Origin of the sequence: Mycetocola sp. 2940 (genome assembly GCF_040548835.1) — a bacterium.
In the GTDB taxonomy this organism is placed as follows: Bacteria; Actinomycetota; Actinomycetes; order Actinomycetales; family Microbacteriaceae; genus Mycetocola_A.
This window is the reverse complement of sequence record NZ_JBEPSK010000004.1, coordinates 1-57,671: the sequence shown is the minus strand read 5'-3', so window position 1 is coordinate 57,671 and position 57,671 is coordinate 1. Positions and strand designations below refer to the sequence as shown.

Below are 57,671 nucleotides of genomic sequence, written 5' to 3'. Positions count from 1 at the left end.
CGAGGAGCAGGGCGATGTCGTTCGACCAGATCGTCGGCAGCGACGGGTCCGCCGTGCGGACCGCGTCGGCCGCCGCGGCCACCGGCGCTCGTCGGGCGCCGAGCGGGTCCAGCGGCCAGGAGACGTCGTTCTGCGTGCCGGCGAGCGGGTTCTCCTCGAACTGCGACTGGTCGGGGAGAGCGTCGGCTGACCCGACGGCGTCAGCGATCTCGCGGAGGAACTGTCCGGGGGCCCGGGGTTTCACCTGGGTCGCCCAGAACGACCCACTGGCCAGAAGCGCGTCCTTCGCCCGAGTGACGGCGACGTACCCCAGCCGGCGCTGTTCCGCCGCGTTGCGCTCCTCAAGCCCTTCGCCGAACGCCGTGTAGGCGAGGTCGAACTCGGCCTGGGTCGTCGCACCGCGCCAGGCCAGGGTCGGCAGTTCGTCGCGGTCACCGCGGAACTCGAACGGAAGTTCGCCGAATGCCGTCCAGCCGCGCTTGCTTCGCAGCGTGCCGGGGAGTTCGTCAGCGACCATCCGGGGCACGGCGACGCTGTCCCATTCCAGCCCCTTGGACCCGTGGATGGTGAGGATCTGCACCGTCCCCGGTTCCGGGTCGTCGCCGCGCGGGCTGAGGTTCTCGCGCCGCTCCGCTTCGGCCAGCCAGGACAGAAACGGCCCCAGGCCGCCACCGTCGTCGACGGCGAGGTACGACGCGATCTGCTCGGAGAACGCGTCGAGGCTGGGCTGCCCGAGCGGGTTCTGATCGTTCGCCGCCACTTCGATGTCGAGCTGGAGTTCCTGCACGACCAGGTTGACGAGGTCGTACAGGTCGAGCCCCGACCGGCGGCGCAGCGCCGCCAGTTGGCGCGCGACGAGTCGCATCCGGCGGATGCCTTCGGCACTGAATTCACGGAGGGCCGAGTGATTGGCCGGCGCGGTCTGCAGAAAGTCGAGGGCGTCGACGAGGGATTTGCCGTCGTCGTGCGCGGCGGAGGCCGCGATTCGGTCGCGCACCTCTTCGGCGATCAGCCGCTGCGACAGGTCACGGTCGGCGAGCCACCGGGCAAGGCCGCTCAGCGCCTTGATGTCGCGCGGCCCGATCCGCCACCGCGCCCCGGTGAGCAGCCGGACAAGCTCCGAACCGGCCGTCGGGTCGTGCAGGACCCGCAGGGCGGCGACCAGGTCGACGACGACCGGCTGTTCGAGCAGCCCGGCGACACCGAGGATGTGGAACGGAACGTTATTGCGGCGGAGGGCCTCGGTGAAGACGTCGACCTTCTTCAGCGACCGGCAGAGCATCGCCGCGGTGCGCTGCTCACCCTTCGCCGACTCTCGCGCGAGCTCCGCCGCCAGCCAGCGGGCGACGGCATCCGCTTCATCGACGACCGTCTCGGCGAACACGACGGAGATCTCGCCCGGGCCCGCGAACGGCGAACTGCTCAGCCGACGCACCGGGACGTGCGGCGTCGGCGGGAGGGGTCCGACGATGGCGTTGGCCGCGTCCAGCACCCGTCCGGAGTTGCGCCAGCTCGTCGACAGGGCGTACGCGTCGGCGCCGGGCGACGAACCGGCGGAGAAGTCGGCGGAGAACCGGGCGAGGTTCGCGGCGCTCGCCCCGCGCCAGCCGTAGATCGACTGGTTGGGGTCACCGACCGCCATCACCGGGTGTCCGGCGAAAAGCCGGGCGAGCAGATCGGTCTGCACCACGGAGGTGTCCTGGTATTCGTCGAGGATGACGACCTTGAACCGCGACCGGTACTCGTCGACCACACGCGGAACCCGGCGGCAGATCTCGAGGGCAAGCGCGACCTGGTCGCTGAATTCGACGAAGCCGAGCCGCTGCTTTTCGGCGGCGAACCGTTCGGCGAGGTCGACAAGAAGCCCGAGCGAGCCGATGTCAGTAAGGGCGGCGGTGACCGACGCAAACGGGATCCTCTTGCGTGACGACCCGTCATGAACGGGCAGCTCGCCGAGCGACAGGAACGTCGACGCAAACGAGCGGATGTCGTCGGTACGGCCGGCTGCGTCGTTGTCGCTGATCGCATGGCTGAGCGAGAGCACCGCCGCCGTGACCTGGTCGACGCTCTTGTCGATGCCCACCAGCCGGTCGTCGGCGCTGTCGACGACGATCCGCCGGGCCAGGCGCCACGCCGACGCCTCGGTGAGCACGGTGGCGTCCGGTTCGCGCCCGATCAGCCGCGCATACTCGCGGAACAGTCCGCTGGCGAACGAGTTGTAGGTGGCGATGGTCGGGGCTTCGAGCACATCGATCACGGCCTGGCCGTCCTCGGCCAGCTGGGAGTCCTGCAACTGCCCGATGCGCACACGCACGCGTTCGGCGAGTTCGCCTGCTGCCTTGCGGGTGAAGGTGAGCCCGAGGATCTCCGGAACCCTCACCTTGCCGTTCGCCAGCAGCCAGACGATCCGGTTGGCCATCGTCTCGGTCTTCCCGCTGCCGGCACCGGCGACGACGAGGGCCGGGGCGAGATCGGCCTGGATCACTGCGACCTGCTCGTCGGTCGGGTTCGGCTGGGACAGCCTCGCGGCGATCGCCCGCGCCGCCATCTCTGTTCGGGGGGTCATGCGCTCACGGCAGCGACGAGGTGGATGCGGTACATGGGGTCTGCCTTCGGGTCGCGTTCGTCGAGGTTCGGGTTGCCGGAGAACTCCGCGGCCGCCATGCCGTGTCCTGCCGTCACGACGCGGTGGGTGAACGCGTCGCGTTCGTCCTCCGACATCGGCTGTTGGGTCAGCACCTTGTAACCTTTGCCGCGCGTTCCACCCGAGACGTAGAGCAGGGTCGCCCCACCCGAGGCGTCGACCGGCGTGGTCCCCTCGATCGCCCCGGCGGCAAGCGCGAGCTGGTATCCCCCGAGTTGCGGATTCTCATCGACCTGCGCTTTGGGAGGAGCGTTCTTGCCGGTCTTCAGGTCGACGATGACCACCTCGCCGCCCGGTAGTCGCTCGACCCGGTCGATCGTGCCCGAAAGCTTCACCTGGCCGAGCGTCACCGAGAACTTCCCTTCGGCGCTGATCGTCTCACTTCCTGCCCGGCGAAAGTCGGTGAGGTACTCGGACAGGCCCTCAACGAGCCGGGAGGTCAGCCGGCGCTGGCGTTCGGCCAGCCACGGCGCCTCGAAGTACAGCTCGGACCAGTGTTCGTCGATGTGCTTCCACAGTTGTGCGACGCTCACGTCGTCGTCGGTCTGCTCCGACGCCGGGATCCGCCCTGCGTGCTCCATCGCGGCGTGAACGACGGTGCCGATTCCTGCGGCGAGGCCGGACGGGGCCGCCGCCATGGTGTCGATGAACCAGGCGAGACCTGATTTCTCGAAGGTCTCGAGCTTGGACGGCGACACCGGCACGCTTGTCTCCGGGTCGGTGAGGTCGACGAGCGGCGCCGTCGTCGACGGTTCGAGCAGGCCGTACCAGTCCTCCGGGTCGGCCCCGGGCACGGCCTCGGCCGCCAGCCGCGCCAGCGCCGACGCCGCATGGGGATCGCCGGTGGTGACGAGACGACGCCGCAACACTCCGACCATCCCCCGGAGCGACAGCGGATGCTGTGCGTCGGCCCCGCGGAGCGGCTCGACAGCGCGAATGGCCGGGAAACGGAGGAACGCGGAGGGTTGTTCGTCGTCGTTCACCGTTGCCGTGAGGACGACCTGCCTGCGGGCGCGCGACACCGCGAGGGCGAACATCCGCAGCTCATCGGAGAGGACTTCGGCGCGGGCATCGAGGTCGGCGACGGGGAGACCGGCGGACAGCTGGCTGAGGTGGTGCGGATACAGCAACGACCCACGCAGCTGCGGGTTCGGCCAGGCACCGTCCTGCAGGCCGGCCACGATCACAACCTCGAATTCGCTGCCGACGACCGAACTGGGCGTACCGATGAACACCGCATCGGCGGCGGACTGCGGGGTAAGGGAGTCTTCGGGGATTTCGGATGCGAGGATTTCGTCGACGAAACGCCCGGCCGGTTCGGCCGGGTGGCGTTCGACGAATCGCTTCGCCGCGGTGAACAGGGCCATCACGCTGTCGAGATTGCGGTTGGCTTCGTCGGCGGCGAGGCCCGAGCCGAGCGCCTGCGCCGACCAGGAAGCGGCGAGGCCGCTGCGTTCCCAGAACAGCCAGAGCAGCTCTTCGATGCTGGCGCCGGCCAGCGCGGCCGCCCGAGCCTCGGACAGGGTCGTGGCGAACCTCCCTGCCGCCCGGGCCGCGGCGGAGTCGATGGTGGCGAACCGACTGGGCTGCTCGAGCGCTTCGAGCAGCAGCTCGTCGCCGGAACGGGCGCCCTCCCCGGCCAGCTCCTCGTGCCGCAACGCCCGCCGCACCCGGCGCAGCGAGATCCCGTCGAGGCCGCAGAGCGGACCGGTCAGCAGGGAGGTGACGAGTTCCGGCGTCGCGTCGGTTCGGCCGAGCACGAACGCGACAGCTGACAGGAACTGGGCCGACGCGAACTCCGCCCGGATGGTGCGGCCTCCGGCCGGCGTCGTTGTCGGGACTTCGGCGAGGGCGAGCGCCCTGGCCAGGACCGGGATGGTCGCGCCTGACCTCACGAGAACGGCCAGCCGTGACCACGGGATGCCGCCGAACAGGTGATGCTCGCGAAGCACGCGGGCGATCTGCTGGTGTTCGGCGGCGTTCGACGAGGCTTCGATCCGCAGAATCGGCGGGGTGTCGTCAGGCGGGAAGTCGTCGCGTTCCGCCGCAACCGCCGAACGGTGAGCGATCGCCCCGGCGGTTCCGACCCGCTCGGTCACCTGGCGGACGAGCGAACGGATGCCGTCGCTGTGGCGGTAGGACGTCGACAGGCTGAACCGCTGCACCGGCACCCCGAGCGCGGTGCCGAGCCCGGCCAGTGCCGCCGGATCTGAGCCCCGGAAGGTGCTGGACGCGACATCGGGATCGCCGAACGCGAGCACCGCGACACCCCGGCGGGCGAGCGCCCGGAGGAGGGCGATCGCTGACGGCCCCTGCTCCTGGAAATCGTCGACGACGACGAGCCGGAGCTGTTCGAGCCCGAACCCGCGGCTGAGCTCTGTCGTCGCCTGCGCGACGATCTCGGCGGAGTCGAGGTAATCGGCACCGAAGCTGTCGACGACGTGCTCGTATTCGGCGAGAAACCGACCGGCGGCCGCCCACTCGGGCCTGCCCTGCTCACGACCGAGCCGGGCGAGGGATTCGGGGCGGAGCCCCGCCTCGACCGTTCGCATCATCAGTTCCCGCAGTTCAGTGCGGAAACCCTTGAGCCCCCGCACCTCGGCGACGAGCGGTTCGGGCCAGTCCGGGCCGGCGCCGTCGGCTTCATGCCACGCCAGCAATTCAGCGATCACGGTGTCTTGTTCAGCTCCGGTGAGCAGCCGCGGCTGTTCACGGCCCTCGAGCGACGCCCGAGCCCCGACGATCGAGAATGCGACCGAACTCAGGGTCCGCGCCAGCGGGCCGGTCGTCGGCACGCCGACGCGCAGGGCCAGGCGGTCCCGCAGGCCGGCGGCGGCCCGCCGGTTCGGGGCGAGCACGAGCACCTCGGCGGGGTCGTAACCGCGCGCACCGATGCGGTCGGCGACGAGCTCGAGGATCGTCGACGTCTTGCCTGTGCCCGGCGCCCCGGCGACCGCCGCACTGGCGCCGTCGGCGAGGTCCACAACCGCCTGCTGCGACGCATCCGGAACGATCGGTACGGATGCGGCCGCCCTGCGCGTCGAATTGTTGAAACCCCGGATTACCACGACTGCAAAGTTACCGGGCACCACCGACACCCCGGCGCACGCCGGGTGCGTGTTCGCTCGTGGCGAGTCCGTGCGGTCGAGGTCTGCACGGCAACTGCCGTAATGTTTCAGGTAACGCAAGGGAAAGGTGCTTTACGTGGAGATCCGTATCGGTATTACCAACAGCGGGCGCGAGCTCAGCTTCGAGTCGGCACAGCCTGCCACCGAGATCGAGAAGACAATCGCAGACGCACTCGGTTCTGAGAAGAGCTACTTCACCCTCAGCGATGACAAGGGCCGGCTCTACATCGTCCCCACCGCGGGGCTCGCCTACGTCGAGGTCGGCAGCGAAGAGGCCCGCCGCATCGGTTTCGTCGGCTAAGGAATCCCTTCGTGGAACTCCTCTTCATCATCCTGTTCGGCGCCGCCGCCGGCCTCGCCGTCCACTACGCGCTGCCATGGCGCGGCACGCACGGGATCGCGCTGATCCCCGCCGTGGGCGGAATCGTCGCGGCGATCGTCTGGGTTCTTCTGACCTGGCTGGGCTGGGCGTGGGACGGCGGCTGGATCTGGGCCGTCACCCTCGTGGTCGCGACCGGCGTCGCCGCCGTCGTCGACCTGTACCTCGGGCGGCACCGCAAAGAGTCCGACCAGCGCCGCCTCATCGCCCTCGGCGGCTGACGGGCCTTCCGCTCGGCGGCCGCGCCGTGCGACAGTGGGTCGATCATGCCGAAGATCGTCGTCAGCAACATCGTCTCACTCGACGGATTTTACGCCGCACCAGACGGCAATCCGCTCCTGCTGAACATGGACGAAGCCTTCGACCTCTATAACAGGGAACGGATCGAGGACGCCGGGACCGTGCTTCTGGGGCGAGAGTCCTTCCTGGGGTTCAGCTCCTATTGGCCGGACATCGCCGACGCACCGGACGATCCAGACAATCGAGCGCTCGACGACGACAATCGCCGCATCAGCCGCGCGTACAACCGTGTCGCCAAAGTCGTCGTCTCGGACACTCTCGTCGTACCGGAGGACAACGCGTGGCATTCGACCACCACCGTGATCCCCCGGTCCGGACTTTCGGCCTGGGTCGCCGAACACCGCACGAATGGCAGCGCCGACGCCGTGGTTTTCGGGAGCAGGGTGATGTGGAACGCGCTCCTCGTCGAAGGACTCCTCGACGAGATTCACCTCATGGTGAGCCCGACGGCGCTGGGCGCGGGCATCCCGCTCTTTGCCGGAGCGACCGATCTCACGCTTCTCGGCACGCGGCAGTTCGACGGCTCCGACAACGTGCTGCTCCGGTACGCGCCACGCGCGCCCCGGTGACCGGCGTCGTCAGGCCGTGAGGCCGAGCGCGTCCATCCGGCGGGTGTGGGTGGCGATGAGTTCGGTGAACACCGGCTCGATCCGCTCTTCGTCGCTCTTGCTATGACCTTCGAGGTTGAGCGCCGAATGGGCGAGCAGGAGCGTGTCGCCGACGAGCCGCCTGCCGCACATCGCGAAGAAGTGGGCGCGTTTCGGGTCGACCGCGATGGCATCCGTCAGAAGGCCGACGATCCCCGCAGACCCGGAATCGGCCCCGAGCAGGCTGGCGTAACGCGCGCCGATCTCGGACGGCAACCCGTCGGAGAGGCGGATGAAGAAGTCGTCGAGAAAGCCCTGCGTGATGTAGAGACTCAGCAGGCTCTCGTTGACGGATGCCCCGCGCGTGAGGTCGAGGAATCGATCGATCCCGGGCACGAACGGCGCCATGACCTCGGTCGGGTTCTCGCCGCGCCTGCGGATCTCGGCGACGAGACCCTGGTGCTTGGCGAGGGCGAAGCCGGCGGCAGCCGAGAGGGTCTGCGTCGCTTCCAGGTCTTTCGACGAGGCGCTGATGTTCGAGATCGACTGGAAGAAACACAACTGCAGGTACGCGACCTGGCCGAGGTAACTCGACGTGTCGGGAGCGAGCTCAGCGAAGTCGACTTTGGTGGCCTGGATTGCACTCGCTCGGGGGCGGAGGCGCGGCAAGGGCGCTCGGGACCGGGACGCACTAAACCATGAAACCACGGCTCCAGTGTAGATGTTCGGTAGGCTGGGCTTTGTTCCCGGCATCGGATCGGGATACTACGCCTCAAAAATATGCAGGGCGTAGACCGCTTATATGCATTGACAGGCAACCAACACGTGAATTTTACGGATCTCGGCGTCGACCAGGACATGGCAGACGCCCTCGCAGCAAAGGGTATCCTCGAGCCCTTCCCCATCCAGGAACAGACCATCCCCCTCGCCCTTGACGGCCAGGACATCATCGGCCAGGCGAAGACGGGTACCGGCAAGACCTTCGGTTTCGGCCTCCCCCTCCTCCAGCGCATCGGAAGCGACCCGGCGCCGGGTGTCGTCGCCCTCATCGTCGTCCCGACCCGTGAACTCTGCGTCCAGGTGACCGAGGACATCGAGATCGCGGCCGGCAACCGCCCCACGAAGATCGTCTCGATCTACGGCGGCAAGGCATACGAAGGCCAGATCGAGCAGCTGAAGGCCGGTGCGCAGGTCGTCGTCGGAACCCCCGGCCGCCTCATCGACCTCAACAACCAGCGCCTGCTCGACCTGTCGAACGTGCGCGAAATGGTGCTCGACGAGGCCGACAAGATGCTCGACCTCGGCTTCCTCGCCGACATCGAGAAGCTCTTCTCGAAGACCCCGCAGGATCGCCACACCATGCTGTTCTCGGCCACCATGCCCGGCCCGATCGTCGCCCTCGCGCGTCGTTTCATGTCGAAGCCCATCCACATCCGTGCCTCAGACCCCGATGAGGGCCTCACCCAGGCCAACATCAAGCACCTTGTCTACCGTGCGCACAACATGGACAAGGACGAGGTCATCGCCCGCATCCTGCAGGCTGAGGGCCGCGGCAAAACCGTGATCTTCACCCGCACCAAGCGGTCGGCCGCGAAGCTCGTCGAGGAACTCACCGACCGCGGCTTCAACGCCGCCGCCGTCCACGGCGACCTCGGCCAGGAGCAGCGTGAGCGGGCCATGGCCGCGTTCAAGGCGGGCAAGAAGGACGTTCTCATCGCCACGGATGTCGCGGCTCGCGGTATCGACGTCAACGACGTCACCCACGTGATCAACCACACCATCCCCGAAGACGAGAAGACCTACCTGCACCGCGTCGGCCGCACCGGCCGCGCAGGCAAGACCGGCATCGCCGTGACCTTCGTCGACTGGGACGACCTGCACAAGTGGGCCCTGATCAACAAGGCGCTCGACTTCGGACAGCCGGAACCGACGGAGACGTACTCGTCGAGCCCGCACCTGTTCAGCGACCTCGATATCCCCGAGGGCACCAAGGGCCGCCTGAAGCCGTCCGTCGCATCCGGAGCACCGACCGAGAAGCGCACCGGTCCGCCTCGTGACAGCTCGCGCCCGCCGCGCGACGGCGCCCGTGACTCCGGTCGGGGTCGGAGCCGCACCCGCACCGCCGCCTCGACGGATGCTCCGCAGGACGACACGGCGGTCGTCGCCGCGGGTACGCATGACGGCCAGGGTCCCGAGCACCACGACGGCAACAGTGCGCCGCGTCGCCGCAGCCGCACGCGTCGCCGCACGAACCGCCCGGAATAGCACGTCACACGCCAAGCCCCGCCTGGACCTCGGTTCATGCGGGGCTTTTGCGCGGGTGGATCGCCCGTCGAGTTCCCACAAAATGCAGCCCCCAGCATCGAATCACCACAACAAGCTGTTCATTCTCGGGCTGGACAACGTTTCGTGGCACTTCGAGCCTCGCACCACCAGCCGGATGCCCTCGATCGGGCCCAAAGGGCGATCCCCGCAATCGATCGGGCCGAAAGGGTCACTCCCTCGCCCACGAACGACCCTCTCGGACCAGTCATCGAGCGTCGGTCGCCCACGCGCGCCGAGTCACCACAAAGCGCTGCCCGCAGCATCGACTCACCACAAAACGCTCTTCACCAGCCACATGAACGACATCCCGTGGCGAATCGAGCCCAGGCGACCGAACGGACGCCAATCGATCGGGCCGAAAGGGTCACTCCTCCGCCCACGAACAACCCTCTCGGACCGATCGCCTCTGCTAGAGCCCGACCGGGTACACCGGCTGCGACCCCGTCGCGGCATCGATGATCGCCTGCACGACGGCATCCGGGGTCGTGTTCTCGCCCAACTGGTTGGGCTTTCCCGCGCCGTGGTAGTCGCTCGACCCGGTCAGGACCAGCCCGAACTTGTCGGCCAGTTCGCGCAGCCGCACCTTGCCGGCTTCGCTGTTCTCGCGGTGATCGATCTCGAGTCCGAACAGGCCAGCATCGACCAGCTCACGGAGGTGCTTCTCGTCGATCATGGCGTCGAGGCCGCGGGTGGCGGGATGCGCGATCACCGGCACTCCCCCGGCCGCACGCACGAGGCGCACGGCCTTGAGCGGATCGGGCGCGTAGTGCGGCAGGTAATACCCGGTGCGCGGGTGCAGGATGCCGGCGAACGCCTCGCTGCGGGTGGGCACGTGCCCACGGGCGACGAGGGCGTCGGCGATGTGGGGGCGGCCGACGGTCGCTCCCGGTGTGGTCTGGGCGACGACGTCATCCCAGCTGAGGCTGTAGTCGGCGGCGATCCGCTGAACGATCGACTCGGCCCGGCGCAACCGTGCCTCCCGGATCCGGGCCGTCTCCGTGTTCAGGTCTCCGTTGTCCGGGTCGAAGAGGTACGCCAGCAGATGCACGCTCTGGAAGCCCTGCCTCGCACTGAATTCCATTCCGGGAATCAATGTGATGCCGACCTCGGCGCTGGTGACGGATGCCTCGTGCCAGCCGGCTGTCGAATCGTGATCGGTGAGGGCGACGACCCCGAGCCCCGCCGCGGCCGCCTGGCGCACCACCCTCGACGGCGATTCGGTGCCATCGGAGACACGGGAGTGCGTGTGGAGGTCCGCGGGCCCGGCGAACAAGGGACTGGCTGGCATCCTCACAGTGTATGGCTCGCGCCGCGCCTGCCGCCTTCCGGGCGACTCCCAGCGCTCTGTCGATAGTGTTGCTGCACCATGCTCAAAGTCCTCGGCGCACTCGTCACCCTCGGAATCGCCGTCGTTCTCCTCGTCGTCTCCGTTCCCCAGCTGTTCGGCCTGCAGACCGCATGGATCATCGCGCAGGTCACCTCGATGCGGTCACTGGCGATCGTCGCCGCGATCTTCGCGGCCATCGCCTTCGCGCTGCTGGCGGGTGTGCGCCCGCTGCGGGCGTTCGCCGGCACCGTTGTGGTGCTGTTGCTGCTCTTCGTCGTCGGCAACACCGCCATCGTCGTTTCGCGGGGTCTGGGCGACACCTCCTTCGCCGCCGCGACGCCCGACACCATCACGGTTCTCAGCTGGAACACCTTGGGCGACGCTCCCGGCGCGGACGCCGTCGTGAAACTCGCCGTCGAGTCCGGCGCCGACGTGATCTCTCTGCCGGAGACCACGCAGGATACCGGCATCGACATCGCCGAGAGCATGCGCGCGGCGGGGCGCCCGATGTGGGTGCTCACCGAATGGTTCGACCAGATCTCCCCCGCCCGCTCGACGACCGTCCTCGTCAGCCCCGACCTCGGCGACTACGTGAAGGTCACCAGCAACGAGGAGCGCGACGACAACACGGCCGTTCTGCCCACGGTCATCGTGCAGCCGGTCGACGGTGACGGCCCCACGATCGTCGCGGCCCACGCCGTCGCGCCGATCGCCGGCCAGATGGAGAACTGGCGGAGCGACCTCGCCTGGCTCGCGGATCAGTGCCACACCGGCAACGTGATCATGGCCGGTGACTTCAACGCCACGCTCGACAACATGGCCGGGCTCGGCACCTCCGCCGGCGCGACACTGGGCGCCTGCGTCGACGCGGGAAAGGCCTCGGGCAACGGTGCGGTCGGAACCTGGCCCACGCGCATCCCTTCGTTGATCGGATCGCCGATCGACCACGTCATGGCAACCCCGGACTGGACGACCACCGGGATGCGTGTCGTCACCGAAGCGGACGGCACCGGGAGCGACCACCGCCCCATTCTCGTGCAGCTGACGCGGACGGCCCCGTAGAGCGGCCGCCCGCCACAAATCCCGATCAGTGGGACAATGGCTGTCATGCAGACTGCCAGGAACACCCCCACCACTACGATCACCGGCGTGGCGCCGGCGAGCGACGAGACCACCAGCGAAGAACCCCGCGGCACCTCGAATCGGTCGACCACCCCGGCCTCGACGCAGTTCCAGGACTTCATCGGCTCGAACTGGGCCGACCGGGTCGACGCACTCCCTGCTCCCCGCGAACAGGCCCGTTACGCGGCCGAGCGCCGCGCCCGCGTGTCCGCGGCATTCCCCGGCAAGCGCATCGTGATTCCGGCCGGCTCGCTCAAGCAGCGCTCCAACGACACCGACTACCCGTTCCGCGCACATTCAGCGTTCTCGCACCTCACCGGCTGGGGCTCGGACTCGGAACCGGACGCGGTGCTCGTGCTCGACCCCACCGACGACGGCCACGACGCGACGCTCCACTTCCGCGAGCGAGCGGACCGCACCTCGAACGAGTTCTACGCGAACCCGGCCATCGGCGAGTTCTGGATCGGCGCGCGCCCGTCACTGGCCCAGGTCGCTGCGGACCTCGCCCTGGCCACCGGCCACATCGACGCATTCGACCCGACGGATGCCGACCTCACCGTCGATCAGGACGACGACCTGACAACGTTCGTCTCCGAATTGCGACTGGTCAAGGACGACTTCGAGATCGCCCAGCTCCGTCTCGCCGTGGATGCCACGGCCCGCGGCTTCGATGACGTCATCGCCGACTTTCCCCGGATCACCGCGCACGAGCGCGGCGAGCGCGCCGTCGAGGGCGTGTTCTACACCCGGGCGAGGCTCGACGGCAACGCCGTCGGATACGACACCATCGCGGCGTCAGGCCCCCACGCCTGCATCCTGCACTGGACCCGCAACGACGGGCCGGTGAACCCCGGAGACCTCATGCTGCTCGACGCCGGCGTCGAGGTCGACAGCCTGTACACGGCAGACATCACGAGGACCCTGCCGGCGAACGGCCGCTTCACCGACGTGCAGCGTGCCGTCTACGAAGCCGTCCGCGAGGCGGCCGATGCTGCCTTCTCCATCGTGCGTCCCGGCATCGTCTTCCGTGACGTGCACGCCGAGGCGATGAAGGTCATCGCGAAGCACACGGCAGCCTGGGGACTTCTCCCGGTGGATGCCGAGGAGTCGCTCAAGCCGGACAACCAGTTCCACCGCCGGTACATGGTGCACGGCACGAGCCACCACCTCGGGCTCGACGTCCACGACTGCGCGGCAGCCCGGCGCGACCTGTATCACGACGGCGAGGTGAAGGTCGGGATGGTGTTCACCATCGAACCTGGACTCTACTTCCAGCCGGACGACCTGACCGTGCCCGAGGAATTCCGCGGGATCGGCGTGCGCATCGAGGACGACATCCTCGTCACCGAGACCGGTGCCGAGAACCTCTCAGCAGGCATCCCCCGCACGGCCGACGACGTCGAGGCGTGGATCGCCCGTCTGGCCGGCTGACCCTGGAGGTCAGCGGCGGCTTCGGCGGGTCAGAGCTGCTGCTCTGACCCGTTGAGCACATTCCGGGCCCGGTTCGCGAGTTCGGCGGAGACCGTCACGGCGTAACTCGTCGCGATCACCTGCATGACCGAGGTGAAGTCGCGCCGCCTGCGGTTCACGGCATACGAGACGATGGTGAACATCATGCCGAAAGCAGCGCCGATGAGCACGGCGGCGCCGACGAAGACGAGGTCGGATGCCGGGTTGACGATGACGAGGAGCAGCCCGAAGAACAGGCCGAGCCAGGCGCCGCTCAGGGCACCCGCGCCCGCCGCGCGGCCGTAGCTCAGCTTGCCGGTGACGCGTTCGACGCTCTTGAGCCCGTCGCCCACGATCGAGACCTGCTTGACCGGGAAATCCGCCTGGGCGAGCTTGTCGACGGCGCGCTGCGCTTCGCTGTAGGTCTCGAAGCTGGCGACGGTCTCGCCACGCGGGATGACGGTGTCGAGGGGCGTGCGGGACATGCCGCGCCGCGGCTGTTGGTTGCTCACCCCTTCATTCTCGCATCCGCCCCGCAGAATCGCCTGAGACACGGGGCCCCATCCCCGCCACCCACCCGGGCGCACTAAGTTAGAGGGGTGAGTGGCACGAGAGTTTTCGTCGCCCGGTTGGCCGGGTGCACCGTTTTCGACCCCGCGGGCGACCGTGTGGGCAAGGTGCGCGACGTCCTGGTGGTGTATCGCAAGAACGATCCCCCGCGCGTCGTCGGACTCATCGTCGAGATCCCCGGAAAACGGCGCGTCTTCGTGTCGATTGGGCGGGTGACCTCGATCGCATCCGGGCAGATCATCACCACCGGCCTGATCAACGTGCGCCGCTTCGAGCAGCGGGGTGGTGAGGTCCGTGTGATCGCCGAACTCCTCGGCCGCAAGGTGCTCTTCGTCGACGGCTCAGGTGAGGCCACCATCGAAGACGTCGCCATCGAAGAGGTCGGCCCGGGCGCGTGGGCCGTGAGCCAGTACTTCGTCCGCCGCCCGAAGGCGTCGTCGAGCCCGTTCGCGAAGGGCACCACGACCTTCGCCACCTGGCGCGAGATCCGCGAGAAGCAGACCGGCAGCGAAGCCCAGTCCGCCGAGCAGCTCATCGCGACCTACTCCGACCTCAAGCCCGCCGACCTCGCGAACACCCTGCTCGACCTTCCCGAGGACCGCATGATCGAGGTCGCGGAGGAACTCCCCGACGATCGCCTCGCCGACGCCCTCGAGGAGATGCCCGAGTCCGACCAGGTGCACATCCTCACCGAACTCGGTGACGAACGCGCCGCAGACGTCCTCGACCACATGCAGCCGGACGACGCCGCCGACCTCATCGCCCAGTTGCCGGCGGAGCGCGGTGAGCGGCTGCTCCAGCTGATGGAACCGGAAGAGGCGGACGATGTTCGGATGCTGCTCGCATTCGCCCCGGACACCGCCGGCGGCCTGATGACGACGGAGCCGGTGATCCTCTCCGCCGATTCCACGGTCGCGGAAGCACTCGCGCTGATCCGCCGCCCGGAGCTTCCGCCCGCACTCGGCGCCGCGGTCTGTATCACCCTGCCGCCGTATGAACCGCCGACCGGGCGCTACCTCGGCATCGTGCACTTCCAGCGGATGCTGCGCTACCCGCCCCACGAACGGCTCGGCACGATCATGGACCAGAGCCTCGACCCGGTCACCGCGAAGGCATCCGCCGCTGAAGTGTCCAGGATCCTCGCCAGCTACGACCTGGTCTCCGTGCCTGTCGTCGACGACAACCACCGGCTCGTCGGGGTGGTGACGATTGACGATGTCCTCGATTACCTGTTGCCCGAAGACTGGCGAAGTCAGAACGACGACGACGCCGTAGCACCACCGAGACCACAGGGAAGGAGGCCAGCCCGTGCCTAAGATTCGCAGGAACGAGGTTCGCCTCGACGCCCCGAAGGGCCTCCGCACGTCGATGCTTCCTGGTCGCAATCGTGAGTCCAGCGACCGCTTCGGCCGCTTCACCGAATGGGTCGCGCGCAAGATGGGAACCCCGACGTTCCTCGCCGGCCTCACCCTGTTCTGCCTCGCCTGGATCGCGTACAACACCTGGGGCCCCGAGGAGTTCCGCTTCGACTCGGCCGCGCTCGGCTTCACCGCGCTCACCCTCATCCTGTCGCTGCAGGCGTCGTACGCCGCCCCGCTCATCCTCCTCGCCCAGAACCGGCAGGACGACCGCGACCGCGTGCAGATCGAGCAGGACCGGCAGCGCTCCGAACGCAACCTCAATGACACCGAATACCTGGCCCGCGAGGTCGTCGCCCTGCGCCTGGCCATGAAGGATATGGCATCGAAGGATTTCATCCGCCAGGAACTCCGCGGGCTGCTGGAGGAGCTCGAGAAAGACAAGGACGATGTCCAGCGCTGATCTCGAAGCCCGCGTCACCGCGGCCCTCGGCCGGGTGATCGACCCGGAGATCCGCAAACCGATCACCGAACTGGGCATGGTCGCCGGGGTGTCCGTCGACGACGCCGGCGCGGCATCCGTCGCCATCTCCCTCACCATCGTCGGCTGCCCCGCGGCGACCGCGATCGAGCGTGACGTGACGGCGGCCGTCGCCGGGGTACCCGGGATCACCTCGACGAGCATCGCCGTCGGTGTGATGACCCCCGACGAACGCCGCGCGCTCACCGAGCGCCTCCGCGGCGCGAAGGCGGCCCGGGCGATGCCGTTCGGCCCGGACTCGCTCACCCGGGTGATCGCCGTCACCAGCGGCAAGGGCGGCGTCGGCAAATCGACGCTGACCGCCAACCTCGCCGTCGAACTCGCGTCGAGGGGCCTCGCCGTCGGAATCGTCGATGCTGACGTGCACGGCTTCTCGATCCCCGGGCTGCTCGGACTGACGGATGCCGCGGCTGCGGCAGGCGCGATCACTCGCCCCACGCAGGTGGGTGACCTCATCCTCCCGCCGATCGCCTATGGCGTGAAAGTGATCTCGATCGGCATGTTCGTCGAGCCGGGGGCCGGCTCGGCCGTGGCGTGGCGCGGGCCGATGCTGCACCGCACGATCACCCAGTTCCTCACCGACGTCTACTTCGGCGATCTCGATGTGCTTCTGCTCGACCTGCCGCCCGGCACCGGCGACGTCGCCATCTCGGTCGGCCAGACGCTCCCCCACGCCGACGTGATCGTCGTCACCACGCCGCAGCCCGCCGCGGCGGATGTCGCCGAACGCAGCGGCATCGTCGCCCGCCAGACCGGCCAGCGGGTGATCGGCGTGGTCGAGAACATGGCCGGGCTCGTGCAGCAGGACGGCACAGTCCTTGCGCTCTTCGGGGCAGGTGGCGGCGCTGAGGTCGCGAGACGGCTCAGCGCTGTGGACGAGGTGCCCCTGCTCGCATCGGTTCCGATCAGCGTGCCGCTGCGCGCGGGCGGCGACTCCGGGGTTCCTGCGGTGCTCAGCGACCCGCTCGACCCCGCGAGCGTCGCCATCCGGGGGGTCGCCGACCGGATCGTCGCCACCGGCCGCGGCCTCGCCGGCCGCAAACTGGGCCTCGCACCGGTGTAGTCATGCGCGGTCGGTCGGTCCTTCGTCTCGGTGCACTCCTCTGCTGCGCCGTGATGGGCTCCTCCGTCACCGGCTGTGCCGACGCCGCGCCTGCCGCACTGCCCGACGGTGTCGCGGTCGACGTTCTGCAGGGCCGCACCGACTACACCAGCGGCACCCTCGTCATCCGCGTCATCAACGAGTCAGACGCTGATCTCGAGCTCAGCCGCGCCAGCCTCTCCTGGCCGGGGTTCTCCGGCCCCGCCGTCTGGGAACGCGGGACGACCGTCCGAGCGGGCACCACCGTCGACCTTCGGGCACCGGTGCCTGAGGTGGAGTGCGGCGGCGCCAGGACGACGAAGCCGACCGCCGACCTGACCTTCCTCGACGACGGCCGCACCGGTACGGTGACCGTCCCCGTCAGCGACCCGCTGTCAACGCTCGAGCGGCTGCACGAAGCGGGGTGCATCACCGCCGGGGTCGACCGGCTGGCCACTCTCTCGGTCAGCCCCCCGGTGGTCGAGGGGACCGGACGCGGGGCCGTCGCCGTGCTCGGCCTCACGCTCGTTCCGACGGGCGCGGACGGTCGGCTCGAGGTCAGCGCCGTCTCGTCCACTCCCCTGCTTCACCCGGACCCGGCGCGGTACCCGACCACCGAGTCCTGGCCGCTCGGCCTGGCCGTCGATGCGGCATCCGGCCCGGTCGTCACCGAACTCCGGATCGTGCCGGCCCGCTGCGACGCCCATGCGATCGCCGAGGACAAGGTCGGGACGGTCCTCGACTTAGCCGTCCGCCTGCCGGACGGCACCACCGGCGACTACCGCTTCATCCAGCCGGACGACATCCGTGAGGCGCTGCTCACCTACGTCCGCACCACGTGTGGCCTGGGCTGAGCGTCGACGTACGGCGAGACCATGGTGTGGTGGGCGGTGCCGCGTCGGCGCCCAGAGCGTGCTCCGCGCGCACAACTCCGCCAATCCGAGCCCTTCGCGGCCACGAACCGGCTCCGGGCCGGCGACCCGCACGCCCGCCCCTACATTCGTGGGCGGAGTTGTGCGCAGAACGAGCCGCCGCTCGAAGGGCGGTCCCTGGAAGGGTCAGGTCGATTCAGGGTCGAACGGCGGCGGATCGACGGGTTCCCCCGCCGCGAGCCGCCGGCCGCGATCGACCGCTCCCGCGGTGACGAACGGCGATGAAGCGGCACCGGGAACGGCCGCGACCGCTGCCGCACCCGCCGGGACGGCTGCCGGTGGCTTGATCACGGGCTCAGGCTCCGGGGAATCGTCGAGGAGGGCCTCACGGATGATCCGGCGCGGGTCGTACTGCCGCGGGTCGAGTTTCTTCCAGTCGACGTCGTCGAATTCCGGACCCATCTCGTCACGCATCCGGTCCTTCGCGCCCCGGGCCATGTCACGCAGCGACCGGATCAGCTGGGCGAACTTGGCCGCGTATTCGGGCAGGCGTTCCGGCCCGAGCAGAAAGACAGCGATCACCCCGATGATGAGCAGCTTCTCGAAGGTCAGGCCAAAGAACACAAGTTCAGACTATCGCGACGCGCCTTGCAATTCCCCGAACATTCCGCCGGTACTGTTGTGCCAACCACCATCGGGAGCGAAGAAGTGTCAGAACAAGATTCGAACTGGAAGTACGCCGACTACATCGTCACCGAATCTGAGGCGATCGCGAAAGCACGGGCGCAGTCGCTCGAGCTTGGCATCGAACCCCTCTCGCCGGCCATGGGCGCGCAGGTCGCGGTGATCGCCGCAGCCACGAACGCCGTGAACATCGTCGAGATCGGCACGGGAGCCGGGGTGTCCGGCCTGTGGCTCCTGCACTCGTCGACCCGATCCGTCCTGACCTCGATCGACTCCGAGGTCGAGCACCTCGGCTACGCCCGTCAGGCTTTCACCGACGCGCGCATCGCGGCCAACCGAATCCGGCTGATCACCGGCAAGGCTCTCGACGTCCTTCCCCGCATGAACGAGAACTCGTACGACGTGGTCTACGTCGACGGCGACCCGGCCCAGGTGATCGAGAACGTCGAGCACGGCCTGCGTCTCGCCCGCGCCGGGGGCACGGTCCTCGTTCCCCACGCGCTGTGGCGCGGCCGGGTCGCCGATCCGGCCCAGCGTGACGACGTCACGAGTGCCTTCCGCACGCTCGTGCAGGAGATCGCCTCATCCCGTGCCGTGGTCAGCGCACTGTCGCCTGTCGGGGACGGGCTGCTGCAGATCACCAAGCTGGACTGAGACCTCAGGCCCCCGCGCTCAGATCCGGGGGCCTTAACGACAAAAGACGCGGATGCGTGGTCAGGTGACCACCGGCATCCGCGTCTCGTCGCTTGGAGAACTAGCTCGGGGAAACGACCCCGGCCAGCGCATCGTGGAGTTCTTTGGCTTCAGCATCGTTCACGGAGACGACGAGTCGACCGCCGCCTTCGAGTGGAACCCGCACGATGATCAGCCGACCCTCCTTCACGGCCTCCATTGGCCCATCCCCAGTCCTCGGCTTCATCGCTGCCATTCGGCTCCCCTTTCGTTGCTTAGAACTCTATTATCGGCCATGCAGGGCAGACAGGCGAAATCGGCCGTCTTCCGGTCCCGTATTGGGGGCACGGTTACGGCGGCGTCCAGTCGTATCCGTCGACCCGCCAGGCGATGAGGATCCAGCCGACCTGCGCCGCGATACTGACCACCACCACCGCCACGCGATAGACGATCGAGCGCGGCTGGGCGATCACCCCGGCCAGCGGAAAGACGGGCACGAGCAGGCGGAACGTGCTCGACTGCGGAAAGAACACGGCGAAGAGGTAGAGCAGGTAACTCGCCACCCACAGCCTGAGATCCACCCCCAGCCGTTTCGCCGGGGGCGACAGGAGCAGCGCGATGGTGCCTGCGACGAGCACGAGCACGCCGACCGCGCCCCACCAGAACCCCGCGGGAAGACCGAGGCCGTTCTGTGCCCACCAGTCGAGCCCCTGGAACCAGCCGGCGAACGGCACGAGGTGGCTGTACCCGATGTAACCCGCGCGCCACGCCAGTTCGGTGTCGGTGTACGCGGTGAGCTGCCCGGTCACTGCCCACGCGATCAGCGGCCAGCCCAGTCCGAAGATTCCGCTCGCCACAGCGGTGACGGATGCCGCGACCATCTCGTTGGGCGGGAACGGGTCGCGCCGGCGGGTCCACCAGCGGTGCAGCACGTGCAGCAGCATGAACAGCGCGAACGCGAGGCCGCTCGGCCGGGTGAACGAGGCGAGGGCGATCACCGGGAGCACCAGCCAGTAGCGCCGGCGCATCACGAGGTACAGTGCGACGGCGAGGAGCAGCAGGTGCATCGATTCGGCGTAGGCGACCTGGAGGATGGGCGAGAGCGGTGACACCGAAAAGCAGACGACCGCGAACATGGCCGTGCTCGGCGCGAGCACCAGGCGGAACAGTTTCGCCACGACAACGGCAGAAGCGAAGCCACATGCGATCGAGACGGCCGCCGCCGCGGGCGCCCAGGGCAGACCGGTGAGCAGCATGAGGGCCCGGACGACACCCGGGTACACCGGCATGAACGCCCATGCGTTCTCGGCGACGTGGCCGCCGTCGGTTCGCGGCAGCACGACCGGGTAGCCGGATTCCGCGATGATGCGGTACCAGTGGCCGTCCCAGATCGCCGCGAAGTCCGCATAGCTCGGGCTCGGCCCGGTCCAGGCGTTCGCCGGCTGCCCGGCAGCGACGACGAGCAGGATGCCGGTGGTCACCGCACGCGCGGCCCCGAAGACGAGAAGCGCCTGGCCCCACCACGGGATTCGCAGCCACAGGTCGAGGACCGACCTGGTCCGGAGGTCAGTCCCGCTCACCGGTCAGCCAGGTGCGGAGCGCTGCCTCACAGCTTGTGATCTCGTCCAGCGCGACCCGTTCGTCATCGGCATGGGCCTTGAGCGGGTCGCCCGGACCGTAGTTGACGGCGGGGATGCCGAGGGCGGAGAACCGGGCGACGTCGGTCCAGCCGTACTTGGGCAGCGCACGACCGCCGACCGCGGTGAGGAACTCCTGCGCGATCGGTGCGTCCAGTCCCGGCCGGGCGCCGTCGGCGGCATCCGTCACCGTGACGACGTAACCGGAGAACAGGTCGCGGACCTCGGCTTCGGCCTGGGCGGCGCTGCGGTTCGGCGCGAACCGGTAGTTCACCGTGACTGTGCAGGCGTCGGGGATGACGTTGCCGGCGATCCCGCCGGAAATGGCGACGGCGTTGAGGCCTTCACGGTAGACGAGGCCCTCGACCTCGATCGCGCGAGCCTCGTAACCGGCGAGGATGTCGAGGATCGGAGCCGCCTTGTGGATGGCGTTCTCGCCGACCCAGCTGCGGGCGGAATGCGCGCGAAGTCCGGTGGTGGTGATGTCGACGCGGAGGGTGCCGTTGCAGCCGCCCTCGATGTCGCCGCGGGTCGGCTCGCCGAGGATGGCGAAGTCGCCGGCGAAGAGATCGGGCCGGCGTTCGGCCAGCAGCTTGAGGCCGTTGACGTCGCTCGACACCTCTTCGTTGTCGTACCACATCCAGGTCACGTCGAGGGCGGGAGCGGCGATCTCGGCCGCGAGCTTGAGCTGGACGGCGACGCCGGCCTTCATGTCGACGGTGCCTCGTCCCCAGAGGTAGTCCCGGCCGTCGACGGTCTCGAAGCGGGTGGGGAGGTTGCCGTTCAGCGGCACGGTGTCGATGTGCCCGGCGATGACGACCCGCTGGTCCCTGCCCTGCATCGTCCGTGCCACGATCGTGTTGCCCTCCCGGACGACGTCGAGGTGGGAGTGCGGCGCCAGCGCGCGCTCGATGGCATCCGCCAGGGTGGCCTCGTTGCCGGACACCGATTCGATGTCGCAGATCGCCTGGGTGAGTTCCACCGACCCGGCGGAGAGGTCAAGGAGAGGGGCGTCGAGGAGCTGATCCGGCATGGTTTCAGTCTATGGGCGGGCGGACGAGCGGCCGGGCGCCGCCCGGGGCATGCCGCATTCGCTAGCCTTGAGGCATGACCAGCGCTACCGAGAACCCAGTCCTGCCAACCCATGCCTGGGGCTACGGCCTCGCCACGGTGAGTACGAACGGGATCGTGCTCGACACCTGGTACCCGGAACCCCGTCTCGGGACGCTCCCCTCGGGCCGGGAGCGGTGGATCGCACCGGCGGAGATCGAGGCCCTCGCCACCCCCGATGAGCGCCGCAACGTGCGGGTCGACATCGTCACCGTCGAGATCGACCTGCGCGAGCAGGCGAAGGACACCCCGGATGCCTACCTGCGGCTGCACCTGTTGAGCCACCTCCTCGTCCAGCCCAACTCGATCAATCTGGACGGGATCTTCTCGCACCTGCCCATCGTGGTCTGGACCAACGCCGGCCCCGTCGACCCCGGCGACTTCGACCGGCTGCGCCCCGCCCTCTCCCGCCAGGGAATCCATGCCACCGGCATCGACAAGTTTCCGCGCCTGCTCGACTACGTCACACCCGACAAGGTGCGGATCGCCGACGCCTCGCGGGTCCGGCTCGGCGCCCACCTCGCACCGGGAACGACGGTCATGCACGAAGGATTCGTGAACTTCAACGCCGGGACCCTCGGCGCGTCCATGGTTGAGGGGCGCATCTCGCAGGGTGTCGTGGTCGGCGACGGCTCCGACATCGGCGGCGGCGCTTCGATCATGGGAACCCTTTCCGGCGGCGGGACCCAGCGGGTGACGATCGGGGCCCGGGCCCTCCTCGGCGCGAACTCCGGCATCGGTATCTCCATCGGCGACGACAGTGTCGTCGAGGCCGGTCTCTACGTCACGGCGGGCACCAAGGTCCTCGTCCTGGACGGGACCAGCGAGCCCCGCAGCGTGAAGGCGGTCGAATTGTCCGGTGTTCCGAACATCCTGTTCCGACGGAACTCCCTGACTGGAGCCGTAGAAGTCCTGCCCCGCACCGGTGCGGGCATCCAGCTCAACCAGGCGCTTCACGCCTGATCCGTTCCCTCTACCTCTTCACAAAGGAGTGATGTGGTTCGAACCTCAAGCCGTGGCCGGCGATCGCGGCCCTTCACCGTCTTTCTCAGCATCGCGGCGGTCTTCGTCGTGATCGGTCTCGTCGGCGGCGGCCTCGGCATCTGGACTGTGCAGCGTTCCTTTCCCCAGCTCTCCGGCGAGCTCTCGGTGCCCGGGCTCGACGCGGAGGTCACCGTCTCCCGCGACGAGGCCGGCATCCCGATGATCGAGGCCGACAGCGCCCACGACCTGTTCCAGGCTCAGGGGTTCGTGCACGCCCAGGACCGGTTCTGGGAGATGGACTTTCGCCGTCACGTCACCAGCGGCCGGCTTTCCGAGCTGTTCGGCGAGTCACAGGTCGGCACCGACACCTTCGTCAGGACCCTCGGCTGGCGGGTGGTGGCCGAAGAAGAGGTGAAACTCCTCGACGAGCAGACCCTCGGCTGGTACCAGGCCTATGCCGATGGGGTGAACGCATACCTCGATTCGCGGAGCGGGGCCGACCTGTCGCTGGAGTACGCGGTTCTCGGCCTGCAGAACCCGGGCTACGAACCGGAGAAGTGGACCCCGGCCGATTCGGTGGCGTGGCTGAAGGCGATGGCATGGGACCTCCGCTCGAACCTCGAGGACGAGATCGACCGCGCCCTCCTGGCGACGGAGCTGTCGCCTGAGCAAGTGGCCCAGGTCTTTCCTCCGTACCCGTACGCCGACAATCCGACGATTGTTCCGGCGGACGTCGGGACGCCCGCCCCGGCATCCGTCGGGTCCGCGACACCGCTCGCTCCCCTCGGCGAAGACACCGTCGGCTCCCTGCTCGAGCTCAAGGACGTCCTCAAGAACATGCCGGTGCTGCTCGGCAGGGCGGGTCCCGACATCGGCTCGAACTCGTGGGTGGTCTCTGGTCAGCACACCGCGTCGGGCAAACCGCTCCTCGCCAACGACCCGCACCTCGGCCCCTCCCTTCCGTCCGTCTGGTACCAGATGGGGCTTCGCTGCTCCACCGTGTCGCCCGAGTGCCCGTTTGCGGTGGCCGGCTTCAGCTTCTCGGGCATGCCCGGCATCATCATCGGCCACAACGAGAGGATTGCGTGGGGATTCACCAACCTCGGGCCCGATGTCGCCGACCTGTATCTCGAGAAGGTGACGGAGGACCGGGTCGAACTCGACGGGGTCGTGCAGCCGCTCGTGATCCGCGACGAGGTCGTGAAGGTTGCCGGAGGCGACGATGTGCCGATCCGGATCCGGTCCACCTCGCGCGGCCCGATCGTCACCGGGATCAGTGACGAGTTCGGCAGCATCGCCGCGACGTATCCCGCCGCCGCGGGGCATCCCGAGGGCAGGTACGAGCTGTCGCTGCAGTGGACGGCGCTCGTTCCCGGCCGCACACCCGGCGCGATCTTCGCCGTCAACCGGGCGACCGACTGGGCGAGCTTCAGGCAGGGCGCCACCCTGTTCGACGTGCCGTCGCAGAACCTCGTCTACGCCGACGTCGACGGCAACATCGGCTACCAGGCCCCCGGGCTCATCCCGAACCGCCTCAGCGGCGACGGGACCGTTCCCCAGCCGGGCTGGTCGTCGACGGTCGGCTGGGCGGGCTACGTGCCCTTCGATGCGCTCCCGTCGATGTTCAATCCGCCGTCCGGCTACATCGTCACCGCCAACAACGCGATCGCCCCGAACGGCGCCACTCCTCTCATCACCAAGGACTGGGACTCCGGCTACCGCGCCGAACGCATCGACGAGCTGATCGCGGAGTCCATCGCGGCGGGAGGCGGGCTCACCGCCGACGACATGAGCGACATCCAGGCAGACAATGCCAACGCTTTCGCCGAGCGCATGGCTCCCTACCTGACCGCGCTGGCGCCGTCGGGCAACGCCCGCCTCGGCAAACAGCTTCTCGAGGGCTGGGACTTCGCCGACGACGCGGGAAGCGCACAGTCGGCGTACTTCAACGTGTTCTGGCGGAACCTCCTCGAGAACAGCTTCGCCCCGAAACTGCCGGATGCTACGCCGCCTGCAGGAGGGTCGCAGTGGTTCCAGGTGGTCGGCGACCTGCTCGAACAGCCGGACTCCGGCTGGTGGGCAAGCCCCGACGAGAACGTGGTCACGAGGGATGATGCCATCACGCTGGCGCTCAGCGAGGCCTGGACCGAAACCGAGCGGCTGATGGGCGACAACCCGGACGACTGGACCTGGGGCGAACTGCACACCCTCACCCTCCGCAACGGCAGCTTCGGAGAATCGGGCATCGCGCCGATCGAGATGCTCTTCAACCGCGGCCCGTACGAGCTTGCCGGCGGATCCTCCATCGTCAACGCGGTCGGCTGGTACGCCCCCGACGGGTATGCCGTCGACTGGGTTCCGTCGATGCGCCAGGTGGTCGACCTCGCCGACCTCGACTCCTCCACCTGGATCAACCTCACGGGTGCGTCGGGCCACGCCTACCACGCCAACTACGTCGACCAGGCGCCGTTGTGGCAGGCGCACGAGACCCGCGCGTGGCCGTTCACCCCGGATGCCGTGAGAAAGGCCGCGCGGGACACGCTGACGCTCGTCCCGTAGCGGCGCCGCGCGGCATCCGCTGTGGTGCGTCGTGGCGTCTGCCCCGGCACCTCCCCGCGTCCCCCGCGTTTCCCCGCGCGGGTCGATTCGCGCCGCGCGGGCCCAACTGCACCCGCACCCCGCAAAGACACCCGCGCCGCCGCGCGGGAGTGCCCAGGTAGCCGCGTGTCAGCCCAGGGAGGGGCTCAAGTCGCAGACCGTCGGCGCAGACAACGCTCGCGCGTCCGCCGCAGCCCCGCCCGCGGCATCCCGCCTTCGATGCGCCCGCGCGGGTCGATTCGCGCCGCGCGGGCCCAACTGCTCCCGCACCCCGCAAAGACACCCGCGCCGCCGCGCGGGAGTGCCCAGGTAGCCGCGTGTCAGCCCAGGGAGGGGCTCAAGTCGCAGACCGTCGGCGCAGACAACGCTCGCTCGTCCGGCAAAGCCCCGCCCGCGGCATCCCGCCTTCGATGCGCCCGCGCGGGTCGATTCGCGGCGCGCCGGCGCAACTGCACCCGCGCCCCGCAAAGACACCCGCGCCGTCGCGCAGCCAGGGCGAAGAAACACCTGGGCCTCCGCCCACCGAGCGCTCCGCGACCCGACCCTTAACGCAGAAGAACATACGCGTCCCGCAGGGACCAGCCCGCGGCATCCTGCATCCGCCACCCCTCCGGCGCGGGTCGATTCGCGGCGCGCCGGCGCAACTGCACCCGCGGCACGCAAAAACACCCGCGCCCCCCGCCGGGGAGGGCCCAGGTGGCCGCATGTCAGCCCGGGGAGGGGCTCAAGTCGCAGACCGTACGCTCGCGTGCGTGCCCGCCCTGCCAGCCCAGCCCGCAGCATCCCGGCTTCGATGCGGGCCAGCGCGGGTCGATTCGCGGCGCGCCGGCGTAACTGCACCCGCGCCACGCAAAAAAGCCCGCGCACCCGCCAGAGGACAGGTGCGCGGGCGTTTTGGGCTCAGCGCTGCGGCAGTCCGCGTTCGACGGCGCCGGTGTACAACTGCTGGGGGCGGCCGATCTTGGTCTGTGGGTCCTCGTTCATCTCGCGCCAGTGCGCGACCCAGCCTGGGAGCCGCCCGATCGCGAACAGGACGGTGAACATGCGGGTCGGGAACCCCATCGCCTTATAGATCACGCCGGTGTAGAAGTCGACGTTCGGGTACAGGCGGCGTTCCTTGAAATAGTCGTCCTCGAGCGCGATCTGCTCGAGTTCTTTCGCGAGGTCGAGCAGCAGGTCGCTGATGCCGAGCTGGGCGAGCACCTGGTCGGCGCTCTCCTTGACGATCTTCGCGCGCGGGTCGTAGTTCTTGTAAACGCGGTGCCCGAAGCCCATGAGCTTCACGCCTTCTTCTTTGTTCTTCACCCGGTCGACGAAGCGCTGGACGCCTTCGCCCGAATCCCGGATCCGGCCGAGCATCTCGAGCACTGCCTCGTTGGCTCCGCCGTGCAGCGGGCCGGACAGCGCGTTGATGCCTGCGGAGATCGAGGCGTACAGGTTCGCGCCGGTCGAGCCGACGAGCCGCACGGTCGATGTCGACGCGTTCTGTTCGTGGTCGGCGTGGAGGATGAGCAGCTGCTCGAGGGCCGTGGACAGCACCGGGTCGATCTCGTACGGCTCGGCCATGTTGCCGAAGTTGAGCCGCAGGAAGTTGTCGACGAAGCTGAGGCTGTTGTCCGGGTAGAGGAACGCCTGGCCGAGGGCCTTCTTGTGCGCATAGGCGGCGATGACCGGCAGCTTCGCCAGCAGGCGGATGGTCGTCAGTTCGACCTGCTCGGGGTCGGTCGGGTCGGCCGCGCTCTCGTAGTAGGTCGACAGCGCCGAGAGTGCGCTGGAGATGACGGCCATCGGGTGCGCCGTGTGCGGCAGCGCCGAGAAGAAGTGCTTGAGGTCTTCGTGGAGCAGGGTGTGGCGTCGGATCTTCTCGTCGAACTCACCGAGCTGGTCGGCGGTCGGCAGCTCGCCGTGGATGAGTAGCCACGCCACCTCGAGGTAGCTGGACTTCTGAGCGAGCTGCTCGATCGGGTAGCCGCGGTACCGCAGGATTCCGGCATCCCCGTCGATATAGGTGATGTCCGACTTCGTCGCAGCGGTGTTCACGAAACCGTAGTCGAGGGCGGTCAGTCCGGTCTGCCGGGTCAGCGTCGAAACGTCGAGGCTTGAGGCCCCCTGGCTGGAACCCAGGATGGGGAACTCGGCGGTACCTCCGGGGTACGTCAGGGTCGCTCTATGGTTTCCTGCGCGGAAGTCCTGCTCGACGTCGCCCACGGCGCCTCCTTGTGGTGAGATGTGTGTTCGGTGGACCAGACGCGAAAGCCGCTGGTGGGAGTGCACGGTCCGGATACAGCCTAATCGGCTCCGAGGCCTACTGTTGCCACCGTCAACGACGGTGACGCCGCGTTGTAACAATCCTCCTAAGCGGCCGCTTCCCGCAGGCGCTCAGCAGCAGTAGCGATGCGTTCGTCCGTCGCTGTCAGCGAAAGTCGCACGTGCTCGGGGTAGAACTCCCCGTAGAAGTACCCGGGTCCGGCGAGGATCCCGAGGCCGGCGAGCCTGTCGATGGATGCCCAGGCGTCGCGGCCCTCGGTCGCCCAGAGGTACAGCCCCGCCTCGCTGGAGTCGATCCGGAATCCCGCCTCTTCGAGGGCGGGGACGAGGATGTTCCGGCGCACGCGGTAGCGCTCCTTCTGCTCGGCGACGTGAACGTCGTCGGCCAGGGCCGCCACCATCGCCGCCTGCAGCGGGCCCGGCAGCATGAGACCGGCGTGCTTGCGCACGTTGAGCAGTCGGCCGATCGTCGTGGCGCAGCCGGCGGCGAACGCCGCGCGGTAGCCGGCCATGTTCGACTGTTTGCTGAGCGAGTAGATCGCGAGGATTTTGTCGGAGTCACCGGCGGTGACGCGCGGGTCGAGGATGCTGGGGATCGGAGACGCCTCCCACTCCCCGCTCCAGCCCAGCTCGGCGTAACACTCGTCGTTGATGATCACCGCACCGAGCTCCCTGGCCCGCGCGACGGCCGCACGCAGGAACGGAACGTCCAGCACCCGCCCGTCGGGGTTACCCGGCGAGTTGAGCCAGATCAGCTTCGTGGTCTCGGGCCATTCGGCCGGGTCGTCGGATGCTACCGCGTCAGCCCCGCACAACGCCGCACCGATCGCATAGGTCGGGTACGCGGCCTTCGGGTGCACGATCACATCGCCGGCGCCGAGCCCGATCATGAACGGAAGCAGGGCGACGAGCTCCTTGGAGCCGATACTCGGCAGCACGTTGTCGACCCCAAGGCCGGTCACCCCACGGCGTCGCTCGAACCATGCCACGATCGCTTCGCGTAACGCGGGCGTCCCGGCGGTCGTCGGGTAAGCGTGCGCGTCAGTGGCGGCAGAGAGTGCATCCCGCACCACGGCAGGGGTGGCGTCGACCGGTGACCCGATCGAGAGATCGGCGATGCCACCCGGGTGTGCCCTGGCCCGTTGCGCGAACGGTGCCATGGCATCCCACGGGTAATCAGGAAGGGGCTGGAGCGCCACCGGTCAGGCCTGCGGAGGAAGGACGGCGATGACCGGGTGGTCGTACTTGATCACGCCGATCTTGGCGGCACCGCCTGGCGAGCCGATCTCGTTGAAGAACTCGACGTTGGCCTTGTAGTAGTCCGCCCATTCCTCGGGCAGGTCGTCTTCGTAGTAGATCGCCTCGACCGGGCAGACCGGTTCGCAGGCGCCGCAGTCGACACATTCGTCGGGGTGAATGTAGAGGGAGCGTTCACCCTCGTAGATGCAGTCGACGGGGCATTCATCGATGCACGCTCGGTCTTTGACATCCACACACGGGAGGGCGATGACGTAGGTCACGGTTTGCGGGGTTCCCTTCGACGACAGGAAATCCCAGTCTACGCCTCAGGCCGGTGCTGCACATTCGCCGGCAAGGGAGCGGCATCCGCCGTGTGGGCCTGACGCGGGCGCTGCGGCATCCGGGGCCAGCCGACCACGATCGTGGCGAGGAGCACCGGTACCACGGTCCAGACCAGTCCCAGCAACCCTTGCGGGATGAGGACCGACCCGCCGGCGCTCGCCACCGAGAACAGGGCGATCATGCCGACCATGCCGATCGCGGCGCAGAGGACGGGCAGCCGGTCCTCGAACAGCAGCCGGAAACCGATCAGCAGCGCAAGGACACCGACCAGCGAGAGGATGAGGCCCACCGGGAGAACGACCTCTCCGATCCGAAGGACGTTCTGGGAAGCGACCGTGCCGATCGTGCCGTAGATCGCTCCGACGAGAATCGACAGGGCGGCTCCGACGATCCGTGGACCCCGGGACGGTCTTGCCTCGGTCGGGGCGGGCGGGGCAGAGTCGTTCACAGTCACCTCCGAAGTGTAACGGGACAGCATGCCTCTCCCCTGAGCGCGTTCCCGACGCCCGGGGGAACGAACTCGTCCAATCGCCACAATCGGTTGTCGGTCCCGCCGGATCACCACGCCTTCCTCTCCGTGAACGCCCCGGAGGGCATGCGGTGGCGAGTCGGCGCCAGCGGATGCCGCATGGGCGCCTCGACCGGTCGCGCTCAGGCCATCCCCGTCCAGAGGCGCAGCAGGGCCGCGACGACCGCGGCCGCGAGCACGACAACGAGGAACGGCACCCGGAGCCAGTACAGGAGCCCCGCGACAGCCAGTGCGGGCACCCGGGCGTCGACGACGAGCTGCTGCCCGGCGCCGAGCGTCTGGACGGCGATGAGAGCGGCCAGAAGGGCGACGGTGAGCAGGTCGGCCGTTCGCGCGACGGCCGGCTTCTCCAGCCAGTGCGGAGGCACCGCGTAGCCCACGAGCTTGAGGGCGACACAGGCGATGGAGGCGAGGAGAACGATGTGCCAGAGCGTCATGTGGCCGCTCCCGTGCGGCGCCCCAGCCAGTTGGTGGTCCCGACGATTGCCGCGACGACGGCCGCGGCGAGGACCGGCACGCCGGGGGCGACGACGGGGGTCAGGGCGGCGGCCACGACGGCTGCAGCGCAGGCCACGGCGATGGTCTGGTGGGTGCGCAGGCGCGGCCAGATCAGGCCGAGGAACGCGGCAGCCGCGGCGGCATCGAGGCCATAAGCTCGGGTGTCACCGAGCAGGTCGCCGATGAGCGCACCGATCAGGGTCGTGACGTTCCAGCCGATGTAGACGACGAGGCCGGTGACCCAGAACCCTCGGCGGCGGGCGGCGGGCTCGTGCTGCGCGAGCGCGACGGCAGTCGACTCGTCGATGGTCAGCCAGGCGGCGGCCGCGTTCCGCCACCAGCCGGTCGGCCGGACGACCGGCTTCATCCGCATGCCGTAGGCCGCGTTCCGCACGCCGAGGAGCACGGCACTCGCGATGGCCGTCGCACCCGCCGCCGCTCCCCCGGACGCCACGATTCCGACGAGCGCGAATTGCGACCCGCCCGTGAACATGACGAGGCTCAGCACGCACGCCTGCCAGACATCCAGTCCCGCGGCGACGGCGAGGGCACCGAACGAGACGCCGTAGGCGGCGGTCGCGACGCCGACGGCGATCCCCTGGCGGGTGGCCAGCTGCAGGGGCGTGCGCGCCACCGACGACTTCTGCGTCATGCGCGCTGAACGGACGCCCGTTGACATGTTTTCCTCAGCCGTTTCGACCACGCTCGAGACATGTGCACCACGCTACCGGCAAACGACGAAGCGCCCGGAATCAAGGATTCCGGGCGCCGTTCCGCACGAGGGCGGAGGGGTCTACTCGTTCTGCTTCTTCATCCGGCTCGTCAGGCGGGCGCGGGCATTGGAGTCCAGCTCGACCTTGCGGATACGGATGATCGCCGGGGTGACCTCGACGCACTCGTCTTCGCGGGCGAACTCGAGGCACTCCTCGAGCGAGAGCTGGCGTGACGGGGTCATCGACTCGAACGTGTCCGAGGTCGACTGACGCATGTTCGTCAGCTTCTTCTCTTTGGTGATGTTCACGTCCATGTCGTCGTTGCGCGAGTTCTCGCCGATGACCATGCCCTCGTAAACCTCTTCGGTCGGGTTGACGAAGAACGACATCCGCTCCTGGAGGGCGATGATGGCGAACGGGGTGACGACACCGGAGCGGTCGGCGACGATCGAGCCGTTGTTGCGGGTCACGATCGATCCGGCCCACTCGTCGTAGCCGTGCGAGATCGCGTTGGCGATACCGGTGCCGCGGGTGAGCGTCATGAATTCGGTCCGGAAACCGATGAGGCCGCGCGACGGGATGATGAACTCCATGCGGACCCAGCCGGTGCCGTGGTTCGCCATGTTCTCCATGCGGCCCTTGCGCGCCGCGAGGAGCTGGGTGATCGCGCCGAGGTATTCCTCGGGAACGTCGATGGTCAGGTGCTCGTACGGCTCGTGCGTCTTGCCGTCGACCTTCTTGGTGACAACCTGCGGCTTGCCGACGGTGAGCTCGAAGCCTTCGCGGCGCATCTGCTCGACGAGGATCGCCAGGGCGAGTTCGCCTCGGCCCTGGACCTCCCACTTGTCGGGGGCGCCGATGTCAAGAACGCGAAGCGAGACGTTACCGACGAGTTCGCGGTCGAGGCGGTCCTTGACCATGCGGGCGGTGAGCTTGTGGCCCTTGACCTTGCCGACGAGCGGCGACGTGTTCGTTCCGATGGTCATCGAGATGGCGGGCTCGTCGACGGTGATCGTCGGGAGCGGGCGCACGTCCTCAGGGTCGGCGAGGGTCTCACCGATGGTGATGTCGGGGAAACCGGCAACGACGACGATGTCGCCGGGGCTGGCGCTCTCAGCCGGGTAGCGGTCGAGAGCCTTGGTGATGAACAACTCGGTGACGCGCACGTTGTGGACGGATCCGTCGTACTTGACCCAGGCGACCGTCTGGCCCTTCTTGATCGTGCCCTGGAAGACGCGCAGGAGCGCGAGACGCCCGAGGAACGGCGACGCATCGAGGTTGGTCACGTGTGCCTGCAGGGGGTGCTCGTCGTCGTAGACCGGAGCGGGGATGTGCTTGATGATGGCATCGAACAGCGGCTCGAGGTCGTCGTTGTCGGGCAGTGTGCCGTTCTCGGGTTTGTTCCAGCTCGCCGCACCGTTGCGCCCTGAGGCGTAGACGACGGGGACGTCGAGGACGGCGTCGAGGTCGAGGTCGGGAACGTCGTCGGCCATGTCGCTGGCCAGGCCGAGGAGCAGGTCCTGGCTCTCGGCGACGACCTCGTCGATGCGCGCATCCGGCCGGTCGGTCTTGTTGACCAGGAGGATGACGGGAAGCTTGGCCTCGAGCGCCTTGCGGAGCACGAATCGGGTCTGCGGAAGCGGGCCCTCACTCGCGTCGACGAGGAGCACGACGCCGTCGACCATGGACAGGCCGCGCTCGACCTCGCCACCGAAGTCGGCGTGGCCGGGGGTGTCGATCACATTGACCGTGATCGGCCCGTTGCTGGCGTGCTTGCCCTTGTACGACACGGCCGTGTTCTTGGCGAGGATCGTAATGCCCTTTTCGCGCTCGAGCTCGTTGGAGTCCATGGCGCGTTCTTCGAGGTGTGAGTGCTCGGCGAACGAGTCCGTCTGCCGGAGCATGGCGTCCACCAGAGTGGTCTTGCCGTGGTCAACGTGAGCAACAATCGCTACGTTTCGGAGATCGTCGCGCGAAGCAAGCGCCATGAAAAAATTCCTTACAAAGTATGGATGCCGCGGAGTGGTGGTGCGGCGGAAAAGGGAGAAATCGGATCAGAATCCGACCCAACAGAATATCCTACCGCACGCCAGATGGACCTTCGCTGGGAGCGCCGTACACAGGCGAGTTGGGGGCGGCGGAAACCCCGACCCACCGTCACAGTGTGCCTACCGCCTCACTCGTCGGTCTCGGCGAGGATCGTCTTCCGGAGTTCGCGCCGGGCCCGCTGCGCATCCGGATCGGGAACAGGGATCGCGGCGATGAGGCGTTGGGTATACGGATCCTTGGGGGCGCGCAGGATCTCGTCACGGGTTCCCTCCTCAGCGATCACCCCTTTATGAAGGACGACGATTCGGTCAGCGAGGGAATCCACAACTGCCAGATCATGGCTGATGAATAGGCAGGCGAAGTGCATCTCCCGTTGCAGCTCTGTCAGCAAATCCAGCACGGTCGCCTGGACCGAGACGTCGAGGGCGGAGGTCGGTTCGTCCGCGACGAGCAATTGAGGACTCAACGACAGGGCGCGCGCGATTCCAACGCGCTGTTTCTGCCCGCCCGACAACTCGTGCGGAAAACGGTTGCGATACCCGCGAGGCAGCTTCACGCTATCGAGCAGTTCTTCGACACGTCGGTCGAGTGCGCTGCCCTTCGCTTCGCCGGCGAGCAGCAGCGGCTCGCCGATGCTCTCTCCGATGGGAAGTCGCGGATTCAACGAGGACGACGGGTCCTGAAAGACGATTCCCACTTTTCGCGTGAGGCTCTTGAGTGTCTTGCGATCACCACGTGAAATGTCGGTGGCGGCGACAACCAGGCGCCCCTCGGCGATCGCCTGGAGCCCGATCGACGCACGACCGATCGTGGATTTTCCCGAACCGGATTCTCCAACCAGGCCCAGCACTTCACCAGCTCTCACTTCGAACGAAACTGAGTTCACTGCCCGGAACGCCCCGACCTTGCCACGCTTTCCATACTCGACGGAGACATCTGTCAGGGAGAGGACCGTGGGCGCATCCGCGAACGGATCCGTCGATATGACCTTGGGGATCGGGGTGTGCTCGACGACAGCCTCGAGGACGTGAGAAATATCGTCCTGGGCATCGCCCTTCTCACTTACGCCGAGGTGCGGGACCGCTTCGAGCAAGGCCTTGGTGTAAGGATGCGACGGGGCATAGAAGATCTGGTTCACGTCGCCCTGCTCGACGATCTCCCCCTCCTGCATGACCACAATCCAGTCGGCGAGGTCAGCCACGACTCCCATGTCGTGCGTGATCAACAGCACGGCGCTGTCCAGTCGGTCCCGTAGTGAGCGGATGAGTTCGAGAATCTCTGCCTGCACCGTGACGTCGAGCGCCGTCGTGGGTTCATCGGCGATGAGAAGCTTGGGGTCGAGGGACAGAGACTGGGCGATCATGGCGCGCTGGCGCTGGCCGCCCGAGAGCTGGTGTGGGTAGGAATTGAACGCCTTCTCGGGGTCGGGGAGTTCCACCAGACCCAACAGCTCGATCGCGCGATCTCGAGCCTCGCTCGGGGATTTGGTGGTGTGGGCGCGAATAGCCTCCATGATCTGGAACCCGACCGTGTAGACCGGGTTCAGCGCGGTCATCGGCTCCTGGAAGATCGCAGCGACAGTGGCCCCGCGGATCGAGCGCAAACGCTTTGGCGTCGCACCGATGAGTTCCTCACCGTCGAGCTTGATGCTTCCGCTAATCCGGGCCGACTTGGGGAGCAGGTCGAGAATCGCCATGGAACTGGCGCTCTTCCCGGATCCCGACTCTCCGACGACCGCAACAATCTGCCCCGGTTCGATCGAGTAGTTGAGCGACTTCGCCGCCGGCATCCAGACGCCGTCGACAGCGAAGTGCACCGTGAGGTCGGTCAGCTCGAGGACCGGTTCGGTCGTTTTCATGGACATCCATGCGCCTTTCTCGTGTGTCCGGCGCGATTCGCCCGTGCCGTTTCATCGTCGACCCGATTCGGTGTCACGATGGGTGGGTGATCGACTCCAGTGAAAGCTCTTCGACCGTCTTCGTTTCGCGATTCAACCGTATCCTCTGCGTCATCGTTTGGGCGCTGTGTGCGGTACTGGCGGTGGGCGCAGTCATCTCCGCGGAGTCGGCGTCCCAGTACTGGTTCCTGGTTCCACTCGCGTGGATCGGCGCCTGCTCGTTCGTCGCGCTGTGGCAGCCTCGGCTGCGCGTGGATGACGTCAGCGTGACGGTGCGAAACGTGATGAGGACGATCACGATCCCGTGGGAGGCCCTGATCCACGTCGACACCAAGTATGCGCTGGCGCTCTACACCCCGGGCAAATCGTTCTCCGTCTGGGCAGCGCCCGCCCCCGGGAGCATCACTGTGCTGCGGTTGGCACGCAGGGACTCCCGATCGACGTCCGACAGGTCCCTCACGACGCGACCCGGCGACCTGCCTGGAACGGATTCCGGTGACGCTGCCGCGATGGTGCGCAGCCGCTGGGAGTCGCTCAAAAGCCGCAATCTCATCGCGACCGGCATTGCCGACACGGCGCCTGTCGCTGTTCGTTGGAACGTGGCGACGATCGCCACTGCGGTTCTGGGAGGCGGCGCGAGCCTCGTTGCCCTCACGTTGGCCTGACCAGCGCACGAGGGTCATGACTGCTCGACGTGTTCGCGCATCTTGCGCCGCTTGAACCGCTTCTGCCTGGGGTCGAATGCGTCGCGTAGACCGTCCCCAACGAAGTTGACGAGAAGCGCGAGCCCGACGATGAACAGCGCGGGCCACCAATAGAGCCACGGACGGGTCGCGAACGCCGACTGGTTGTCGGAGATCAGGCGACCGAGCGACACTTCGGGCGAGCGGATGCCGTAACCGAGAAAGCTCAGCGCCGTTTCCAGCAGGATGGCGGTGGCCGCCAGCAACGTTGCGGACACGATGACCACCCCGATCGCATTCGGGAGGATGTGCTTGAAGATGATTCGCAGATCGCTCGCGCCGGCAACGCGGGCCGCCTCGACGAACTCGCGCTCGCGCAGGCTGAGGAACTCGCTCCGTACCAGTCTGGCGATGCTCATCCACGCGACGAAGGCGAGAAGCGTCGCAAGAACCCACACTCCGAGCCCACCGACGGTGCGACCGACAACGGCTCCAATGACGAGCGCAGGAATGACCAGGAAGATATCGGTGATTCGCATAAGAGCCGAATCGACCCAACCGCGGTAATATCCGGCAATGGCGCCGACAACCGTGCCGACGAGTGTTCCTATCCCGCCGATGATGAGCATCACGAGCACGGAGTTCTGGATGCCACGCATGGTCATCGCGAAGTAATCGACGCCGATTCGGCTCTGTCCGAACGGATGCTCGCCAAGAGTGACGCCCGGGCCACCCAACCATTCAGGCACGACGGAGAGTGTAGCGGCACCTCCGTTCAGCTGCGGATTCAGGCTCGTGTAGTTGTGCTTCCACCAGCCGGGTATCGGTCCGAATCCGATGGCCGAGACCGAGAACACAACCACCAGCACGTAGAGCACAAGACAGGTCATTGCCAGCTTGTTCGAAACGAAGCGCCGCAGAATCAGCTTCCCCTGGCGTTCGCCGCGGACCCCCTGCGACGTTTCCACCACGGTTTCAGGAGTGAGCGAAGTCATCTTTTGCTCCGTCCGGCCTCGGCACTGGGATGGGTGGGGTGGTTCATGCGCGCACTCTCACTCTCGGGTCGAGAACCGCGTAGGCGAGATCCGCAATGAAGTTGAACGCGATGGCCAGAATGGCGATCACCAGGAAATAGCCCATGATCGGGTTCAGGTCGACTCGTTGCAGGGAGGCGTTGAAGAGCTGACCCATTCCGGGGATGGCGAAGACGTACTCGGTGATAACGGCGCCGCCGAGCAACGCTCCGACATCGACAGCGACGAGCGTGGCGATGGGGATGAGCATGTTGCGGAACGCATGGCGGACGATCACGGTGCGTTCGGGGAGTCCCTTTGCCCGCGCCGTGCGGATGTAGTCCAGGTTCATGACCTCCAGGAGGCCGGCCCTCGCGTAACGGGTGTAACCGGCGAACGAGATCAGCAGCAGCGAGACGGTCGGCAGAAGCAGGTGAGTAAATGAGTCGATCGACGTCACCCAGAAGTCATTGTTGAATCCGGGGGTTGAGGAGCCCACAGTGGCGATCGGACGGTTCGCGATGCGCGGCAGGCTGATGTACGTGTGCCAGGACTGCATGAACCGGTCGATCAGAACGAGGGCGGCCGAGCCGAACGCCACGATTCCGCCGACTTTCATTGTCTGCGCACGATCGTTGCCGCCGAAGATGTACCCGATGCCGACACCCACGGCGACGGCGACAAGCCCGAGAATGAGGATCGTTCCCAACGACGAGATGTCGAAGAGCCCCTGCAAGGCGAAGTAACACACGTACGCGATCGCCGCGTTGATTCCCGCCACGATGAGGGAACGCCGGTGCGACAATCCGCTGAGGATGGCAACGGTGCCGACGGCCAGGGCGAGGATGAGAATGAGCAGCCCGATCGGCCCCAGGCTTGGCTGGAGGAACCATCCGGTTGCCGAGAGGAAGGCCAGCAGAGCGGCGGTCGACGCTCCGGAGACCCCGAAGACCACGAGGCGGCGTCTGAAATTGCCGCCGATCAGGACCTGCCAGATGAGTCCGACGATGACCCCGATGCCTATGACGGCCAGCGCGCTCAGGGTCGGGTCGACCTGCAGGAAATTGTTGAACCCGATGGCGATGAATTCCTTGAGAAGGACGGCGACGAGGAATGACGGGAGCGAGTAGAGGAAAAAGCTCACGAACGTCATCGAGACGTCGAAACCGCTGTACTGCCGGAGAGCGGTGACGATGCCAACGATGACCCCGAGAATGATGGCGAGCACCAGCGATACCGAGACGAGCTGAACAGTCGACCACATGGCGGTAGGCAGAATGGTGGTGACCTGGGCATTCGAAATTGTGAGGCCGAGGTTGCACATATCGGCGAAAGGCACGAGGCATCCAGCTGCGCCGCTGAGCCAGAGGAACCATCGCAGAGGCGGCGGCACGTCGAGATCCAGGGCGGCGACGCGCGCAGCGATGAGCTGTTCGGCGTTCGGTGCGTTGCTCGCCCGAAGGTCCATCAGGGGATCGCCGGAATTCGCTGCCAGGACGTACATGATGAACGAAGCGGCGATAAGGATCAGGATGGACACAAGGATGCGTCTCAGGATGTAACTGACCATGTAGGTGGAGTCTCTCACGGAATAGGTGCGCTGGACCAATGATCGGACGTGGTGATCACGGGGCCAGCTCGTCGGGGCAGATGCATGGCCGACCAGGCCATGCTGTCGTGAAGGAGCGCCGCAATGGCTGGGTGGCCACTGCGGCGCTCCGTCGGCGAGACGTCAAGTCAGGACGTGAGTTTCCAATCCTGGGCGTTCCAGACGATACCGGTCTGGTTTCCCATGTATTCGATACCTGAGATCGTTCCGTTGTCGGCGAAAATACCCGGGAGTTGGAACAGCGGAAGACCGTAGAAGTCCTTCGCCGTCTCGGTGTCGATCCCGATCTGGATTTCCGCCAGCCGCTCCGAATCGAGCGTGATCTGCGACTCGTCCACCAGTGCATCGACGGTGGCGTTGCTGTAGTTGTTGTAGTTTCCGCCACCGCCCGTCTTGAAGATCTGCGGCAGAGCGGCGGTTCCGGTGCCGGGCGAGATCCAGCCGAAGATCGACGCGTCATAGTCGCCACCGGGAAGCAGCGTGCTCCAGTCAGGTGATCCGAGGTCTTCAATAATGAATCCGGCCTCTTCAGCACTGGCCTTGACAGCCTGGAAGGAGTCGACTCGGTTGGGGTTGTCCGTGTTGTAGAGGATCCTCACGGTCGGCGTCGCACCGGCAAGAAGCGCCTTGGCGCCTTCAACGTCGGGTTCGTTGTAGGCGTCGTAACCGCTTGCCGCGACCGCGTCAGCGTAGGACTCATTCGCCGGAACGTAGATCTGCGAGTTGAGCACCTCTGCCTCGGGGTTGACGGGGGTGATAAGCGATTCAAGGATCTGCTGGCGTGGAATCGTCTTGAGGAAAGCTTCCCGGACAGCCGCGTCCGCGAACACGTCCGAACCGAAGTTCAAGTCGAGGTGATCGTAGGAGACCTGGTCACCTTCGTGCAGGGTGGCCTTGTTGGTCTCGAGAGCAGTCACCGTGTCAGCCGAGGCCTGCGGGTAGATCGCGTTGACTTCACCGTTCTGCAGAGCTGTAATCTGTGCGTTTGCATCGCCGATGAAGCGAATGATCAGGTTCTCGTATTCGGGCTCGTTGTCACCCTTGTACTCGGGGTTCTTTCCGAGGGTGACCGACTGTTCCGGCGTGAAATCCGTCACTATGAAGGGTCCACTCGAAACGAGCAATGACTCGTCTTCAGGCATCGACGTTACGTCGTAACCGGTGTTCCAGAAGTCAGCGACCGCCTTCAACGTCGCGTTGGGCTCGACCGGCGCTGCCGGGTCTCCCGCAGGAAGGTCCTTGAAGAGTTGCGTGAGTTCTTCGACGCTTACGCCGGCCTTCTCCGCCATGACGTGAGCAGGCTTGCTGATCATGTTGACCAGTTCCCAGTCGGCGAAGGGCTTCTCGTACGTGAGAGTCAGCGACAGGTTGTCATCGCCGATCTCGGGGAACGCGGTCATGTCGAGACCGGTCGTACTTCCGGCGAGCGCGAAGTATTGCGTACCCGTGGTGACTGCACCCTCGTCGTCGAACGAGGCGTCATCGTAGTATCCCGAATTGTTCACCCAGGAGAACAGCATGTCGTCTGCCGTGATCGGCTCGCCGTCAGACCACTTGAGGCCGTCATTGAGCGTGTATTTCACAACCAGAGGGTCCTCGGAGATCCGCTCGTATGTTCCGAAGCTCTCCTCCCTCACGATCTCGAATGCCGGGTCGAGAGTCAGGAAGCTGCCAAGCCCCAGCCCGCCGGACACACCGGTCAGGTATCCAACCATCCCGTTGGTGTCCAGGTTGCCCTGCGTGGTGTCGCCGTTGAACGACGTGAGGGCGTTGGTTGTGGCCACCGAAATCGTCGAGGAGTCCGGCTCCTCTTCGTTGTCGGCACCCCCTGTCGTGCAGCCGGCGAGCGCGAGAGCTGCTATCCCGGCAACTGCCGTGGCAGTCACCAGTCGCGACCTGCGCGATGTTGTGAATTTCACTTTTCCTCCTGTGCGAGTGAGCACGGCAGGCAGCAGAATGTGCCCCGCGACCGCGCTGAATACAAAGAACCCTAGGTATCGTTGAGCCCAACTGCAAAAGAACTCGCACAATCGTTACACACCAGTAACTCAATTCGGATTTATGGGCGCATTTTGCACATTTGTTGCATCGTGACTCGTTATGACGCTCATTTATTGCCCCTGCGCCCACCTACGCACACGGAGAGATACATGCCACAATCGGGCCAGGCGCGAGCGTGGTGGGAGATCGCCATCGTCCTCGGGCTGAGTGTCGGGGCATCCGCCGTGTACTCTCTCGTGTCGATCCTGGCCCGGGTCACCGATGACACTCCGCTGGCCGATCAGTCGGCCCGGCTCAACGCGTCGCAGAGCGAGCGTGAGTGGCTCGACTTCAGCTATCAGTTTCTCGGCATCTTCTTCGAGTTGTTCGTCGTCGCGCTGGCGTTGTTCCTGCTCTGGCAGCCCGGCCGGAGCGGTTTTGCCCGGATCGGTCTCGATTTCCGGGCGCCGGGGCGCGACGCGACGCGCGGCATCCTGCTGTTCCTCGCCATCGGCATCCCCGGCATTGCGCTCTATGCGGCGGGGAGAGCGGCTGGGTACACCGTCGCCGTCGAGGCGTCACCGCTCGATACCTACTGGTGGACGGTCCCGATCCTGATCCTGTCGGCCGTCCGGGCCGGACTCGTCGAGGAAGTGATCGTCGTCGGCTACCTCTTCACGCGGCTCCGCGAGCGCGGCTGGCCCGACTGGACGATCATCCTCTCGACGGCAGTCCTCCGCGGCAGCTACCACCTCTACCAGGGGTTCGGGCCGTTCATCGGCAACGTCCTGATGGGTGTGCTCTTCGGCTGGTGCTACCGGCGGTGGGGTCGTGTCATGCCGCTCGTGATCGCGCATTCGCTGCTCGACATTGCGTCGTTCGTGGGCTACCCCATCGCCGCGAACCTCTGGCCCGAGCTATTCACGGCACCACGGTGAGTGTGGTGCGCCATTTCCAGCGCGCCCACTAGTGTTTCAGCAGCGCACAGAGTGGTGCGCCGCGCAGGGTTGCGCGAACTCTTTGGAGGATCATGACCCATGACGACGCGGGGACGCACGTTCCCAGTACTGCCATCGACTACATCGCAATCGAAGAATCCCCCGCCTTCGTCGAACACAAACGACGGCATCGAAGTTTCGTTTTTCCGCTGACGGTGGCGTTCCTGGTCTGGTACTTCGCTTACGTGCTGCTCGCCGACTACGCGCACGAGTTCATGTCGATCAAGGTGATCGGCAACATCAACGTCGGCCTGCTGCTCGGGCTCAGCCAGTTCGTCACGACCTTCGCCATCACCACCTGGTACGTCTCGTTCGCCAACCGCAAGCTCGACCCGACCGCTGAGAAGTTCCGCCACGAGCTCGAGGAGGCTGAGCGCGCATGACTGTCGGCGATCCCATCCTGAACATCTCCATCTTCGCGGCGTTCGTGGTCGTGACCCTCGTCATCGTGATCCGGGCTTCGCGCTCGAACAAAACGGCGAACGACTTCTACGCGGCCGGCCGCTCGTTCAGCGGAGGCCAGAACGGAACAGCCATCGCAGGCGACTACCTGTCGGCCGCCTCGTTCCTCGGCATCTGCGGCGCCATCGCGGTGAACGGCTATGACGGATTCCTCTACTCCATCGGGTTCCTCGTGGCCTGGCTTGTCGCCCTGCTGCTCGTCGCCGAGCTGCTGCGCAACACCGGCAAGTTCACCATGGCGGATGTGCTCTCCTTCCGACTCAAGGAGCGCCCTGTGCGTCTCGCCGCGGCGACGGCGACACTCGCCGTGTGCTTCTTCTACCTCCTGGCGCAGATGGCCGGCGCGGGCGGCCTCGTCTCGCTCCTCCTGGGAGTGAATGACCGGATCGGGCAGTCGGTGGTCATCGCCGTCGTCGGCGTCATCATGATCTTCTACGTGCTCATCGGTGGAATGAAGGGCACCACCTGGGTCCAGATCATCAAGGCGGTGCTCCTGATCACCGGTGCCGGCGTGATGACGGTGTGGGTGCTCGCTCTCAACGGGTTCAACCTCTCGGCCCTCCTGGGCAACGCGGTCGAGGTCGCGGGCGAAGGCATCCTGAACCCGGGGGCGCAATACGGTGTCACCGGTGTCTCGCGGCTCGACTTCGTGTCACTCGCACTCGCCCTCGTGCTCGGTACGGCGGGACTCCCCCACGTGCTGATGCGGTTCTACACCGTGCCGACAGCCAAGGAGGCCCGCCGCAGCGTGGTCTGGGCCATCTGGCTCATCGGGCTGTTCTACCTGTTCACCCTTGTGCTCGGCTACGGCGCCGCGTACCTCGTCGGCAAGGAAACCATCCTTGCCGCACCGGGTGGCGTGAACTCGGCGGCACCGCTGCTCGCGTTCGAGCTCGGCGGGTCGATCCTGCTCGGCATCATCTCGGCCGTGGCGTTCGCGACGATCCTGGCGGTCGTGGCCGGGCTGACCATCACCGCTGCTACCTCGTTCGCGCATGACGTGTACGCCAACGTGATCAAGAAGGGCGCTGTTCCGCCGAATGGCGAGGTGAAGGTCGCCCGAATCACGGTCGTCGTCATCGGCCTGCTCGCGATTGCGGGCGGTATCGGTGTGCAGGGGCAGAACATCGCCTTCCTGGTGGCCCTGGCCTTCGCGATCGCGGCGAGCGCGAACCTGCCGACGATTCTGTACTCGCTGTACTGGCGCAAGTTCACCACCCGCGGTGCGCTGTGGAGCATGTACGGCGGCCTGGGGTCGGCGCTGCTGCTGATCATCTTCTCGCCGGTCATCTCGGGGTCGGAGACGTCGATGTTCCCGACGGCGGACTTCGCCATCTTCCCGCTGAACAACCCGGGCATCGTCTCGATCCCGCTCGGGTTCCTGCTCGGCTGGCTGGGTACGGTGACGGCGAAGGTCAAGGAAGACCCGCGTATCGCGGCCGAGATGGAGGTGCGCTCGCTCACCGGGCACGGTGCGGAGAAGGCGTCGTCGCACTAGCGCTGGATCGGGAAATCCTCGTCGGCGACCCGCAACCATCCTCGGGTGGTTGCGGGTCGCCGGCGTTGGTGCCGGCACTCCGCACGTCGCCACCCCGAACCCGCGCTCAACGAAAGGCCGATGCGCTGGTCAATTGGGTTGGCGCGGGTACAATTTCAGCCGCGCACGGCAAATCGACCCGCGCAGCCGTATCCTGCCCGCAGACCAACTCCCACGACCGAAGCTGTCACGCCGGGTGAACGGTTCGGCGCGGGTGCGATTGCACCCGCGCCGAACCAAGAGACCCGCGCGAGCCGCTGGTAGCCCTACTCGAAGGCCTCCGGCGGCGGGCAGGCGCACACAAGGTTGCGGTCGCCATAAGCGTTGTCGACCCGGCGCACCGGTGGCCAGTACTTCGTTCGCACCAGCGACTTCAGCGGGTACACGGCCTGCTCGCGGGTGTAGGCGTGCTCCCACTCCCCCTCGATGACCGACTGGGCGGTGTGCGGTGCGTGGACCAGCGGGTTGTCGTTCGCCGGCCAGGTTCCTGCGCCCACGGCATCCGCTTCGGCCTTGATCGCGATCATCGCGTCGATGAACCGGTCGATCTCGGTGAGGTCCTCACTCTCGGTCGGCTCCACCATGAGGGTCCCCGCGACCGGGAACGACATCGTCGGCGCATGGAAGCCGTAGTCGACGAGGCGCTTCGCCACATCGTCGACGGTCACGCCGGTGGCCTCCTTGAGCGGACGCAGGTCGAGGATGCACTCATGCGCGACCAGCCCGTTGTCGCCGGTGTAGAGCACCGGGAAGTGGTCCCGCAGCCGAACCGCGATGTAGTTGGCCGCGAGGACGGCGGCGCCGGTGGCCTGCTTGAGACCCTCGGCGCCCATCATGCGAACGTACGCCCACGAGATGGGGAGGATGCTCGGGCTGCCGTACGGCGCAGCGGACACCGGCCCCCCGGCATGGGCGTACGCGCCGTGGTCGTCGCGCTGCGCCATCGGGTGGCCGGGCAGGAACGGCGCGAGGTGCGCCTTCGCCGCGACGGGACCCACGCCGGGGCCGCCCCCGCCGTGCGGGATGCAGAAGGTCTTGTGCAGGTTGAGGTGCGACACATCGCCGCCGAAGTCGCCAAAGCGCGCGTAGCCGAGCAGCGCGTTGAGGTTCGCGCCGTCGACGTAGACCTGGCCACCGGCGTCGTGCACGGCCTGGGTGATGGCGGTGACCTCGTGCTCGTAGACGCCGTGCGTCGACGGGTAGGTGATCATCAGCGCGGCGAGCGTGTCGGCGTGCTGTGCGATTTTCGCGCGCAGGTCGTCGAGGTCGACGTTGCCGAGGTCGTCACAGGCGACGACGACGACCTTCATGCCCGCCAGAACAGCGGATGCCGCGTTCGTGCCGTGTGCGCTCGACGGAATCAGGCAGACGGTACGGTCGAGATCGCCGTTCGCGCGATGGTAGCCGCGGATCGCGAGGAGCCCGGCGAGCTCGCCCTGGCTGCCGGCGTTCGGCTGGAGTGAGACCGAGTCGTACCCGGTGACCTCGGCGAGCCAGCTCTCGAGCTGCTCGATGAGGCCGAGGTAGCCGAGCACGTCGGCTTCGGGAGCGTACGGGTGCAGCGAGGCGAACTCGGGCCAGGTGATGGCCTCCATCTCGGTCGCCGCGTTGAGCTTCATCGTGCAGGAGCCCAGCGGGATCATGCCGCGGTCGAGCGCGTAGTCGCGGTCGGCCAGTTGCTTGAGATAGCGCATCATGGCGGTCTCGGAGTGGTGCGTGTTGAACACCGGGTGCGTGAGGTACTCGCTCGAACGGACAAGGTCGGCGGGCAGCCGTGTGATTTCGGCGCCGAGCCCGGCGAAGGACTCGTCGCCCGAGAACCCGAACGCCACGACGACGGCGCGGAGCTCGTCTGCCGTGGTGGTCTCGTCGACCGAGATACCGACCGTGGCGTCGTCGACGAGATGAAGGTTGATCCCCAGCTCGCGGGCGCGCTCGAGAATCGTCGACGCCTTCCCCGGAACGTGCACCCGCAGCGTGTCGAAGAAGGACTCGCTTGCCAGCGTCAGCCCGTAGCCCGTGAGCACACCGGCGAGGGCGTCTGCGCGTGCCGCGGTCTCGGCGGCGATCCGGCGGATGCCGCCTGGGCCGTGATAGACGGCGTACATCGACGCCATGACGGCGAGCAGCACCTGCGCGGTGCAGATATTCGACGTCGCCTTCTCGCGACGGATGTGCTGCTCACGGGTCTGCAGGGTGAGGCGGTACGCGGGGTGACCGGCGGCATCCTGGCTGACGCCGACCAGGCGGCCGGGCAGCTGGCGTTCGAGTCCTTTACGCACGGCCATGTAGCCGGCGTGCGGTCCACCGAAGCCCATCGGCACGCCCAGCCGCTGGCTCGTGCCGACGGCGATGTCTGCGCCGAGTTCCCCAGGGGAGGTGAGCAGCGCGAGAGCCAGAAGGTCGGCGGCGACGACGACGAGGCCACCCTGCTCCTTGACGGACGCCAGAACGGATGCCGGGTTCCAGACAAGCCCGGACGCCCCCGGATACTGCACGAAGACGCCGAACGCGGCCTCGGGCAGCGCGGCGCCCCCAGCGAGGTCGACCTCGGCCAGCTCGATGCCGACAGCCTCGGCCCGGCTCGCGAGCAGTGCCTTGGTCTGCGGGAAGGCGTCGGCGTCGACGACGAAGACGTTGGTGCTGAGTTTCGAAGCGCGGCGGGCGAGGAGCATGCCCTCGACGACGGCGGTGCCCTCGTCGAGCATCGAGGCGTTGGCGGTGGTGAGGCCGGTCAGGTCGGTGACCATCGTCTGGAAGTTGATCAGCGCTTCGAGCCTGCCCTGCGAGATCTCCGGCTGGTACGGCGTGTACGCGGTGTACCAGGACGGGTTCTCGAGGACGTTCCTTTTGATGACGGCCGGGGTGATTGTGCCGTAGTAGCCCAGGCCGATCATCGACGTGCGCACCGTGTTCTGGTCGGCCAGCAGCCGAAGTTCGGCGATCGTTTCTCGTTCCGTGGCCGCGGCGGGGATCGACGAATTGAGAATTTCGGGAACGTGGATGGACTCGGGCACGGCGGCTTCGACGAGCGCGTCGACGCTGTCGTAGCCGACGGATGCCAGCATGCTCGCCTGCGCGGCGGCATCCGTACCGATGTGGCGTTCGGAGAAGAGTTCCGGCATTACTCGCCGACCAGCGCGGAGTATTCGTCCCAGCTGAGCAGACCATCAGGCGCTGCGTCGAACCGCACCTTGATGAGCCAGCCCTCGCCGAACGGGTCGCTGTTGACGAGCGACGGCTCGTCGACGACGGCGGCGTTGTTCTCGGTGACGGTGCCGTCGACGGGGGCGAACAGTTCGCCGACTGACTTGGTCGACTCGATCTCGCCGACGACGGTGCCAGCGGTGACCGCGGTCTCGGCCTCGGGAAGTTCGACGAACACGACGTCGCCGAGCTTGTCGGCGGCGTAGGCGGTGATTCCGACCGTTGCGACGTCGCCGTCGATGTCGAGCCACTCGTGCTCGGGCGTGTACTTCAGCGTGCTCTTGTCAGCCATGGGTTACTTCTTCCTTCGGTAAAACGGGAGCGGGGTGACGGTGGCCGGAATGGACGTGCCCCGCACGTCCACGGCAAGTTCGGTGCCTTCTTCGGCGAGGGTCGGGTCGACGTACGCCATCATGATCGGATGCCCGAGGGTCGGTGACAGGGCACCGCTCGTCACGGTTCCAACGACGGTGTCGCCGGAGACGACCGGGTAGCCGGCTCGTCCGGCGCGGCGGCCCTCAGAGACGAGGCCGACGAGGACCTTCGCGTTCTCGGCGGGACCCGTCTCCACGGCGGCGCGGCCGACGAAGTCGTTCTCCTTCGTGAGCGCGACGACGCGACCGAGGCCGGCCTGCACCGGCTGGGTATCGACGCCGAGTTCGTGGCCGTAGAGCGGCATGCCCGCTTCAAGCCGGAGGGTGTCGCGGCTCGCGAGCCCGGCCGGCACGAGGCCGTGGTCGGCGCCGGCCGCTTCGAGAGCGCGCCAGAGCGGTACCGCGCTGGTCGTGCGCAGGTACAACTCGAAGCCATCCTCGCCGGTGTAGCCCGTGCGGGCGACGAGGAGCGGAACCCCCTCGAAGAAGGCGTCGGTGGCGCGGTAGTACTTCAGCTCGTCCAGGGGCAGGCCGAGTTCGGTGATCCCCGCGGCCTGCTCGAGCACGGCGCGCGCGGAAGGACCCTGTACGGCGATCAGCGCGTAGTCGTCGCTCTGGTCGTCGACGGTGACGTCGAACCCGGCGGAGCGTTCCGTGAGCGCCGCGGCCGCAGCATCCCGGTTGCCGGCGTTCGCCACGACGAGGTAGGTCGTGTCGCCGAGGCGGTAGACGACGACGTCATCGAGGATGCCGCCGGTCTCGGTGAGGAGCAGGCTGTACTTGGCCTGCATCAGGTCGAGCGCCGACAGTTTGCCGGCGAGGGCTGCGTCGAGGAACGAGCCGGCGTCGCGCCCGTAGACGAGGATCTCGGCCATGTGCGAGAGGTCGAAGAGGCCGGCCGCCGTGCGCACGGCCGCGTGCTCAGCGAGGTCGCTGGTGTAGCGGACCGGCATCTGCCAGCCGGCGAAATCGGTGAAACTCGCCCCGAGTTCGGTGTGGACCGCATGAAGCGGGCTGGTGCGTTCTGGTACGGGATCTGACACGAGTTCTCCAGGTATCGCCGGGGCGATGGTCGCAAAAGCGGCTGCGGCACGCGAGGTGCCTTGGGAACTCCCCCTCTGTCATGGGCCTGAGAGTTTCGCGCGCCTCCGTCGCTGTGACGTGAGGCGGCTTTCACCGTCGGCGGAAGTTGCTGAGCGTTCAGATCTTGCATTCCGATCGGTGCTCACGAGGAGCGCCGATCTCGATACGGCGCTTCGCGCCTACTCGATCTGAATGCGCGGAGCGCATTCACTTTCCAGAGTGGCCAGTTCGATGCGGTACGTAGACCTGAGAGATTGGCAGGGAGGCTTGCTCCTTCGGTGCCGGGCAAGCCCGGCTCTCCCGCATCGCGTGTGCGGCCCGATATTCGATTTTCCCCCAGCCTACCGTGAGCGACACCGAGTCGGGCTCACGGCTCCGAAATGACATATTTCGCCGAACGTTATGTGTTCTGGTCATCTTGACACTAAGATGGAACCGAGTTAGAGTCACAGTGACTTTAACATGAGGGAAACGGGAGGACACCATGACCGCACACGCCGCCGCGGTAAGCCTCGCCGTCTCCACCGTCATCTTCGCGCTCCGCCCGCATGCCGAGACTGGCCGGATGACGGTCTGGATGCCGCTCGTCCGTCGCATCCGGGAACCGTTCGCCGGCCGGTGGGCGCTGCCGGGCGGGCCGCTCGAACCCGATGAAGACCTCGCGGAATCCGCCGCTCGCACGCTCGCTGAAACCACCCTGCTGACCCCGCAGTACCTGGAACAGCTCTACGCGTTCGGCAATATCGACCGCTCCCCCGGTGAGCGCGTCGTCTCGATCGTGTACTGGGCGCTCGTGCGGTCGGAGGAGGCCGATGTGGCCGTCGAGACCGAGAACGTGCGGTGGTTCGAAGCGGACTCGGTGCCCGAACTCGCCTTCGACCACAACCTCATCGTCGAGTACGCCCTGTGGCGCCTGCGTAACAAACTGGAGTACAGCTCCATCGCGCACGCCTTCCTCGGCGAGACCTTCACTCTTTCCGAGCTGCGCGAGGTCCACGAGGCCGTGCTGCAGAAACCCCTCGACCCGGCGAACTTCCGTCGCCAGATCGAGGGCTCCGGCCAGGTCGTTCCCACCGAACACCTGCAAACCGGCGGACGGCATCGCCCGGCCCGCCTCTACCGTTACAACCGCGCAGCGAACGACGAGAACAACGGTCCCCTCGGGGTCCGGGCGCTGCCGGGTCGCACCCAAGGAGCATCATGACCATCACCGCCTCTGTCGACCAGACCCTCACGCAGATTTCCGTCGGCGCGGCGCCCGGCGCAGCGTGCAGCCCCGACCTCGTCGCGAAGCCGTGGGTCTTCGACCTGCAACCGCCGAGCTACGGCCCCGGTTCGTCGATGGGCGACGTGATCCCGACCGGCTCGCCGCGGCAGGGCACGCTCCCCGCCTTCTACCGTGAGGCGGAACCCGAAGAACTCGACCGTCGCATCCGTGCCGCGAAAGAGGCCCTCGGCGACAGGCTCGTGATCCTCGGCCACTTCTACCAGCGCAATGAGGTGCTCGCCTACGCCGACTACGTGGGCGATTCGTTCCAGCTGGCGAACGCGGCTCTCGAACGCAGCGAGGCCGAGGCGATCGTGTTCTGCGGCGTGCACTTCATGGCCGAGACCGCCGACCTGCTCAGCACCCCCGAGCAGTCGGTCATCCTCCCCAACCTCGCAGCCGGATGTTCGATGGCCGACATGGCGAACATCGACCAGGTCGAGGAGTGCTGGGAACAGCTCGCCGACCTGTACGGAACCGAACCGGATGCCACGGGCCGTGTTCCGGTGATCCCGGTCACCTACATGAACTCCTCGGCCGCGCTGAAGGGATTCTGCGGGCGCAACGGCGGCATCGTCTGCACCTCGTCTAACGCACAGACCGTGCTCGAGTGGGCCTTCGAACGCGGCCAGCGGGTGCTCTTCTTTCCCGACCAGCACCTCGGCCGGAACACCGCCAAGGCGATGGGTGTGCCGCTCGAGCAGATGCCGATGTGGAACCCGAACAAACCGCTTGGTGGCAACGACGCCCAGGCGCTCGACGACTCCCGGGTGATCCTCTGGCACGGGTTCTGCTCGGTGCACAAGCGGTTCACCGTGGACCAGATCGCGAAGGCCCGCGCCGAATTCCCCGGCGTGCGCGTGATCGTGCACCCGGAGTGCCCGATGCCGGTGGTCGACGCCGCCGACGAGTCCGGGTCGACCGATTACATCCGCAAGGCGATCGAAGCGGCCCCGGCCGGCACGACCTTCGCGATCGGCACCGAGATCAACCTCGTGCAGCGACTCGCGGCGGAGCATCCGGAGCACACCATCTTCTGCCTCGACCCGGTGATCTGCCCGTGCTCGACGATGTACCGCATCCACCCCGGGTACCTGGCCTGGGTGCTCGACGCGCTCCTCGACGGCGAGGTTCTCAACCAGATCACCGTCTCCGACGACGTGGCGCTGCCGGCACGCATTGCCCTCGAGCGGATGCTCGCCGCGCGACCGCCCGTGCCGGCGGGAGTCTGATCATGGCCCGCGTGATTGTCGTCGGCAGCGGCATCGCCGGACTCACCACGGCGCTGTCCGCCGCGGCACACCACGAGGTCGTGCTCGTCACCAAGTCCACGCTCGGGCAGAGCAACACCCGGTACGCGCAAGGTGGGATCGCCGGGGTGATGTTCGCCGAGGACAGCGTCGAAGCGCACATCATCGACACCCTCGCCGCGGGCGCCGGGCTCTGTGACGAGGAAGCCGTGCGGGTGCTCTGCACCGAGGGTCCTGCCCGGATCCGCGAGCTTGTCGCCTTCGGGGTCGAATTCGACCGCACTGACGGCGAGTTCGCGCGGGGACGGGAGGCGGCCCACTCCTACCCGCGGGTGCTCCACGCCGGCGGAGACGCGACCGGAGCGCGGATCGAGGCGGCCCTCGTCGCCCGCATCCGCGAGAGCCGTGCCGCGATCCTCGAGGACACCTTCCTCGTCGACCTCGTTGTCGAGGACGGCCGCGTCGCGGGCGCGCTGCTGCGGTTCGCCGACGGAGAGGACAGGTTCATGCCCGCCGACGCCGTCGTCCTCGCCACCGGCGGCGCGGGGCAGTTGTTCCCGTACACGACGAACCCGGCCGTGGCGACCGGTGACGGGGCGGCAGCGGCGCTCCGCGCGGGCGCACGCCTCGCAGACCTGGAGTTCTACCAGTTCCACCCCACAGCGCTCACGACCGCCGAACGGTTCCTCGTGTCCGAGGCCGTGCGCGGCGAAGGCGCCGTGCTGCGGAACGCCGCAGGCGAGCGCTTCCTCGCCGCCGTCCACCCGGACGCCGAACTCGCACCCCGCGATGTGGTCGCACGCGGAATCGCCGCCGAGATGGCCGCGCAGGGCGGCCTGCCGGTTGTGCTCGACGCGACCATGCTCGGAGCATCCTTCCTGGCGAACCGGTTCCCGGTCATCGACCAGGCGGTGCGGGCATCCGGGATCGACTGGTCACGCCAGTACGTGCCGGTCAGCCCCGCCGCCCACTACTGGATGGGCGGCGTCGTCACCGACCTCGACGGCCGCACCACCCTGCCCGGGCTCTACGCCGTCGGCGAGGTCGCCCGCACCGGGGTGCACGGCGCCAACCGCCTCGCGTCGAACTCGCTCCTCGAAGGCGCCGTCTTCGGCGCCCGTGCCGCCCGTGCACTCGATACCGATGACGTTTCCGCCTGGCCGGCGCCCCCGCGCCCGGTCGTCACGATCGCGCGGAACCCGGTTTCGGATGCTCCGCCGTTCTCCCGCGCGGAGCTCCAGCGGGTGCTGTGGGACGCCGCCGGGCTGCTCCGCGATGGTGCCGGCCTCCAGCATGCGGCCGCCATCCTCGACGCCTGGTCGACGGCGCCGCTGCCGACCGACAGCATCCGTTCCCTCGAGGATCGCAACCTGCTCGTCCTCGGCAGGGAGCTCGTCCTCGCGGCGCTGGCCCGCACCGAATCCGTCGGGGCGCACGCCCGCTCCGACTCCCCCGCCGGTGTCCCTGCCACGGCGAAATTCCGAGAGGTCGCCCCCGCATGCTGACACTTCCCCAGATCGACCGTGTCGTCGCCGCCGCCCTCGAGGAGGACGCCCCGTGGGGCGACCTGACGAGCGCCACCCTCATTCCGGCGACGGCGACCGCGACCGCCGAGCTGTCCGCGCGTGAAGACGGTGTCTTCAGCGGCGGCGACGTGTTCGCCGCCGCGTTCCGGCTGACCGACCCGTCGATCGAGGTGACCCTGCTCGTCGACGACGGCGAGCGCTTCTCCCGCGGGGACACGCTGGCGCGTGTGACCGGCCCCGCCCGCGGCATCCTCCAGGCCGAACGGATCGGACTCAACTTCACCCAGCGGATGTCGGGGATCGCCACCCTGACGTCCCGGTACGTCGACGCCGTGGCCGGCACCGGCGTGAGGGTCGTCGACACCCGCAAGACCACGCCGGGGCTCCGGGCCTTCGAGCGGCACGCCGTGCGGTCGGGCGGCGGGTTCAACCACCGGTTCTCGCTGTCGGATGCCGTCATGGCGAAGGACAACCACCTCGCGGTGCTCACCGCGGGCGGCCTGTCGCTGACCGAGGCCCTGGTCGGGGTGAGGGCGCGGCTGTCGCACACCACCCACCTCGAGGTGGAAGTCGACCGGCTCGACCAGATCGACGAAGTCCTCGCCGCCGGCGTCGACACGATCATGCTCGACAACTTCAGCCTTGAGGATCTGCGATCCGGGGTCGAACGCATCGCCGGTCGGGCTATCGTCGAGGCGAGCGGCAACGTCACCCTCGACTCCGTCGGCGCGATCGCCGCCACCGGAGTCGACGTGATCTCCTCCGGCGCGCTCACCCACAGCGTTCCGTCGCTCGACCTGGGGCTGGACGTCTCGGTCAGCGCGAACCGGGAACCGTGATGCTGTACCTCGACTCCGCAGCGACCACCCCGGTGCGCCGGGAGGTGCTCGAGGCGATGTGGCCGTACCTCACGGAGGAGTTCGGCAACCCGTCGAGCCACCACACCGTCGGTGAGCGCGCGGCCGACGCACTCGCCGATGCCCGCAGCCGGGTGGCGGCGGTCCTCGGCGTTCGCGCCGGCGACATTGTGTTCACCTCCGGCGGAACCGAGGCCGACAACCTCGCGGTGAAGGGCATCGCACTGGGGTCCTCCAGGGGCAGGCACCTCGTCACCGCTGCCACCGAACACGAGGCGGTTCTCGAGTCGGTCGACTACCTCCGTCGCCTGCACGGATTCGAGGTCGATCTCGTCGAGCTCCAGCCGGACGGCATCGTGACCCCGGACGCGCTCGATGCCGCCATCCGGCCGGACACCGCCCTCGTCACCCTGATGTACGCCAACAACGAGATCGGAACGGTGCAGGACCTGGCCGCCCTCGGTGCGGTGACGAGCGCGCACGGCGTCCCGTTCCACACCGACGCCGTGCAGGCCGCGGGCTGGCTCGACCTGCGGGTCTCCGCGCTCGGGGTCGACGCGCTGAGCCTGGCCGGACACAAGGTCGGGGCGCCGAAGGGCATCGGGCTCGCCTGGCTGCGCGGCCGGTTTCCGGTCGAACCGCTCGTCCACGGCGGCGGCCAGGAACGCGGCCGCCGCTCGGGAACCGAGAACGTCGCCGCCGCCGTCGGACTCGCCATAGCTCTTGACCTCGCCGAGAGAGACCGGGCGGATGCCGCCGCCCGCGTGCGCGTTCTCCGCGACGAACTCATCGCCCGGGTCCTCACCGAGGTTCCCGGCGCCCTCCTCACCGGGTCTCCGACCTCCCGGTTGCCGAACTCGGCGTCGTTCTGCTTCCCAGGTACGAGCGGTGAGGCGGTTCTGCTGGAGCTGGAACGCCGCGGCATCGTCTCCTCGAGCGGCTCGGCGTGTGCGGCCGGAAGCGACGAGCCGTCACACGTCCTCACCGCCCTCGGCATCGCACCCGAGATCGCCCAGACTGCGGTGCGGTTCACCTTCGGAGCCGACCTGACCCGCGAGAACGTGGAGTCCGCGGTCACCGCGCTCACGGCATCCGTTCTGGCGGTGTCGGCGCTCGGCTGACTGCCCGGTTCGACGCGCCGGAGGGACCTTCCCTTTGTTCCGGGTCGGGCGTACCGTTTCGATATGGAGATCAACTCATCCGCCCGGAAGCCCTCGCGGCAGCGGGTGACGAGCGCCCTCAAACTGGACGATTCGACGGCCACCGAGAATCTCGACACCACCCGCCGCGACCTGAAAGACCTGCGGAAGCCACCCGGCCCGGTCGACGGCCTGCTTCCGCACCTCGCCCAGTTGCGCGCTGGCGAAGCGCCCCCTCCACCGTAATCGCAGCCGGCGTCACCGGCGAAGCCTCTTCCACGCCAGCAGGTGCTCGACCGTGACCCCGTCGTAACCGGGGATCGCCGCGAAGGCGGCACGGACTTTGGCCGCCTCGGCTTCGAGGACGACGCTGCCCTCATCGAAGAACGTGTGCTGCTTGCCGCCCGCGATCTCGGGAGTGTCCGTCTCGACACCGATGGTGAACCGGACTCCGGATGCCGCGGCAGCGAGCACGACGGGCGTCGCCAGTTCGAGGATCCCGCCTGTTCCCTCAGCATGGTCGGAGTAGGCGAGGATGGCCACGGAGTCGAGGTCGCGGACGATGGCGTCGAAAACGCTACCGCTCCCGTGGGGCGTCCGGGCCAGCCAGCAGGGCAGATCGGCGCCCACGGTGATCGGACCGGCTGACGCGCGCACGGTTTCGACCAGCCGGAGAAACCCGGGCACGAAATGGGCAGGATCGACCGTTTCCTCGGTCCACGGTTCGACGTCGAGTTGCACCGCCGGGAACGCGGCGGTGGCGCGGGCATCGGTGAGCCAGGTGGCCGCGAGAGTCGGGCGGTCGAACCATTCCGGAGTGCCGCCAAGCACCGCCACGTCGACTCCGGCTTCTGCCAGGGACGCGACCGCATCGGCGAACCAGGTGCGCATCGGTTCGGTGTGTGTCGACCACGGCGCATTGCAGAAAACCCGGTCGAGGCGCTTGCTGCGGGCGAACTCCGCGATCGCCCGCGGCGCCAGGTCGGGCTGGCCTCGGCCTCGTTCGTCGACGGCCGGGTCCACGGAGTTGCCCCACACCCAGGTGCCGGTGATCGCGGAGGCTGGGGAGGGAGAAGACACAAGAACCACATCGTGGAGCACCGTCGCCGGAAAAGCAAGGCTCTGGCGGATGCACGAGCGGTGCTCCTATCGTGAGGGCATGGATACCGACACGTTCGATGACGCAACGCCCGACGATTCTCCTGACCAGACATCCACCCCGGCGTCCGACCGGACCGACGTTCCGCTGACGGCTGCGGGTGAACGTTCCACCACGATCGACGAGGACGACGACGGAATCCTCCCCACCCCGGAGCCCACGGATGGCGGCGCCCCCGCCCCGTGACGGAATCCGCCCTCACAACGGCGTAGCCTGAACCTGTGGCCGCGTTCCTCGCGGCCGAACGGAAGGCCGCTCATGGACACCATTGCGCTCCGACGCTTTGTGGTCGCCGCCGAGGAGTTGCACTTCGCGCACGCGGCGAAGCACCTCGACATCCCGCGCTCGACGTTGATCGCTTCGGTGAGGGAACTCGAGAACGAACTCGGCACTCCCCTCTTCGACATGGGAGCGTCGACCACGACCCTGACCGCGGCAGGCCGCGCCCTCCTCGCCGACGAGCAACGCAAGGCGGATGCGACGGCAGCGTCGGTGCAGAACCGGCCGCAACCCGCCGGAGGCAAGGCGAAGGCGTCGAAGGGCAAGGGGCGCGCGCCCGCCGTCAAGGGCCAGCCGCGCCCGGGCAAGCGACGCCAGTCGCGCTGAGCGGCCGCTCGCGCTGAGCGGCCGCTCGCGCTGAGCGGCCGCCGATCCCTCGCCGCCGGTGGAATCATCCGCTCGCGCGGGTGTCCCTGCACCCCGCGCCTGCAATTGCACCCGCGCGGAGCCATCCGACCCGCGCAAGGTCGACGGATGCCGCAGCGTGGGATCAGCGACCCCGCTGCCGCCGATCACTATCGCCCTGCCGCCCTTCCGGCCGCTGACCCCCTGCCGCCGGTGGAATCATCCGCTCGCGCGGGTGTCCCCGCACCCCGCGCCTGCAATTGCACCCGCGCGGAGCCATTCGACCCGCGGAAGGTCGACGGACGCCGCAGCGTGGGATCAGCGACCCCGTACCGCACCCGAAAGGTTGGGCCCCCGCGCAACCGGAAGGGTTGGACACGGGCGCGGGCTATTTTGCATCGCGCGGGTGCAGTAGCCCCGGCGCGGCACCATTACACCCGCGCAGGGCGACGGATGCTACAGCGCGGGCGGGCGGGCGGGCGGGCGGGCGGGCAGGCGGGCGGGCAGGCGGGCGGGCGCGCGGGCGGGCAGGCAGGCGGGCGGGCGGGCGGGCAGGCAGGCGGGCGGGCGGGCAGGCAGGCAGGCGGGCGGGCGGGCGGCGGATGCCGCGAGCAGGCGGGCGGGCGGGCGGATGCTACAGCGCGGGCGAGCGGGCGGCGGATGCCGCGAGCAGGCGGGCGGGCGGGCGCGAGTTCGGAGCGCGTGCCGCCTGAGACCGCCGAGTAGGCTGAAAAACATGACCGATCAGGATGTTCGCCCGGCCATGCGCCGCACCTCGATCGCCGCGACGATCGCACAGGTGGCGCTCGGCGTGTTCCTCCTTCTCGCCGGCATCGGGCACCTCACGGTCGCCCGGGAGGCATTTCGGGCGCAGGTACCCACCTGGCTGCCGCTCGATGTCGATTTCGTCGTCGTGGCATCCGGTGTTGTGGAAATCCTCCTCGGACTGGCACTGCTCCTGCTCTGGCGTTGGCGGATTCCGATCGGCTGGGTGGTCGGCGCGTTCTTCGTCGCGGTCTTCCCCGGCAACGTCTCCCAGTTCACCACCGGAACGGACTCGTTCGGGCTGAACGACGACCTGAGTCGGGGTATCCGGTTGCTGTTCCAGCCGCTGCTCGTCATCTGGGCCCTGTGGTCGACCGGGGCCTGGCGGGCGTGGCGGACCTCCCGGAGGGCTCTGGCTGCCGAAGAAGCCTCAAGGGAGCGTCCATGATCATCGACGTGCCCACCTCACTGGGCCCCGGCCGGCTCACGGTCAGCACGGCTGCGGACCCGAGGGCCCTCGTCTGGCTCGGGCACGGAGCCGGCGGAGGAATCGGAGCCGTCGACCTGGCCGCGCTCGCCGCTCGGCTTCCGGCGCTCGGGATTTCGGTCGTCCGGTACGAGCAGCCGTGGCGCGTGGCGGGCAAGAAGGTGGCGCCGAGGCCGGCCACCCTCGACATCGCCTGGCGCGAGACCGCGCCGGCGATCACGGAGCTCGCCGCCGGACTGCCGCTTCTCGTCGGCGGCCGAAGCGCAGGAGCGCGCGTCGCCTGCCGCACGGCGAACGACCTCGGTGCTGCTGCCGTCGTGTGCCTGGCCTTCCCTCTGCATCCGCCCGGGCGGCCGGCGGTGTCCCGCCTCGAGGAACTGGTACAGCCCGCCGTGCCTGTGCTCGTGCTCCAGGGCGATCGCGACACCTTCGGCACGGCGAGCGACATCACGTCGGATGCCGTCGGCCACCGCAACATCCGGGTGGTCGAAGTGCCCGGTGCCGACCATGGCATGAAGGTACTGAAGTCGTCGGCGATGACCGCGAGCGATGTGGCCACCCTGGTCACGGCATCCGTCGGTCAGTTTGTGGACGAGGTGCTCGGCTGACCCTCCGGTGAGTGCTCTCCGGTGACGCGAACGCACCTTATGCGCGGGCGGTTTCAAGCGGTCATTGCAACAGCACCTGTTCGATGACTTCGGCCGGCTTCGCGAACTCGAGTCGTTTGCGGGGCCGGTCGTTCATTTCC

51 protein-coding genes and 1 riboswitch (1 of these 52 running past the window's edge) are annotated in these 57,671 nt (G+C 67.7%); of the genes, 27 read left to right on the top strand and 24 right to left on the bottom strand.

Annotation, left to right across the window (positions count from 1 at the left end):
- A protein-coding gene (locus ABIE24_RS07230; protein ID WP_354498224.1) for an ATP-dependent DNA helicase crosses the window boundary here: on the bottom strand, window positions 1-2,566 show its 5' portion. 716 nt of this gene lie to the left of the window's left edge; the window shows 2,566 of its 3,282 coding nt (coding positions 1-2,566); the start codon lies at window positions 2,564-2,566; its stop codon lies beyond the left edge, outside the window.
- Window positions 2,563-5,712, bottom strand: a complete 3,150-nt coding sequence (locus ABIE24_RS07225) for an ATP-dependent helicase (protein ID WP_354498222.1) — start codon at window positions 5,710-5,712, stop codon at window positions 2,563-2,565. The genes ABIE24_RS07230 and ABIE24_RS07225 overlap by 4 nt, the downstream gene beginning before the upstream one ends.
- Window positions 5,713-5,848: 136 nt before the next feature.
- Between ABIE24_RS07225 and ABIE24_RS07220 the strand changes: the two genes are divergently transcribed.
- From ABIE24_RS07220 to ABIE24_RS07210, 3 genes are read left to right on the top strand one after another with little or no spacing between them, the layout of a single operon-like run.
- Entirely contained in the window at window positions 5,849-6,073 is a 225-nt protein-coding gene (locus tag ABIE24_RS07220; protein ID WP_354498220.1) for a DUF3107 domain-containing protein, read from the top strand.
- 11 nt (window positions 6,074-6,084) lie between these two features.
- Complete coding sequence (locus ABIE24_RS07215; RefSeq protein WP_354498218.1) at window positions 6,085-6,372, top strand: hypothetical protein; 288 nt, start codon at window positions 6,085-6,087, stop codon at window positions 6,370-6,372.
- Between the two features lie 45 nt (window positions 6,373-6,417).
- Window positions 6,418-7,020, top strand: coding sequence for a dihydrofolate reductase family protein (locus tag ABIE24_RS07210; protein WP_354498216.1), 603 nt, complete (start codon window positions 6,418-6,420; stop codon window positions 7,018-7,020).
- A gap of 9 nt (window positions 7,021-7,029) precedes the next feature.
- On the opposite strand, the gene ABIE24_RS07205 is transcribed toward ABIE24_RS07210, so the two are convergent.
- Window positions 7,030-7,746 carry a ferritin-like fold-containing protein gene (locus ABIE24_RS07205; protein WP_354498214.1) on the bottom strand — a complete coding sequence of 239 codons (717 nt, stop codon included), beginning with the start codon at window positions 7,744-7,746 and terminating at the stop codon, window positions 7,030-7,032.
- A gap of 117 nt (window positions 7,747-7,863) precedes the next feature.
- Between ABIE24_RS07205 and ABIE24_RS07200 the strand changes: the two genes are divergently transcribed.
- A complete protein-coding gene (locus tag ABIE24_RS07200) occupies window positions 7,864-9,303 on the top strand; it encodes a DEAD/DEAH box helicase (RefSeq protein WP_354498212.1) in 1,440 nt (479 codons plus the stop codon).
- Between the two features lie 469 nt (window positions 9,304-9,772).
- Here the strand turns inward: ABIE24_RS07200 and ABIE24_RS07195 are convergent, their stop codons facing one another.
- Window positions 9,773-10,651, bottom strand: a complete 879-nt coding sequence (locus ABIE24_RS07195; RefSeq protein WP_354498210.1) for a PHP domain-containing protein — start codon at window positions 10,649-10,651, stop codon at window positions 9,773-9,775.
- A gap of 78 nt (window positions 10,652-10,729) precedes the next feature.
- Here ABIE24_RS07195 and ABIE24_RS07190 point away from each other — a divergent pair, with 78 nt between their 5' ends.
- Both ABIE24_RS07190 and ABIE24_RS07185 read left to right on the top strand, forming a co-directional pair.
- Window positions 10,730-11,752 carry an endonuclease/exonuclease/phosphatase family protein gene (locus tag ABIE24_RS07190; RefSeq protein WP_354498208.1) on the top strand — a complete coding sequence of 341 codons (1,023 nt, stop codon included), beginning with the start codon at window positions 10,730-10,732 and terminating at the stop codon, window positions 11,750-11,752.
- A 45-nt stretch (window positions 11,753-11,797) separates the two neighbouring features.
- Window positions 11,798-13,243: an aminopeptidase P family protein gene (locus ABIE24_RS07185; RefSeq protein ID WP_354498206.1), complete on the top strand. Its 1,446-nt coding sequence runs from the start codon at window positions 11,798-11,800 to the stop codon at window positions 13,241-13,243.
- A gap of 29 nt (window positions 13,244-13,272) precedes the next feature.
- Here ABIE24_RS07185 and ABIE24_RS07180 read toward each other — a convergent pair whose 3' ends face one another.
- On the bottom strand, window positions 13,273-13,773 hold the full coding sequence (locus ABIE24_RS07180) for a YflT domain-containing protein (protein ID WP_354498204.1): 501 nt from the start codon (window positions 13,771-13,773) through the stop codon (window positions 13,273-13,275).
- A gap of 87 nt (window positions 13,774-13,860) precedes the next feature.
- Here ABIE24_RS07180 and ABIE24_RS07175 point away from each other — a divergent pair, with 87 nt between their 5' ends.
- The 4 genes from ABIE24_RS07175 to ABIE24_RS07160 are packed head-to-tail and all read left to right on the top strand — an operon-like array spanning window position 13,861 to window position 17,665.
- A complete protein-coding gene (locus tag ABIE24_RS07175) occupies window positions 13,861-15,147 on the top strand; it encodes a magnesium transporter MgtE N-terminal domain-containing protein (protein ID WP_354498202.1) in 1,287 nt (428 codons plus the stop codon).
- 52 nt (window positions 15,148-15,199) lie between these two features.
- Window positions 15,200-15,652, top strand: coding sequence for a DUF1003 domain-containing protein (locus tag ABIE24_RS07170; RefSeq protein WP_354498865.1), 453 nt, complete (start codon window positions 15,200-15,202; stop codon window positions 15,650-15,652).
- Window positions 15,639-16,793, top strand: a complete 1,155-nt coding sequence (locus tag ABIE24_RS07165; RefSeq protein ID WP_354498200.1) for an Mrp/NBP35 family ATP-binding protein — start codon at window positions 15,639-15,641, stop codon at window positions 16,791-16,793. The genes ABIE24_RS07170 and ABIE24_RS07165 overlap by 14 nt, the downstream gene beginning before the upstream one ends.
- A gap of 2 nt (window positions 16,794-16,795) precedes the next feature.
- Complete coding sequence (locus ABIE24_RS07160; RefSeq protein ID WP_354498198.1) at window positions 16,796-17,665, top strand: hypothetical protein; 870 nt, start codon at window positions 16,796-16,798, stop codon at window positions 17,663-17,665.
- A 204-nt stretch (window positions 17,666-17,869) separates the two neighbouring features.
- Here the strand turns inward: ABIE24_RS07160 and ABIE24_RS07155 are convergent, their stop codons facing one another.
- The gene (locus tag ABIE24_RS07155; protein ID WP_354498196.1) at window positions 17,870-18,307 is read right to left on the bottom strand and encodes a twin-arginine translocase TatA/TatE family subunit; all 438 of its coding nucleotides are present in this window, start codon (window positions 18,305-18,307) and stop codon (window positions 17,870-17,872) included.
- Window positions 18,308-18,391: 84 nt separating this feature from the next.
- Between ABIE24_RS07155 and ABIE24_RS07150 the strand changes: the two genes are divergently transcribed.
- The gene (locus tag ABIE24_RS07150; RefSeq protein WP_354498194.1) at window positions 18,392-19,021 is read left to right on the top strand and encodes an O-methyltransferase; all 630 of its coding nucleotides are present in this window, start codon (window positions 18,392-18,394) and stop codon (window positions 19,019-19,021) included.
- Between the two features lie 100 nt (window positions 19,022-19,121).
- Here the strand turns inward: ABIE24_RS07150 and ABIE24_RS07145 are convergent, their stop codons facing one another.
- The 3 genes from ABIE24_RS07145 to dapE form a co-directional block, all read right to left on the bottom strand.
- Window positions 19,122-19,295 carry a DUF3117 domain-containing protein gene (locus tag ABIE24_RS07145; RefSeq protein WP_090712530.1) on the bottom strand — a complete coding sequence of 58 codons (174 nt, stop codon included), beginning with the start codon at window positions 19,293-19,295 and terminating at the stop codon, window positions 19,122-19,124.
- Between the two features lie 94 nt (window positions 19,296-19,389).
- Entirely contained in the window at window positions 19,390-20,619 is a 1,230-nt protein-coding gene (locus ABIE24_RS07140; RefSeq protein WP_354498192.1) for a putative hexosyltransferase, read from the bottom strand.
- On the bottom strand, window positions 20,606-21,709 hold the full coding sequence (dapE, locus tag ABIE24_RS07135) for a succinyl-diaminopimelate desuccinylase (protein WP_354498190.1): 1,104 nt from the start codon (window positions 21,707-21,709) through the stop codon (window positions 20,606-20,608). Before dapE ends, ABIE24_RS07140 begins: the two co-directional genes overlap by 14 nt.
- Window positions 21,710-21,783: 74 nt before the next feature.
- On the opposite strand from dapE, the gene dapD reads away from it, so the two are divergent.
- Window positions 21,784-22,749, top strand: a complete 966-nt coding sequence (dapD, locus tag ABIE24_RS07130; protein ID WP_354498189.1) for a 2,3,4,5-tetrahydropyridine-2,6-dicarboxylate N-succinyltransferase — start codon at window positions 21,784-21,786, stop codon at window positions 22,747-22,749.
- Between the two features lie 33 nt (window positions 22,750-22,782).
- Window positions 22,783-25,329, top strand: coding sequence for a penicillin acylase family protein (locus tag ABIE24_RS07125; protein ID WP_354498187.1), 2,547 nt, complete (start codon window positions 22,783-22,785; stop codon window positions 25,327-25,329).
- 939 nt (window positions 25,330-26,268) lie between these two features.
- Here the strand turns inward: ABIE24_RS07125 and ABIE24_RS07120 are convergent.
- The 8 genes from ABIE24_RS07120 to ABIE24_RS07085 form a co-directional block, all read right to left on the bottom strand.
- Window positions 26,269-27,576, bottom strand: coding sequence for a citrate synthase (locus ABIE24_RS07120; protein WP_354498185.1), 1,308 nt, complete (start codon window positions 27,574-27,576; stop codon window positions 26,269-26,271).
- Between the two features lie 146 nt (window positions 27,577-27,722).
- Complete coding sequence (gene dapC / locus ABIE24_RS07115) at window positions 27,723-28,835, bottom strand: succinyldiaminopimelate transaminase (protein ID WP_354498183.1); 1,113 nt, start codon at window positions 28,833-28,835, stop codon at window positions 27,723-27,725.
- A gap of 3 nt (window positions 28,836-28,838) precedes the next feature.
- Window positions 28,839-29,156, bottom strand: coding sequence for a ferredoxin (gene fdxA / locus ABIE24_RS07110; RefSeq protein WP_354498181.1), 318 nt, complete (start codon window positions 29,154-29,156; stop codon window positions 28,839-28,841).
- A 38-nt stretch (window positions 29,157-29,194) separates the two neighbouring features.
- Window positions 29,195-29,671: a hypothetical protein gene (locus tag ABIE24_RS07105; RefSeq protein WP_354498179.1), complete on the bottom strand. Its 477-nt coding sequence runs from the start codon at window positions 29,669-29,671 to the stop codon at window positions 29,195-29,197.
- A 197-nt stretch (window positions 29,672-29,868) separates the two neighbouring features.
- On the bottom strand, window positions 29,869-30,183 hold the full coding sequence (locus ABIE24_RS07100) for an AzlD domain-containing protein (RefSeq protein ID WP_354498176.1): 315 nt from the start codon (window positions 30,181-30,183) through the stop codon (window positions 29,869-29,871).
- Window positions 30,180-30,896 (bottom strand): AzlC family ABC transporter permease, encoded by a 717-nt coding sequence (locus ABIE24_RS07095; protein ID WP_354498863.1) that lies wholly within the window; start codon window positions 30,894-30,896, stop codon window positions 30,180-30,182. Before ABIE24_RS07095 ends, ABIE24_RS07100 begins: the two co-directional genes overlap by 4 nt.
- 141 nt (window positions 30,897-31,037) lie before the next feature.
- Window positions 31,038-32,945: a translational GTPase TypA gene (typA, locus tag ABIE24_RS07090; protein ID WP_354498174.1), complete on the bottom strand. Its 1,908-nt coding sequence runs from the start codon at window positions 32,943-32,945 to the stop codon at window positions 31,038-31,040.
- Window positions 32,946-33,133: 188 nt separating this feature from the next.
- Window positions 33,134-34,864 (bottom strand): ABC transporter ATP-binding protein, encoded by a 1,731-nt coding sequence (locus ABIE24_RS07085; RefSeq protein WP_354498862.1) that lies wholly within the window; start codon window positions 34,862-34,864, stop codon window positions 33,134-33,136.
- An 86-nt stretch (window positions 34,865-34,950) separates the two neighbouring features.
- On the opposite strand from ABIE24_RS07085, the gene ABIE24_RS07080 reads away from it, so the two are divergent.
- A complete protein-coding gene (locus ABIE24_RS07080; protein WP_354498172.1) occupies window positions 34,951-35,568 on the top strand; it encodes a PH domain-containing protein in 618 nt (205 codons plus the stop codon).
- Between the two features lie 14 nt (window positions 35,569-35,582).
- Here ABIE24_RS07080 and ABIE24_RS07075 read toward each other — a convergent pair whose 3' ends face one another.
- The 3 genes from ABIE24_RS07075 to ABIE24_RS07065 all read right to left on the bottom strand — a co-directional run bounded on the left by ABIE24_RS07075 (window position 35,583) and on the right by ABIE24_RS07065 (window position 40,127).
- Window positions 35,583-36,581: an ABC transporter permease gene (locus ABIE24_RS07075; protein ID WP_354498170.1), complete on the bottom strand. Its 999-nt coding sequence runs from the start codon at window positions 36,579-36,581 to the stop codon at window positions 35,583-35,585.
- Between the two features lie 43 nt (window positions 36,582-36,624).
- Complete coding sequence (locus tag ABIE24_RS07070) at window positions 36,625-38,169, bottom strand: ABC transporter permease (RefSeq protein WP_354498861.1); 1,545 nt, start codon at window positions 38,167-38,169, stop codon at window positions 36,625-36,627.
- A 167-nt stretch (window positions 38,170-38,336) separates the two neighbouring features.
- The gene (locus ABIE24_RS07065) at window positions 38,337-40,127 is read right to left on the bottom strand and encodes an ABC transporter family substrate-binding protein (RefSeq protein ID WP_354498168.1); all 1,791 of its coding nucleotides are present in this window, start codon (window positions 40,125-40,127) and stop codon (window positions 38,337-38,339) included.
- A gap of 231 nt (window positions 40,128-40,358) precedes the next feature.
- Between ABIE24_RS07065 and ABIE24_RS07060 the strand changes: the two genes are divergently transcribed.
- The 3 genes from ABIE24_RS07060 to ABIE24_RS07050 all read left to right on the top strand — a co-directional run bounded on the left by ABIE24_RS07060 (window position 40,359) and on the right by ABIE24_RS07050 (window position 43,146).
- A complete protein-coding gene (locus ABIE24_RS07060) occupies window positions 40,359-41,126 on the top strand; it encodes a CPBP family intramembrane glutamic endopeptidase (RefSeq protein WP_354498167.1) in 768 nt (255 codons plus the stop codon).
- Between the two features lie 92 nt (window positions 41,127-41,218).
- Window positions 41,219-41,569: a DUF485 domain-containing protein gene (locus tag ABIE24_RS07055; RefSeq protein WP_354498165.1), complete on the top strand. Its 351-nt coding sequence runs from the start codon at window positions 41,219-41,221 to the stop codon at window positions 41,567-41,569.
- Window positions 41,566-43,146 (top strand): monocarboxylic acid transporter, encoded by a 1,581-nt coding sequence (locus ABIE24_RS07050; RefSeq protein ID WP_354498163.1) that lies wholly within the window; start codon window positions 41,566-41,568, stop codon window positions 43,144-43,146. Before ABIE24_RS07055 ends, ABIE24_RS07050 begins: the two co-directional genes overlap by 4 nt.
- A gap of 305 nt (window positions 43,147-43,451) precedes the next feature.
- On the opposite strand, the gene gcvP is transcribed toward ABIE24_RS07050, so the two are convergent.
- From gcvP to gcvT, 3 genes are read right to left on the bottom strand one after another with little or no spacing between them, the layout of a single operon-like run.
- A complete protein-coding gene (gcvP, locus tag ABIE24_RS07045; RefSeq protein WP_354498161.1) occupies window positions 43,452-46,310 on the bottom strand; it encodes an aminomethyl-transferring glycine dehydrogenase in 2,859 nt (952 codons plus the stop codon).
- Window positions 46,310-46,684, bottom strand: a complete 375-nt coding sequence (gene gcvH / locus ABIE24_RS07040) for a glycine cleavage system protein GcvH (protein WP_354498159.1) — start codon at window positions 46,682-46,684, stop codon at window positions 46,310-46,312. Before gcvH ends, gcvP begins: the two co-directional genes overlap by 1 nt.
- A 3-nt stretch (window positions 46,685-46,687) precedes the next feature.
- Window positions 46,688-47,809: a glycine cleavage system aminomethyltransferase GcvT gene (gcvT, locus tag ABIE24_RS07035; protein ID WP_354498157.1), complete on the bottom strand. Its 1,122-nt coding sequence runs from the start codon at window positions 47,807-47,809 to the stop codon at window positions 46,688-46,690.
- 264 nt (window positions 47,810-48,073) lie between these two features.
- A riboswitch (glycine riboswitch) is annotated at window positions 48,074-48,162 on the bottom strand.
- Between the two features lie 171 nt (window positions 48,163-48,333).
- Here gcvT and ABIE24_RS07030 point away from each other — a divergent pair.
- From ABIE24_RS07030 to ABIE24_RS07005, 6 genes are all read left to right on the top strand, one after another.
- On the top strand, window positions 48,334-49,053 hold the full coding sequence (locus ABIE24_RS07030; RefSeq protein ID WP_354498155.1) for an NUDIX hydrolase: 720 nt from the start codon (window positions 48,334-48,336) through the stop codon (window positions 49,051-49,053).
- Window positions 49,050-50,348: a quinolinate synthase NadA gene (nadA, locus tag ABIE24_RS07025; protein WP_354498153.1), complete on the top strand. Its 1,299-nt coding sequence runs from the start codon at window positions 49,050-49,052 to the stop codon at window positions 50,346-50,348. The genes ABIE24_RS07030 and nadA overlap by 4 nt, the downstream gene beginning before the upstream one ends.
- 2 nt (window positions 50,349-50,350) lie before the next feature.
- Complete coding sequence (nadB, locus tag ABIE24_RS07020; protein ID WP_354498151.1) at window positions 50,351-51,871, top strand: L-aspartate oxidase; 1,521 nt, start codon at window positions 50,351-50,353, stop codon at window positions 51,869-51,871.
- Window positions 51,865-52,731 (top strand): carboxylating nicotinate-nucleotide diphosphorylase, encoded by an 867-nt coding sequence (gene nadC, locus ABIE24_RS07015; RefSeq protein ID WP_354498149.1) that lies wholly within the window; start codon window positions 51,865-51,867, stop codon window positions 52,729-52,731. The genes nadB and nadC overlap by 7 nt, the downstream gene beginning before the upstream one ends.
- Window positions 52,731-53,870, top strand: a complete 1,140-nt coding sequence (locus ABIE24_RS07010) for a cysteine desulfurase family protein (RefSeq protein ID WP_354498147.1) — start codon at window positions 52,731-52,733, stop codon at window positions 53,868-53,870. The genes nadC and ABIE24_RS07010 overlap by 1 nt, the downstream gene beginning before the upstream one ends.
- 63 nt (window positions 53,871-53,933) lie before the next feature.
- Complete coding sequence (locus ABIE24_RS07005) at window positions 53,934-54,134, top strand: hypothetical protein (RefSeq protein ID WP_354498145.1); 201 nt, start codon at window positions 53,934-53,936, stop codon at window positions 54,132-54,134.
- A 12-nt stretch (window positions 54,135-54,146) separates the two neighbouring features.
- Here ABIE24_RS07005 and ABIE24_RS07000 read toward each other — a convergent pair whose 3' ends face one another.
- Window positions 54,147-54,968 carry a hypothetical protein gene (locus ABIE24_RS07000; RefSeq protein ID WP_354498143.1) on the bottom strand — a complete coding sequence of 274 codons (822 nt, stop codon included), beginning with the start codon at window positions 54,966-54,968 and terminating at the stop codon, window positions 54,147-54,149.
- 79 nt (window positions 54,969-55,047) lie between these two features.
- Here ABIE24_RS07000 and ABIE24_RS06995 point away from each other — a divergent pair, with 79 nt between their 5' ends.
- From ABIE24_RS06995 to ABIE24_RS06980, 4 genes are all read left to right on the top strand, one after another.
- Entirely contained in the window at window positions 55,048-55,233 is a 186-nt protein-coding gene (locus tag ABIE24_RS06995; RefSeq protein ID WP_354498141.1) for a hypothetical protein, read from the top strand.
- 72 nt (window positions 55,234-55,305) lie between these two features.
- Window positions 55,306-55,653, top strand: a complete 348-nt coding sequence (locus ABIE24_RS06990; protein ID WP_354498139.1) for a LysR family transcriptional regulator — start codon at window positions 55,306-55,308, stop codon at window positions 55,651-55,653.
- Window positions 55,654-56,407: 754 nt separating this feature from the next.
- Complete coding sequence (locus ABIE24_RS06985) at window positions 56,408-56,884, top strand: DoxX family protein (RefSeq protein ID WP_354498137.1); 477 nt, start codon at window positions 56,408-56,410, stop codon at window positions 56,882-56,884.
- Window positions 56,881-57,531, top strand: a complete 651-nt coding sequence (locus ABIE24_RS06980; RefSeq protein ID WP_354498135.1) for an alpha/beta hydrolase family protein — start codon at window positions 56,881-56,883, stop codon at window positions 57,529-57,531. Before ABIE24_RS06985 ends, ABIE24_RS06980 begins: the two co-directional genes overlap by 4 nt.
- Window positions 57,532-57,671: the final 140 nt, after the last annotated feature.

Bases quoted from the DNA above. Each gene is read 5' to 3' on its own strand.
- nadA (WP_354498153.1), top strand. From the start codon at position 49,050: ATGACCATCACCGCCTCTGTCGACCAGACCCTCACGCAGATTTCCGTC.
- ABIE24_RS07050 (WP_354498163.1), top strand. From the start codon at position 41,566: ATGACTGTCGGCGATCCCATCCTGAACATCTCCATCTTCGCGGCGTTC.
- ABIE24_RS07060 (WP_354498167.1), top strand. From the start codon at position 40,359: ATGCCACAATCGGGCCAGGCGCGAGCGTGGTGGGAGATCGCCATCGTC.
- ABIE24_RS07165 (WP_354498200.1), top strand. From the start codon at position 15,639: ATGTCCAGCGCTGATCTCGAAGCCCGCGTCACCGCGGCCCTCGGCCGG.
- ABIE24_RS07010 (WP_354498147.1), top strand. From the start codon at position 52,731: ATGCTGTACCTCGACTCCGCAGCGACCACCCCGGTGCGCCGGGAGGTG.
- nadC (WP_354498149.1), top strand. From the start codon at position 51,865: ATGCTGACACTTCCCCAGATCGACCGTGTCGTCGCCGCCGCCCTCGAG.
- ABIE24_RS07070 (WP_354498861.1), bottom strand. From the start codon at position 38,169: ATGGTCAGTTACATCCTGAGACGCATCCTTGTGTCCATCCTGATCCTT.
- ABIE24_RS07195 (WP_354498210.1), bottom strand. From the start codon at position 10,651: ATGCCAGCCAGTCCCTTGTTCGCCGGGCCCGCGGACCTCCACACGCAC.
- ABIE24_RS07190 (WP_354498208.1), top strand. From the start codon at position 10,730: ATGCTCAAAGTCCTCGGCGCACTCGTCACCCTCGGAATCGCCGTCGTT.
- ABIE24_RS06990 (WP_354498139.1), top strand. From the start codon at position 55,306: ATGGACACCATTGCGCTCCGACGCTTTGTGGTCGCCGCCGAGGAGTTG.
- gcvH (WP_354498159.1), bottom strand. From the start codon at position 46,684: ATGGCTGACAAGAGCACGCTGAAGTACACGCCCGAGCACGAGTGGCTC.
- nadB (WP_354498151.1), top strand. From the start codon at position 50,351: ATGGCCCGCGTGATTGTCGTCGGCAGCGGCATCGCCGGACTCACCACG.
- typA (WP_354498174.1), bottom strand. From the start codon at position 32,945: ATGGCGCTTGCTTCGCGCGACGATCTCCGAAACGTAGCGATTGTTGCT.
- ABIE24_RS06985 (WP_354498137.1), top strand. From the start codon at position 56,408: ATGACCGATCAGGATGTTCGCCCGGCCATGCGCCGCACCTCGATCGCC.
- ABIE24_RS07170 (WP_354498865.1), top strand. From the start codon at position 15,200: ATGCTTCCTGGTCGCAATCGTGAGTCCAGCGACCGCTTCGGCCGCTTC.
- ABIE24_RS07145 (WP_090712530.1), bottom strand. From the start codon at position 19,295: ATGGCAGCGATGAAGCCGAGGACTGGGGATGGGCCAATGGAGGCCGTG.
- ABIE24_RS07055 (WP_354498165.1), top strand. From the start codon at position 41,219: ATGACCCATGACGACGCGGGGACGCACGTTCCCAGTACTGCCATCGAC.
- ABIE24_RS07185 (WP_354498206.1), top strand. From the start codon at position 11,798: ATGCAGACTGCCAGGAACACCCCCACCACTACGATCACCGGCGTGGCG.
- ABIE24_RS07030 (WP_354498155.1), top strand. From the start codon at position 48,334: ATGACCGCACACGCCGCCGCGGTAAGCCTCGCCGTCTCCACCGTCATC.
- ABIE24_RS07160 (WP_354498198.1), top strand. From the start codon at position 16,796: ATGCGCGGTCGGTCGGTCCTTCGTCTCGGTGCACTCCTCTGCTGCGCC.
- ABIE24_RS06995 (WP_354498141.1), top strand. From the start codon at position 55,048: ATGGATACCGACACGTTCGATGACGCAACGCCCGACGATTCTCCTGAC.
- ABIE24_RS07210 (WP_354498216.1), top strand. From the start codon at position 6,418: ATGCCGAAGATCGTCGTCAGCAACATCGTCTCACTCGACGGATTTTAC.
- ABIE24_RS06980 (WP_354498135.1), top strand. From the start codon at position 56,881: ATGATCATCGACGTGCCCACCTCACTGGGCCCCGGCCGGCTCACGGTC.
- ABIE24_RS07100 (WP_354498176.1), bottom strand. From the start codon at position 30,183: ATGACGCTCTGGCACATCGTTCTCCTCGCCTCCATCGCCTGTGTCGCC.
- dapD (WP_354498189.1), top strand. From the start codon at position 21,784: ATGACCAGCGCTACCGAGAACCCAGTCCTGCCAACCCATGCCTGGGGC.
- ABIE24_RS07085 (WP_354498862.1), bottom strand. From the start codon at position 34,864: ATGAAAACGACCGAACCGGTCCTCGAGCTGACCGACCTCACGGTGCAC.
- ABIE24_RS07095 (WP_354498863.1), bottom strand. From the start codon at position 30,896: ATGACGCAGAAGTCGTCGGTGGCGCGCACGCCCCTGCAGCTGGCCACC.
- gcvP (WP_354498161.1), bottom strand. From the start codon at position 46,310: ATGCCGGAACTCTTCTCCGAACGCCACATCGGTACGGATGCCGCCGCG.
- ABIE24_RS07005 (WP_354498145.1), top strand. From the start codon at position 53,934: ATGGAGATCAACTCATCCGCCCGGAAGCCCTCGCGGCAGCGGGTGACG.
- ABIE24_RS07075 (WP_354498170.1), bottom strand. From the start codon at position 36,581: ATGACTTCGCTCACTCCTGAAACCGTGGTGGAAACGTCGCAGGGGGTC.
- dapE (WP_354498190.1), bottom strand. From the start codon at position 21,709: ATGCCGGATCAGCTCCTCGACGCCCCTCTCCTTGACCTCTCCGCCGGG.